The sequence below is a fragment of the Pseudomonas sp. NPDC087639 genome (assembly GCF_044743385.1).
Classification (GTDB): Bacteria; Pseudomonadota; Gammaproteobacteria; order Pseudomonadales; family Pseudomonadaceae; genus Aquipseudomonas.
The window spans coordinates 56,638-100,688 of the sequence record NZ_JBIUWI010000013.1; the positions used below are offsets into that span (position 1 = coordinate 56,638).

Here is a 44,051-nt window from a genome sequence, read left to right on the forward strand (position 1 = left end):
CGCTGTTCGCCCAGCAGTTGGGGACAAAAGTGCCGATCTCCGACAAACGCCTGAATAAACAGTGGAGCCAGGTCGAACCCTGACACAGAAGCTCAAACAACCTCTGTGGCGAGGGGATTCATCCCCGATGGGTGGCGAAGCCGCCCCAAAAACCATGACCTAAGCGTGCCATTTGTACCGAGTGGGATGGTTTGACGACTGCTTCGCAGCCGATCGGGGATAAATCCCCTCGCCACACAAGCCAGCACAGGGGATAGGCGTTGTGCCTGAGAAAGGCGCCAAAACCTCGGGTTTATGGCAAACTTCGCGACCATAAACGCCGCTTTCGCGACCCAGAGCCTTCGGCGCGGTCACGGATCGGAATAAAGCGATGCCAGGTTTGCGTCCCCCGGATGGGAATAGACCCTTTGTGTGTTGGTACGACGGTTCCAGCACTTTCTGCCTGAACAGATTAGAGAAACGACCATGCATAACGTCGTCATCAGCGGCACCGGCCTGTACACCCCGGCCAACAGCATCTCCAACGAAGAGCTGGTGCAGTCTTTCAATACCTACGTCGCCCAGTTCAATGCCGAGAACGCCGATGCCATCGCCAGCGGCGAAGTCCAGGCCCTGACCGAATCCAGCGCTGCGTTCATCGAGAAAGCTTCGGGCATCAAAAGCCGCTTTGTCATGGACAAGGACGGCATCCTTGATCCGCAACGCATGGCCCCGCGCCTGCCGGAGCGCTCCAACGACGAGTGGTCGGTACTTTGCCAAATGGCCATTGGCGCTGCCGAGCAAGCCTTGCAACGCGCCGGCAAGACGGCTGCCGACATCGACGGCGTCATCGTCGCCTGCTCTAACCTGCAACGCGCTTACCCGGCCATCGCCATTGAAGTCCAGGAAGCGCTGGGCATTCAGGGTTTCGGTTTCGACATGAACGTCGCGTGCTCCTCGGCGACCTTCGGCATCCAGGCCGCGGCCAACAGCGTGCAACTGGGCCAGGCCCGGGCGATCCTGATGGTCAACCCGGAAGTCTGCACCGGTCACCTGAATTTCCGTGACCGCGACAGCCACTTCATCTTCGGCGACGCCGCGACTGCGGTGATCATCGAGCGCGCTGACCTTGCAACGTCCAAGCATCAGTTCGACGTGGTCAGCACCAAACTGCTGACCAAGTTCTCCAACAACATCCGCAACAACTTCGGCTTCCTCAACCGCGCGGCGGAAGAGGGCATCGGCACCCGCGACAAGCTGTTCGTGCAGGAAGGCCGCAAGGTGTTTAAAGATGTTTGCCCGATGGTCGCTGAACTGATCGGCGAGCATCTTCAGGAAAACCAGCTCAACGTCGGCGATGTGAAGCGTTTCTGGCTGCACCAGGCCAACCTCAGCATGAACCACCTGATCGTGCGCAAACTGCTGGGCCGCGAGGCTACCGAAGAAGAAGCGCCGGTGATCCTCGACACCTACGCCAACACCAGCTCTGCCGGGTCCGTGATTGCTTTCCACAAATATCAGGATGATCTGGCCAGCGGTTCGCTGGCGGTACTGAGTTCGTTCGGTGCGGGTTACTCGATCGGTAGCGTGATTCTGCGCAAGCGTTGAAAAACGGTTTAATTTCCGCTTAATCGCGCTGACCTTTCCTACATCCGAATCGGCTGGAACGCTGTAGTTTTCGGAAATCGCGGCAGGAGACGCTTTAGGCGAATCCTGCCGCTATCTTTTTCGAAGTCGGAACAAGGAGATTGATGGATGGCGGCTGACGACACCCAACTGCTCGCGCGTTTGCTGGCAGGCGAGCAACAGGCTTTCAAGGAACTGGTCACGACTTATCAGAGTGCGATGCGCGCCGTCGCGTATGCGATTGTCGGCCAGCGTCATGTCGAGGAAGTGGTGCAGGATGCCTGGCTCTCGGTGGTGCGTCATATTGGCAGCTTCGAAGGCCGCTCCAGTCTCAAAACCTGGTTGCTGACCATCACCGCCAACTCAGCCAAAAGTCGTTACAAACTCAATCGCCGCGAAGTGCTGATGGATGACCTGCCATCGCCCCACGGCACCATCGACGACGGCCGTTTTTCTCCCGGGGACGGCCATTGGCTGGTCGCACCGTTTGCCTGGCACCAGGACACTCCCGAAGCGTTGTTGACCGAAAGCGAACTGCGCGAATGCCTGGAACACACGCTGTTGAGCCTGTCGGAACTGCAAAGCAGTGTGCTGTTGTTGCGCGAACGTCAGGGGCTGGAGCTGGAAGAGATCTGTAATCTTCTGGAGATATCGCTCTCCAATGTCCGCGTGCTGCTGCATCGGGCACGTTTAAAGGTCTTCGCGACCGTGGAACATTTTGAGGAGACAGGGGAATGTTGACCTGCAAGGAGCAAGTGGCACGATCCAGCGATTATCTCGATGGCCAGTTGAGTTTTCGGGAAAAACTGATGGTGCGTCATCACCTGATGTTCTGCGCCAATTGCCGGCGTTTCATTCGTCAGATGCGTCTGATGCAAGTGACGCTGAAGGCGCTGCCGGAGCACCCGGTGGAGGATGTCGATGCGCTGGCCGAGCGTCTGGCCAAGCAGCGGCGGGACGACAGTCCCTGAGGGAAATGCAGGCTGGCACGGTTAAGGCTCACGGATGATGGGGATCGCCATAATCGCACCAGACTGTTGAAACACCTCAAACATTGCGCCCGGATGAGAAGCGCAACGCCTGAGATCTGTTGCTCTGTGGCTTAAAACTTCGCTTCCGCGTCCAGCTGCAGAGTGTTGGTGTCTGCGTCACGCTGTGTACGGCTGGAGAAGTCGGCCTTGGTCAGGTAGTACGTCGCGCCAAGGGCGAAGTTCTTGTCGATGTCGTAACCGACCTTGAACTTGTGGCCACGCGAACCGGTAGTACCGTTGGCGAAGTCGGAGTCGGTGAAGGCGCCGACTACAGCGTTGCGTTGCACGTCACGATAGTTGTAGTCGAGGTTGAAACCGAAGACCTTCGACTTGGCGCCGAGCAGCCACGCAGTGTCCTGATCGGTCACGGCGTCGTTGTTCTTCACGTACTGGCCGTAGAACGACAGAGGCATTGGCAGACCGCCGATGTCGATCTGGCTGAAGCCTTCGTACAGGCGGAACTCGTTGTTCGCCGAGTTGCCATTGACGGCCAGGGCGCACGGCGTGGAAGTACCGGTGCAACGGCTGTCTTCGTCGTTCTGGTAGGCGTAGACACTGCCACCCACCGTCAGCTTCAGGTTATCGGTGATGGTGAAGCGGCTACCCAGTTGGCCGGCGGTCATGCGCAAATCGTGACGGAATTGCACGCCGTCGCCATCGACGTTGTCCTTGAGGTTGTAGTTACCCAGGCTGCCGAACAGTTCGGCGCTGCTGCCCAATGGGTATTTGTAAGTAACGGCCAGACCTTCAGGGTTGATGTCGCCATCCCAGATCACGTCGCCCATGCTGACCCACGGTTGCAGCATCTTGCCGCCGATCACGTGCAGGTTCTTGATTTGATCGGGGTGGTAATCGATGTAACCCAGGTCGAGCCAGATCTGCTTCTTGTCGAAGTAGTTGTCCTGATCCTGGTTGGTCGAACGGGCGTCATCGCCGCCGCCGGTGGCGATACGGATGCCAGTGTCGACTTGCGGGTTGATCTCGGTGTAGGCACCCAGACGGGCACGGATGCGCTGACGATCCTTGTCGCGGCCGCCATTGTTTGGTTCGCCGTCGATCTTGATGGTTTCCTGACGGATACGCACGTCGCCCTTGAACTGGGTCTTGGCAGCCCAGGCCAGTTTCTGGTCGAAGGCACTTTGTTCGGTGGTTTTCTTCGCGACAGCCGCGACTTGTTCGTTGGTCTCTTGCTGCGCCTGCTGGGCGATTTGCTGAGCCTTCTGATCCTTGGCCAGTTCAGTTTGCAGCTCGATGTACTGCGACTGGGAAATCGAACCGTTAGCCTTGAGCATGTCGAGCAGTTTGGCGTCGACTGCGGCACTGGCCGGAACGCTCATGGCCAGCAACAGGCCACCGCACAGGGCCGCCGCAGTTTTCGTGGAAGCAAGACGCATAGCAATCTCCGAAGATGAGAGGGATGGCTGAACCATCCTGGGCACAACCGACGGTTGAAGGTCGGAAAACAGTGTCCGGGTAGAACCCGGCGCTCTAAAAACAGGCGCCAGTATCGCGATGGTTTATGACAGAGCGGTGGCACAGTGATGGCAGGTTGATGACGATGCACGGTGCGCGTGAACTATCGATCTAGAGCGCTGTCGCTCAATGGCGGGTGTGCAATGCAACGCAATCGGCGATACTCGCCGGGCGCTGAAACCCAGATGTGGAGACTTGTTGATGCCGTTGCAACGCCTGCAGAACCTGTCAGAAATCGCCCCATCGGAATGGGACGCTCTGGTGCCCGAGAGTCAGCCATTTCTGCGTCATGCGTTTCTCAGTGCGCTGGAAGACAGCGGCAGTGTCGGCCCGCACAGCGGTTGGCAACCCGAGCATTTGCTGCACATCGAAGATGATCGACTGATCGCGGCGCTACCCAGTTACCGCAAGTGGCATTCTTACGGCGAGTACGTGTTCGATCACGGCTGGGCCGATGCCTGCGCCCGCGCCGGGATCGACTATTACCCCAAGTTGTTGACGGCGGTGCCATTCAGTCCGGTCAGCGGCCCACGGCTGTTGGCGGCGAACGTCGAAGATGGTTACGAGCTGCTCAAAAGCCTGCCGGGTTATCTGGAAATCGAAGAACTCTCCAGCGCCCACATCAACTTCACCGACCCTTTCACTGATGCCGCCATGGCCGAGCAACCGGGCTGGTTGCAGCGCATCGGCTGTCAGTATCACTGGCAGAATCGTGGTTACCGCGACTTCCAGGATTTTCTCGATGTGCTCAGTTCGCGCAAGCGCAAACAGATGCGCAAAGAGCGCGAGCAGGTGGCGGGGCAGGGCTTCGAGTTTGAATGGCTGGAAGGGCGCGAGCTGAACGAGGCGCAGTGGGATTTCGTCTATGCCTGCTATGCCAACACCTACGCGGTGCGCCGGCAGACGCCCTATCTGACGCGGGAGTTTTTCAGCCTGCTGGCCGAGCGTATGCCCGAAGCGATCCGTGTGGTGCTGGCCAAGCAAGGCTCACGACCGGTGGCCATGGCCTTCAGCCTGGTCGGGGGTGACAGCTTTTACGGACGCTACTGGGGGTGTCTGGCCGAGTTTGATCGGCTGCACTTTGAGACCTGTTTTTATCAGGGCATGGATTACGCGATTGCCCAGGGTTATCAGCGTTTCGATGCCGGCGCTCAGGGTGAGCACAAACTGATTCGCGGCTTTGAACCGGTGATCACGTACTCGTGGCATTACCTGCGGCATCCGGGTTTGAAAGCGGCGGTCAAAGACTTCCTGCACCAGGAACGCGCCGGTGTGCTGGCCTATGCCGAAGAAGCGAGAGCAGCCTTGCCCTACCGCCAAACCTGAATATTTACAGGGATCAAAAGCAAAAGATCGCAGCCTTCGGCAGCTTCTCCAAGTGGATATAAAACCCTGGCTAGGAGCTACCGGAGGCTGCGATCTTTTGATCTTTTTTGGCTATCAATCGATCCCGACAAACCCTCCAGTCTGGTGTGCCCACAACCGCGCATACAGCCCGCGATGGGCCAGCAGCTCGGCGTGGGTGCCGCTCTCGGCGATCTTGCCGTTTTCCAGCACCACCAGCCGATCCATGCGCGCGATGGTCGAGAGGCGGTGGGCAATCGCGATCACGGTTTTGCCCTGCATCAGGGTTTCCAGGCTTTCCTGAATCGCTGCTTCGACTTCCGAGTCCAGGGCGGAGGTCGCTTCGTCCATGATCAGGATCGGCGCGTCCTTGAGCAGTACCCGCGCAATGGCGATGCGCTGACGCTGGCCACCGGACAGCTTCACACCGCGCTCACCGACATGCGCGTCGAACCCGGTGCGGCCTTCAGCGTCCGACAACAACGGAATGAACTCATCGGCGCGGGCCTTGTGCACGGCGTCCCACAGCTCTGCGTCAGTGGCGTCAGGCTTGCCGTACAGCAAGTTGTCGCGGATCGAGCGGTGCAGCAGCGAGGTGTCCTGAGTGATCATGCCAATGCGCGCGCGCAGGCTTTCCTGGCCGACTTCGGCGATGTTCTGGCCGTCAATCATGATGCGCCCGCCTTCAACGTCGTACAGGCGCAAGAGCAAGTTGACCAAGGTCGATTTGCCGGCGCCGGACGGCCCGATCAGACCGATTTTCTCACCCGGCTTAATGTTCAGGTTGAGGTCGCCGATGATGCCTTTCTTCTTGCCGTAGTGAAAATCCACGTGCTCGAAACGCACTTCGCCATGGGCCACTGCCAGCGGTTTGGCCTGTTCGTGATCGGTGACGCTGACCGGTTGCGAGATGGTGCGCAAACCGTCCTGGACCATGCCGATGTTCTCGAAAATGCCGGTGACCACCCACATGATCCAGCCGGACATGTTGACGATGCGGATCACCAGACCCGTCGCCAGGGCAATCGCGCCAACAGTGATCAGCGATTGCGTCCACAGCCACAGGGCCAGCGCCGTGGTGCCGACGATCAGCAAGCCGTTCATGGCGGTGATCGCCACGTCCATGCTGGTGACCACGCGGCCGGCCATTTGCGCTTTGACGGTCTGCTCTTCGATGGCTTCCTTGGCGTAGTGCTGTTCGAAATTGGTGTGGGCAAACAGCTTCAGGGTGGCGATGTTGGTGTAGCCGTCGACGATTCGGCCCATCAGTTTCGAGCGCGCGTCGGAGGCTTCCACCGAGCGGTCTTTCACCCGTGGCACGAAGTAATACAGCGCGCCGATATAGGCGGCGATCCATATCAGCAACGGGATCATCAGGCGCCAGTCGGCCTCGGCGAACAGTACCAGCGCGCTGACCGCATAGATCACCACGTGCCACAGCGCATCCACCGCCTGCACCGCCGAATCACGCAGCGAGTTGCCGGTCTGCATGATGCGCTGGGCGATACGACCGGCGAAGTCGTTCTGGAAGAAGTTCAGGCTCTGCTTGAGCACGTAGCTGTGGTTCTGCCAGCGAATCATGCTGGTCATGCCCGGGCTCAGGGTCTGATGCACCAGCAAATCATGCAGAGCAAAGAAGATCGGGCGCAGCACAAGCGCAACCACCAGCATCCATGACAGTTCGAGGGCGTGGTCGCTGAAGAAATTCGGGTTGGGCGTGCCTTGGGCCAGGTCGATGATGCGGCTCAGATAACTGAACAGCGCCACTTCGATCAGCGCGGCAAACAGACCGACCACCAGCAGAGCGGCAAAACTTGGCCAGACCTGCTTGAGGTAATAGGTATAGAAGGGGAGCACACGGTCCGGCGGGGATGCCGTCGGGGCGTCGCGGAATATGTCGATCAGTTGTTCAAAACGGCGATAGAGCATCAGATAACCGCCCGGAGTACGGGCTCTCCTTTTATCGGTGTGAGCGGCGCGGGATCAGGCCGTCGCCGCTCTATATGCCCTGTAAACCTTAGTCGATGCGCTTGGCCGACTTGATGATCACAGGGTCGACTGGCACGTTTTGCATGCCTTGTTTGGTAGTGGTTTGCGAGTTGACGATGACGTCGACCACGTCCATGCCCTTGACCACTTTGGCGAATACGGCGTAACCGGCGTCACGACCCGGGTCGAGGAAGGCGTTGTCGGCCACGTTGATGAAGAACTGGCTGGTGGCCGAATCCGGGTTGGAGGTGCGTGCCATCGACAAGGTGCCGCGAACGTTATGCAGACCATTACTGGCTTCGTTCTTGATCGGTGCCTTGGTTTCTTTTTGCTGCATTTGCTGGGTGAAACCGCCGCCCTGAGCCATGAACCCCGGGATCACACGGTGGAAAATCGTGTTGGTGTAGAAGCCGCTGTCGACGTATTCAAGGAAGTTCTTGGTACTGATCGGTGCCTTGACCGGGTCCAGTTCGATTTCGATCTGGCCATTGGTGGTTTCCAGCAGCACGTGCGGTGCTTTAACCGGCGTGGCAGCCATCAGGTTGGCAGCAAACAGCACGGTGCCGGCGGCGAGGGCGAGTTTTTTCAGCATGGGTCAGTGATCCTGAGATTGAATATCGGCTGCGGCGAGAAACTCCAGCAGCGTTTGGTTGAAGCGTTCGGGTTGATCGAGCGGGGTGGCGTGGCGTGAATCGGCGATCACCACCAGCCGCGCATCGGGCAGCAGTTTTACATAGGTTTCTTTCAGCGCGACGGGTGTGTAGTCACGGTCGGCGCTGACGATGAGGGTTGGACAGGTCACTCGGGAAAGTCGTTCCTGAACCCCCCAGCCCACAATCGCATCGAAGCTGGCGAGATAAGCACGTTTGTCGTTTTTTGCCCAGCGTTCGGCCATTTTCTGTCGCAGATCGGCCTGTTCCGGTTTCGGGAAAAGTTTGCCACCCAGCGCCTTGCCAATAGTCGCGAGACTCAGCACCCGCATCAGACTCCAGCGCTTGAACCACTGCCAATAGTCGTCGCGGCTGCGCAGTTTGACCTCGGGGGCGCTGTTGACGATGGTCAGGCTCTTGAGCATCTGCGGCTGATCGACGGCCAGTTGAAAACCGATCATGCCACCCATGGACAGCCCGGCGTAGTGCACCGGGCCGAGTTTCAAGTGCTCGATCAGCGCGACCAGATCGGCGCTGAAGCCCGCGATGCTGTAGCGCTCGCGGGGTTTGTCCGAGCGGCCGTGGCCGCGAATGTCCGGGACGATCACCCGGTAATGCGCGGCCAGTGCCGGGATCTGCATTTCCCAGTCCAGCGTGCTCGAGCCGAGCCCGTGGACCAGCAGCAACGGCGTGCCGTGGCCATATTCCTCGTAGTGCAGGTTGCAACCTTCGTGCTCGAAATACGCCATCGATGAACTCCGTGTCAGGCTTGCTCAGGTGCGGCGAACGGTGCGTCCAGCGGCAAAGTGTCGAAGGTGCGCAGCAGTTCGATAAGGATTTGCGTGGCCGGGCCCAGCGGTTTGTCCTTGTTTGAATACAGATAGAAGCTGGAGTTGCGGTTGCCGCCCCTGTCCAACGGTAGCAGCTTAAGCGAGCCATCTTTCAGTTCCCGCTCGATCATGTGCCGTGGCAACCACGCAAAGCCCAGGCCGCTGCTGACAAACGTGGCAGCAGTAGCAAGGCTACCGACAGTCCAGCGTTGTTCGGCGCCGAGCCAGCCGACATCCCGTGGCTGTTGGCGCCCAGAGTCGCGGATGACCACTTGCATCTGGGTCTCCAGATCCTGAAAGCTCAGTTCGCGATTGAGCCGATGCAGCGGGTGATCGGGATGGGCGACGGCCACAAACTCGACGTCGCTCAGTTCCGCACCAAGGTAACCGGGAATGCTCAGGCCGGTAATGGCCAGATCGGCCACACCCTCAAGCAACACTTCCTCGACACCCGACAACACTTCCTCGCGCAGACGCACGCGGCAGCCACGACTCTGCGGCATGAACGCAGTCAGCGCCCTCACGATGCGTGCGCTCGGATAGGCCGCATCGACCACCAGTCGCACCTCAGCTTCCCAGCCTTGCTCCATGTGGTGGGCAAGGTCTTCCAATTGGCTGGCCTGTTTCACCAGTTGCCGCGAGCGGCGCAGCAACACGCCACCGGCTTCGGTCAGCACGGCTTTACGTCCGTCGATGCGCAGCAACGGTACGCCGAGCTGGTCCTGCATGCGGGCGACGGTGTAGCTCACCGACGATTGCGAACGGTGCAGGGCCTCGGCGGCCTGGGCGAATCCGCCGTGGTCGACCACGGCCTGCAATGTTCGCCATTGATCAAGGGTCACGCGGGGCGCTTTCATCAATAGCTCCTCTTGTCCTAAGCTGGCCGTCCCTCATGGAGATTGCCGAATGAAAAAATTCTGTTGTGTGTTGCTGGCGCTGCTGCCGATGTCGGCGTTTGCTTATCCGATCGACGTGGTCAAGGATCTCAACGGACTGAAGATCGACTACGTGACCTTCGACACCGACAATGACATCGGCTCGATCCGGGTGGTCAACTACGGGGATGTCGATGCAGTCTGCAAAGCCGTGTTCACCAACGGCCCGGAAGCACCGCGCACACGCACCATCGAAGTGGCGGCCGGCAAGCATAAAAACGCTACGGCCAAGTTCACCCGAGAAATCATCAAGCTGCGGATCAAGCTGACTTGCACCCCGAAGTAGCACCGTTCTCCTGTAGGAGTGAGCCTGCTCGCGATAGCGGTGTTCCAGATAAATAGATGTCGCCTGACACACCGCTATCGCGAGCAGGCTCACTCCTGCAAAGGCATGCTTCAGCTTATAAACGAATTTATCGATGCTTTATAGCAATTATTTGCGCTTTTTCATCGAATCGACTCTGTCTAATCTCCACTCCATCGACCTACAACATTCTCGGATGGAGGCTACACAACATGTCCCGCGTTCTGATCATCGAAAGCAGCGCCCGCCAGCAAGACTCGGTGTCCCGCCAGTTGACCCAGACCTTCATCAAACAGTGGAAAGCAGCACACCCTGCCGATCAGATCACCGTACGTGACCTCGCCGTGAACCCGGTGCCGCACTTGGACATCAATCTGTTGGGTGGCTGGATGAAGCCCGCCGAGCAGCGCAACGACAGCGAACAGGCGTCGCTGGATCGCTCCAATGAATTGACTGACGAACTGCTGGCCGCCGATGTATTGGTGATGGCCGCACCGATGTACAACTTCGCGATCCCGAGCACCCTCAAGGCCTGGCTCGACCATGTGCTGCGTGCCGGCGTGACCTTCAAATACACCGAAACCGGCCCGCAAGGCCTGCTCAGCGGCAAGCGTGCCTACGTGCTGACGGCCCGCGGCGGCATCTACGCCGGCGGCCCGGCGGACCATCAGGAACCGTACTTGCGCCAGGTGATGGGTTTCATCGGCATCCACGACGTGACTTTTATTCACGCCGAAGGCATGAACCTGGGTGGCGACTTCCAGGAAAAAGGCTTGAACCAGGCCAACGCCAAACTGGCCTCGGTCGCTTGATATGTTAATCGCCAGATAATCGCTGGATGTTCTAGTGACCTGGCGCAACCCCTTCAAGGCTCTACGCGCATCGAACCTCCCTTTGCACTTTTTGCTCCTGAGTGCTGTAGCCCGATTGAACGCATTAGCGAGATCGGGCTTTTTTTTGCCTGGGATTTGTGTTGGTTCCAGAAAGTAAAAACCGCTATCGTCGCCGCCATTCGAAACAGAGGCGATCATGGGCTATCTACTTTTTGTCACGCTGATCCAGGCGTTTTCCTTCAGTCTGATCGGCGAATACCTTGCCGGTCATGTCGACAGCTACTTCGCGGTGCTGGTACGTGTGCTGCTAGCCGGGCTGGTCTTCATCCCGCTGACCCGCTGGCGTTCGGTGGAACCGGCGTTCATGCGCGGCATGCTGTTGATCGGCGCGTTGCAGTTCGGCGTGACCTACGTCTGCCTGTACCTGAGCTTCCGTGTGCTGACGGTGCCGGAGGTGTTGCTGTTCACCATCCTCACGCCATTGCACGTAACCCTGATCGAAGATGCGCTCAACCGCCGCTTCAACCCGTGGGCACTGATCGCCGCATTGGTGGCGGTAGGCGGCGCAGCGGTGATTCGCTTCGACCGGATCAACCCGGACTTCTTCATGGGCTTCCTGCTGCTGCAACTGGCCAACTTCACCTACGCCGCCGGGCAGGTGTTGTACAAACATCTGGTGGCGAAACACCCGAGCGATCTGCCGCATTATCGCCGCTTTGGCTACTTCTACCTCGGCGCACTGGCGGTGGTGCTGCCGGCATTCCTGCTGTTCGGCAAAGCCAACTTCCTGCCCGAAGCGCCGCTGCAATGGGGCGTGCTGCTGTTCCTCGGTCTGGTCTCGACGGCGCTGGGCCTGTATTGGTGGAACAAAGGCGCGTGCATGGTCAACGGTGGCACGCTGGCGGTGATGAACAACCTGCATGTACCGGTGGGGTTGCTGCTGAACTTGCTGATCTGGAATCAGGATGAGGAACTTGGACGGTTGTTCTTCGGCGGGAGCGTGATTCTGGCGGCGGTGTGGATAAGCCGTTTGGGCATCCGCAGATCTCAAGCCGCCGCCTAACCCCTGTAGGAGTGAGCCTGCTCGCGATAGCGGTGGGTCAGTCATCATTGATTTGTCTGACCCACCGCTATCGCGAGCAGGCTCACTCCTACAGTAGATCGGTGGTTTTACATGAGATGTTTTTGCGGCTCTGGAATGCTGGCCGCGCCGAGCACCGCCGGCAGCATTCCCACACGCAAATCCCCGCCACTCGGCTGCTGATACAGGCTCAAACCAAACTCCGGCAACACCGCCAGCAGGTAATCGAAAATATCCCCCTGAATCCGCTCGTAATCGGCCCACACCGTGGTGCTGGTGAAGCAGTAGATTTCCAGCGGAATGCCCTGCGCCGTGGTTTGCATCTGGCGCACCATGCAGGTCATGTTCGGTTGCACCTCCGGGTGACTCTTCAAATACGCCAAGGCATAAGCGCGAAAGGTGCCGATATTGGTCATCCGCCGACGGTTGGCCGACATCGCCGCCACATTGCCCTGTGCTTCGTTCCAAGCCTTGAGTTCGGCTTTCTTGCGGCTCATGTAGCCGGTCAGCAGATGCACCTGGCTCAGTTTCTCTTCTTCATCGTCACGGATGAAACGCACGCCGCTGGCGTCGATGAACAGACTGCGCTTGATCCGCCGCCCGCCGGACTGCTGCATGCCGCGCCAGTTTCGGAACGACTCGGACATCAGCCGCCAGGTCGGGATCGACACAATCGTCTTGTCGAAATTCTGCACCTTGACCGTGTGCAGGGTGATGTCGACCACGTCGCCATCGGCGCCGACTTGCGGCATCTCGATCCAGTCGCCGACGCGCAGCATGTCGTTGCTGGTCAATTGCACACTGGCGACGAACGACAGAAGGGTGTCCTTGTAGACCAACAGAATCACCGCCGACATCGCACCCAGACCCGACAGCAGCAACAGCGGTGAACGGTCGATCAGCGTGGCGACGATGATGATTGCGCCAAAAACGTACAAGACCATTTTCGCCAGTTGCACGTAACCCTTGATCGAGCGGGTGCGGGCGTGTTCAGTACGGGCGTAGATGTCGAGCAAGGCATTGAGCAGGGCGCTGATCGACAGCAACAGGAACAGGATGGTGAACGACAGCGCGACGTTGCCAAGGAACGTCATCGCGGTTTTGCTCAGCTCCGGCACCAGATGCAGGCCGAACTGGATCACCAGTGACGGCGTCATCTGCGCCAGACGCTGGAACACCTTGTTGTGGCGAAAGTCGTTGAGCCAGTGCAGTGCCGGTTGGCGACCGAGCATGCGGCTGGCGTGCAGGATCAGATAACGCGCCACTCGTCCGAGCACCAGCGCGAGCACTAAAAGCAGGATCAGCGCCAGGCCGGATTGCAGAAACGGATGCTGTTCGAGGGTGCCCCATAGGTCTTGGGCTTTGAGCCAGAGCTGTTTGAAATCCATAAGAGAAACGATTCTTCTATAAGACGCGATGGGCGATTAGAGCATTTAAGACGCTGCGTATTACCGTAAGAGACAAATCGAGCAACAAAAAAGCCACTGATTAGCACCGTTTGTATAAAGAAACTCGGCCTGAGCGCTCGAAACCGGTAATCTATGCAGCTGTTTTTTTGCATATCTTCGAGGTAGCACCCGTGTTTTCCCAATTCGCCCTGCACGAACGCCTGCTCAAAGCTGTGGCCGAGCTGAAATTTGTCGAGCCAACGCCTGTGCAAGCAGCGGCCATTCCGCTGGCGCTTCAGGGGCGTGACCTGCGGGTGACGGCGCAAACCGGTAGCGGCAAGACTGCTGCTTTCGTCCTGCCAATCCTCAACCGCCTGATTGGCCCGGCCAAGGTTCGCGTCAGCATCAAGACCCTGATCCTGCTGCCGACCCGTGAACTGGCTCAGCAAACGCTGAAAGAAGTTGAACGCTTCTCGCAGTTCACCTTCATCAAATCCGGCCTGATCACCGGCGGTGAAGATTTCAAGGTGCAAGCGGCGATGCTGCGCAAGGTGCCGGACATCCTCATCGGCACCCCGGGCCGGATGATCGAGCAACTCAACGCTGGCAACCTCGACTTGAAAGAAGTTGAAGTGCTGGTGCTCGACGAAGCCGACCGTATGCTCGACATGGGTTTCGCCGAAGACGTGCAACGTCTGGTCGACGAATGCCCGAACCGTCAGCAGACCATGCTGTTCTCCGCCACCACCGGCGGCTCCGGTCTGCGCGAGATGATCGGCAAAGTGCTGAACAACCCTGAGCACTTGCAGCTCAACGCGGTCAGCCAGTTGAACTCGACCACTCGTCAGCAGATCATCACCGCCGACCACAACCAGCACAAAGAACAAATCGTGAACTGGCTGCTGGCCAACGAGACCTATCAGAAGGCCATCGTTTTCACCAACACCCGCGCCATGGCCGACCGCATCTACGGCCGCCTTGTGGCTCAGGAATACAAGGCGTTCGTGCTGCACGGCGAGAAAGACCAGAAGGATCGCAAACTGGCGATCGATCGTCTGAAGCAGGGCGGCGTGAAGATTCTGGTGGCCACCGATGTGGCGGCCCGCGGTCTGGACGTTGATGGCCTGGACCTGGTGATCAACTTCGACATGCCACGCAGCGGCGACGAGTACGTGCACCGCATCGGCCGCACCGGTCGTGCCGGTAACGACGGTCTGGCGATCTCGCTGATCTGCCACGGCGACTGGAACCTGATGTCGAGCATCGAGCGCTACCTGAAGCAGAGCTTCGAGCGCCGCACCATCAAGGAAGTCAAAGGCACCTACGGCGGACCGAAAAAGGTCAAGGCCTCGGGCAAAGCCGTCGGCGTGAAGAAGAAAAAGACCGACGCCAAGGGCGACAAGAAGAAAACCGCCGCCAAGACGCCGACCAAGCGCAAGAGCGTCAACCGTCCGAAGCCGGATTCTCTGGTGAGCAGCGACGGCATGGCGCCGCTCAAGCGCCGCAAGCCGGCAGAGCCTGCGGCTGAGTAAGTCGTTTCAGGCGCACATAAAAAACCCGGACAGTGTCCGGGTTTTTTTTCGTCCATCAGTTGCCTAACTGGCCACTGGTGTCGGCGTCAAAGCGCCGCTTGGCTTGATCCGCTGCCGGTTTCAGTGCGGCGAGCAGTGTTGCTTCGCTGTACAACCGCGTGGTCGCCAGTTCTTTCGGTGTCGGCTCGATCGGGATCAGCACGTCTTCACCGTCGGCATGCAGCCAGATCGCGACAACGTGCAGGGCCGAGACAAACAGCACGCGCAGCTCAACGGTTTTACCCTGCAATTGCGGCGCTTGTTCTGCCAGTTTCAGCGCACCCACCGTAGCAGCGGCGTGATCGCCGTGGTTCAGCGAGGCAAACTCGACATGCCCGCGAACCTCGGCCAATTGTGCATCGGCAATCGTCACGCCATCGGCGAACACCAGGTAATGCCAGTCGCCGAGGCGGGCATCTTTCAGGCCTTTGCCGTGGCTCAGGTCCTCCAGATTCAGCGAGTAGCCACGGTACGCCTCGCTGAGGCTGATTTTTGCAGGTAGCGCATTGGCGAACTGGCGATTGGCGCCAAAGCCTTGGGTTTGCAGTGCCGCTTGCAGCGCCGGGCGCAAGGTCTGTACGCCGTTGGAAGGCGCCTTTGGATAAGTCAGTTGCATGATGTCGCCCTCCTAGTTTTTCACGGTGAAGTAAGTGTGGGTCCAGTTGCCGCCGCCGTTGTAGGCGCGGGGGAACGCGTTCAGCGCACGGGTCGAATATCCGTAGATCGAGTCCGCGACCAACACGTAATCGCCATTGGTGCCGTAGATCGTCAGAAAATGCGCGCCGCCACCGTACCAGGCGCAGCGCAAGCCGACCGGGCGGCCCATGCTGATCTGGTTCTGAATGGCCGACATCTGCAGCGAACCCTGATTCATGCCGTTGTAGCTACGGGTGGTTTGCAGCGCCGAATCCAGATAGCCGTAGACGTTGCACGGTCCCGGCTGATTGCAGCAATTGCGGTCGAGCTGAGTGCTGGCCACGCCGCACTGCGTCCAGTTTCCGGTGCCGTAATAGTTGCCGACCGAGGCGGACACGGCGGCCCAGCACCAGTTGGTCTGAGTCTGCTTCTGCATGTTGAAGTTGAGGCTGCCGGCGGCGAGGGCGCTGATTTGTTCAGTGGCTTCGACTTCGGCGAGTTGCGGGTCGAGCAGGTGACCGGCCAGGCACCTTGGCAGTGATTCGCCGGTGAATTGTGTTGCTGCTGTGGTTAACATTTTTCAATCCTCCATGAGTGAAAACAAGCGTCCAGCTTGTATGGGTGTTGCGGTGTTGCCGAGCGATCGGTGTTCACGGGTTGCCATTTCATATGGCGGATTCCGATCTCGTTGCTCGATGTAACCGTAGATGCGGATATGCGTTAATGCAAATAAATAAATGCATAAATGCATTTTCAAGGGCGAAAGATCGCAGCCTTCGGCAGTTCCTACAGGGTTCGGTGCAGGCGCTGCCGAAGGCTGCGATCTTTCGCTTTTAGCTTTCCGCTTTTTTCTCCGCCGTGCCCAACTCTTTCAACCGCTGATCAATCAACTGGCATTTGTCCGGCAGATCCGCACTGGCCGTGCCCAGATCCATCTTCTGCAACTCGGCGTTGATCTCCTTGGCCTTGGCCGGATTCTGTTCGGTGAGCTTGGCGACTTCCTTGGCCAGCTGTTCGCGTTTGGCGGTGGCTTCTTCCGGCGTACAGGCCCAGACGGGCAGGGCGCAGGCGAGGGTGGCGGCGAGAGTGAGCTTGATCAGGGTTTTCATCGGGGTAGGCCTCAGTTCCGGTTAAGGCGGGTTAATCGGTTGAGGGGCCACGGTCAGGAAAAGTTCAGTGCCACGTGCCTGCCGACACACGAGCGAACGATCAACGTGGCGATTTTGCTCAAGAAAATCAAAATCATGTTGCTGCGTCGTTATCAGAGCTATTTCGCAAACAGGCAAATAATCAACTTATTGACGTCAGGATGATGGCAATCTACCATTGCGCCATCAAATTGACATCGGCGTGTGATTTCGAGGGATCGGAAAAGCTTATTGCGGCTGCCCTGCAAATATTTTCGCAACGCTCTCAGTGTTCTGAATGCAGCGCACATTTATCTCCTTTCGATGCTCGCACTCTCCCGGCGTTTTCTGACCGGGCGGAAATCGCTTTGTCTGTCGATTGCCTCGCTTCACCTTGCCCGTTGCATAGAGATCTTCAACATGGATGTTCGTCAGTTCGCCTTGCTTGCTCGTCAACCTTCTGCTGCCTTGAAAACCCGCGAGTGTTTCCTGGGCATGCCGAAACGCGGCCTGGCGTTCCTGTTGGCAAACGTGATGTTCTGGCAACCGATGTGGGCGCAGGCCGACGGCATTGTGGTGGCCAACCCCAATACCTCGCTGGATCGCGCCGGCAACGGCGTGCCGATCATCAATATCGCCACACCCAATGGCAGCGGGCTGTCGCACAACCAGTTCCATGATTACAACGTCGGTGCGCAGGGCATCATTCTCAATAACGGATCGACTCAGACCACCGCCACGCAATTGGGTGGCCATATCATCGGCAACCCGAACCTGAAAAACAGCGGTTCGGCGCAAGCGATCCTCAACGAAGTCATCAGCGGCAACCCGAGCCAGTTGCGCGGTTACACCGAGGTGGCGGGGCAGTCGGCGCGGGTGATCGTCGCCAACCCGTATGGCATTACCTGCAACGGTTGCGGTTTTATCAACTCGCCACGGGTGACCTTGACCACCGGTAAACCGGTGCTCGACAACGGTCGGCTGGATCGCTTTCAAGTTGATCAGGGCAGCGTCGCTATTGAAGGCGCGGGACTCAACGCGACCAACGTTGACCGTTTCGAAATCATCACCCGTAGCGCAAAGATCAACGCGCAACTGCAGGCGCAGAACCTGACGATTGTCGCCGGGCGCAACGACGTCAACGCACAAACCCTTAATGCCACGGCGCGGGCCGACGACGGCAGCAGCAAGCCGCAACTGGCGATCGATTCTTCGGCGCTGGGCGGCATGTACGCTGGGGCGATCAAACTGGTTGGCACCGAGGCTGGGGTCGGGGTGAAACTTGACGGCAAGCTGATTGCCAGCGGCGGCGATATCCAGCTCGACGCCAATGGACAACTGAGTCTGATCGACACCTCGGCCACCGGCTCGGTCAACGTCAAAGCCGCGAGCCTTGATGCACGCGGCCCGGTTTACGCCGGCACCGTGCTCAACATACAAACCCAGGGCAACCTGACCAACCGCCAGACCCTCGCGGCTCGCGACAGCATCAGCCTCAGCGCGGGTGGCCAACTGACCAACGCCGGCGCCATCGAAGCCGGCGTCAACGTCGACGGCAGCCGCAATGCCAGCGGCGACCTGAGCCTCACGGCACAGAACCTCGACAACACCGGCAACAGCCTCACCGCCAGCCGCAATCTGACCGTCAACACCGCGCAAACCCTGAGCAACCAGGGCGGCACGCTCAGCGGGCGAACCGCCGTCATTAGCGCCGGTACCCTGGACAACAGCGATGGTGGCAAGGTGCAGAGTAGCGCCCACCTGAAACTGAATGCCGGCCGGGTGAACAATGCGCGTGGGGTGATTCTCGCCGACACGCTCGACATCAACGCCCTGAGCCTCAACAACCGGGATGGTGTCGTCACCAGTGACAGCGATCTTCACCTGACCCTGGAGCAGTCGCTGGACAATCATTCGGGTGAAGTGTCCAGCGCCGGTGTTTCCCGAGTGGACGCAAACCGAGTGGACAACACGTCCGGCCTGATGACAGGTACCGATAAGTTGACCCTGACAGTGAAGAACGACCTGACCAACCATCTTGGCGTACTGGGTGCGGGAGGTGGTTTGCAGATCAATGCCGACAGCCTGGACAACAGCAACGCCGGCAAGATCCTCAGTGAGTCCGCCCTGGATTTACGGGTTAACAGAGTGTTGGACAACCGTAACAACGGGCTGATCAGCGCCGGCAATACGCTGCAACTGCAGGCCGTCGACGTTGACAACCGCGGTGGCAGTCTGACCGGTAAACAGCGGGTGGCCTTGACCAGCACCACGCTGGACAACCGTGGCGCCAGGCTCACGGCTGGCGGTGATCTGCAGTTGCGGGTCGACCAGTTGGACAACCGCCAGCAAGGCCTTGTCAATGCTCAGGGGGCACTCGATTTTCAGGGAACACTGCTCAACAATCAGCAAGGTGTACTGGGAGCCGTCGGCCCCTTGTACCTCAAAGTGAAAACACTGGATAACGCTGGCGGGCGGATTTCCAGCAGCGCCGATCTGACGGCGCACGCAGACCGTTTGAGTCAGCAATCCGGGAAGTTGATGGCGTTGGGTAATCTCAGCCTTTTCGGGACTTATCTGGATAATCAGTCAGGTGGTCTGATCGGGGCGACAAAAGCGCTGAAGCTCAATGTCGATGTGCTCGACAATCGGGGTGGCGAAATTTCTGCCGGCGCGAATATTGATGTGTCCGGCATCCAACTGGATAACAGTAACCAGGGCAAAGTCCTCGCGGGTTCGGATCTCGGGCTTCAGGTCGCGCGCGTCATCAACCAGGCTCAAGGGTTACTGCGTGGTAAAGGCGCCTTGCTCATCAAGGGCCAGCATCTGGATAACACCCAGGGTCAGCTTCTGGGACAGCAAAGTGTAAACATTGACCTGAGCGCTGAACTCGACAACACCCGAGGCAAGTTGGCCAGTGCCGGGTCGCTGGTACTCAATTCTGGCGCAGCACTGATTAATCAGGAGGGTGTGCTGACCTCCGAGTCTGGCGTGTCGATCAACAGTGCGAGTCTCGATAACCGTGCGGGTGAAATCAGTTCCCGGGCGAATGTGAAGCTGGTCACCGGCGATCTCGATAACACGCTGGGTGGTCGCTTGATCAGCAACGACCGACTGGACCTGGTGGCCGGACAGGTCAGCAATGGGCTGGACAGCCGCATCGCCAGCGATAACGCCTTGATCGCCAGTGTGACTGGGCTGGATCAGCAAGGTGGGCAGATGTTCAGCAAGCATTCGTTGAGTCTGGACCTCAATCAGGGCCGGTTGAACAATCAGGGGCTGATCAACGCCCCTTTGCTCGTGCTGAAAAACCTTGCGACGGTGGATAACCACACCGGTGAGATCTCCAGTGCCCAAGGGTTTACCCTCAACGCCGCGAGCCTGGATAACAGCAACGGCAAACTCATCAGCAATCAGGCTCTGACGTTACGGATCGAGCAGGCACTGGTGAATGCCAAAGGTCTGATTTCCGCTTCTGCCTTGAACCAGCACAGCGCGAGCCTGGACAACAGCGATGGCTTGTTGAGCAGCCGTGGTGAGCTGAATGTTGACGTTGATGATGAGTTTGTTAACCGCAACGGTTCGGTCGTTGGCGATGGTTACACACGACTGACAGCGCAGCAGCTCAATAATGACAACGGCAAAGTGTCCAGCAAGGACGACCTCACTGGGCGTTTTATTGGTGTTAGTAATCAGAGCGGTTCGTTGACCGCCTTGGGCATGCTCAAGCTGGATGCGGGTACTTTGCACAACCAGAAGGCAGGCCTGTTGGGTGGGGTTGCCGGTGGCGTCCTGAACATTGGTGCGCTGGACAACCGGGGCGGGGAAATTACCAGCAACGGCTCCCTCGAACTGACGGGGCAGACGCTGGACAACAGCGACTCAGGCCAGATATCCGCCTCGGGCTGGCTGCACCTGACGGTAGATGAAGTGCTCAACCGCAACAAAGGTCACATGTCAGCACAGACAGGGCTGAGCCTGTTGGGTACTACGTTGACCAATACCGGTGGCAGCTTGAGTAGCCAGCAGAATCTCGATGTGCAACTTCTCGGCAATCTTGATAACGGACAGGGAGAACTGAGCAGCGAAGGACTGTTGACGGTGAGCGCGGCCAGCCTGAGTAACCGACTCGGCATCCTGACCAGCGCTCGTAATCTGGCAGTCAGTACATCGCTGGGGCTGGACAATCAGGCCGGCGAGATTGTGACCGACGGCGCCTTGAAGTTGCAGGCGGGTCGCGTCGATAACAGTCATGACGGCACGCTCAGCAGCAAGGCTGCGATGGTGATTGGCACTGGCGATTTCAACAACAGCAATGCAGGCAACGTCAGTAGTACCTCAACGCTCGATATTCGCGCAGAGCAACTGAGCAATAACGCGGGTGGACGCATCACCAGCAGCGGTGACTTGAATGTCAATGCCAGCGGCCTCGATCAGCAAGGGGGCAAGCTGTTCAGTGAAGCATCGGTCACTCTGGATCTGAACGGTGGTCAACTGGATAACCGCCGCGGGCTGATCAACGGCCCATTGCTCATGTTGAAAAATCTGAAAGCTGTCGATAACCGCGACGGTGAGATTTCCAGTGTGCAGGGTTTTGCTCTGAATGCTGAAAGCCTGGACAACGACAACGGCAAGATCCTCAGCCAGCAAGGTCTGATCTTGCGCATTGAGCAGGTGGTGAACAACGCCAAAGGGCTGATCGCAGCTCAGTCGTTGAGCGGGCATGCGGCCATGCTGGACAACGAGGGTGGTACGCTTTCCAGTCGCAGCGACTTGACGCTGGGTGTTGATGGATTACTCATCAATCGCAGCAAAGGGCTGATCACTGCTGACGGCAACCTCACCCTTATGAGTAACGGTCTGGACAACCAGCAAGGGACGTTGCTGGGCACTGCCATCGGCATCGATCTGGGCAGTGTGGCTGCCGATCTGAACAACGCGGCAGGTTTGATCACGACGACGGGCAAGCTGAGCATCAAGCACCTGCGTGACCTCAATAACCAGGGCGGAGAAATCTCCAGCAGTCAAAATCTGCAGTTGGGTGCACGAGTCCTCGATAACGGCAGCGGTAAACTGATCAGCAGTGACACCCTTCAACTGACAGCTGACAGTCTGATCAACCAGGGAGGCCTGTTATCGGGATGGCGGGGTCTTGGCGTTGCTGCAGATGACTTGGATAACCGTAACAACGGCACGCTCTCCAGTCGCGATGGCAATGTTGATGTGCAGGTCGCCAATGCTCTGCTCAACAGTGCCGGGGGCGCGCTGGTCAGCCACCAGGCGCTGACGGTTGCAGCCAACACTCTCGACAATCGGGACAAGGGCATTGTGTCGAGTGGCGCAGGGCAGGTCCTCACGATCGGCGCAGCGCTGCGCAATGGCCAAGGCGGCCTGATCAACAGTGCGACGACACTGAGCCTGCAGTCCCAGGCCGTGGATAACGTCGGCGGGACGATCGGCGCTGGTGGGGCGATTGATATCACCACTGCAACGCTGGATAACACCTCCGGAACCTTGATCGGCAAGGATGCGCTGACCCTGAGTCTGCTTGGGGTGTTGACCAATACCCAAGGCAAATTGGCCAGCGCAGGCGACTTGCTGATCCGTGGGGCCAGTCAAGTCGACAATCAGGGAGGGCAACTGGCAAGCCAGAACTTGTTGACCCTGTTGACCGGCGGCCTGGACAACCGTAATCGAGGCACTGTTGCTGCCGCACAGGCGCTGGATATCCGCGCCGACGGTGGTGTGCAGAACGGTAATGGGGGGCTGATTTACAGCCAGAAGGCCGGTTTGCAACTCAAGGCGGCCAGTCTTGAGAACGCCGACGGCGCGGTGCAGAGCGAAAAGGGTCTTGTGCTCGATGTGAGCGGGAACCTCGACAACCAGCGCGGCAAGATCATTGCCCAGTCGGGCGATGTCACCCTGGGCGCCACCTCCGTGGATAACCGTGGAGGGACGCTCGCCAGTCTTGCTGGCACTCTTGAAGTACAGACCACAGGCGCCCTGCGCAATGGTTACGACCTGAGTCAGAACCGCCAGGGCGGCATCATTCAGGCGCAACGCCTGAGTTTCACCAGCGCCAGTCTGGATAACAACGGTGGCCGCGTTTCCGCGCAGAATAATGACATCTCCATCACCACTGGCAATTTCGACAACCGTAACGGTGGGCTTTATGGTCAGGGCGCTGTTCGCATTTCGGCCAACGATTTCCTCAATACCGGCCAGGTAGCAGGCCGGCAAGTCGATTTCAGCCTGACCGGCGCGCTGGATAATCGTCTTGGTGTTATCGAAAGCGATGGCCAGTTGAAGGTCAGTGCCGCGAGCCTGAACAACCAGGGCGGACAATTGCGGGCGTTGGGTAAAACAGGCAAAACCGAGTTCCAGATTGGTGGGCTTTTCGACAACCGCAATGGTCGTCTCGAAACTGCGAACTATGACCTGACACTCAATGCCGGCAACTTCCAGAATGCGGGCGGCCATGTATTGCACGCGGGAACCGGTACATTTGATATCAGCATGGCCAACCTCACGCAGGCGGGCGGTGATCTGCTCACCCGTGGTGGCCTGACACTGGCTGCCGACAGCTGGACCAACAGTGGCGTGATCCAGGCCGGGCGTCTGACGGTCAACGTCAACACGCTCAATCAGACAGCGGGTGGTCAACTGCTGGCCTCCGACAGCTTTATCGGCAGTGGTGGAAACTGGAACAACGATGGGCTCATTGCCAGTGATGGCAGCCTTGGATTGACCCTTGGCGGCATGTACAGCGGCAACGGTCGAGCCAGTAGCAAGGGCACTTTTGCCCTCGGTGCCGGGCAAGTGAATCTGACTGCAGCTGCCAGTCTTGCCGGCGGGGACGCCACCACACTCAGCGTCGGTGGAGTGCTCGGTAATCAGGGTCGAATCAGTTCGGCGGGTGGGCTGACCATCAATGCAGGCGGGGTGAACAACTACGGCACCGTGGCCAGCAATCAGAACTTGCGGCTCAATGCCGGCAACGTTTTAAACGATCACGGGTTGCTGTTCAGTGGCACAGCCATGTCCCTGCTGACCAATGATCTGGTCAATAAATATGGCGACGTCTACAGCATGGATAACCTGACTGTCGCCAGGGACGACGCCGGTAACTGGGCCAATCGCCTGGAAAACATTTCTGGAAATATCCAGAGTTCGGGCGACATGTTGCTAAGGGCCTCCACCCTGGAGAACCGCAAGGATTTCTTCAAGGTGACTTCCCAACTGACTTCAGGGGCGATCGGCCTGCGCCAGACTGGCAATCAGTCCGGCCATATGGTTTTGATGGAGAACTACGAAACCAAGGTCGAAGCCGACTCGGCCGCGGCCAATATCTCTGCGGGTCGCAATCTCGACATCTCGGGTGGGAACCTGACCAACTCGGCATCGGTGATCACCGCCGGTGCGAACCTGACCGCCAATCTTTCCAACTTCACCAACGCCGGCGCGACGCTGGGAACTTACTCCACACTCAAGTCCTTTGCGCTGCCGGAGGTCCGCAAAGACAAGGCAATCATCCAGCTGTGGCGCTCGTTCATGGAATACAACGCGGTCAATGATCCTTCCTACAAAGGGCCGGTTGGCAAGCAATTGGCAGCGTTTCGCTCTTGGGATGTGAACTGGAACGAGTCAGTGGTGACACCTAGAGTGTCTGTCGCAACCGGGGGGAGCCAACACACAAATATCTATTTCGGCTGGAAACATTACACAAGCTCGAGTGGCCCGGAACAATTCCGCAATTATTCGCCAGCGCCGGCCTATAACAAGGCCAACCCGGCGCCGCTCCCGGCGGCGGTGCAGAACGTCGCGTTCTTCGACACCAAGACCATCACCGGCCCTGGTGTGGCAGGTGATGCTACCGCCGTCGTTCAGGCGGGCGGCAGTCTGACAATCAATGCCACGAAAAACCTGACCAACAGCGTCGAACGAGCAGGCCAGCCGGTTTCTCTGAAGAACGGCCGTACGTATGAATCCACCCTGCCTGGCGCTCCGTCGGTAACGGTCATTAACGTACAGTCCCATTTGCCACCGGATCTGGCACAGCAACAAGTCAACCCGTTAACTCTCTCGGGATTCACCTTGCCGCAAGGCCAGAACGGTCTGTTTCGCCTGAGCGGCCAAACGTCGACGGTGGCGGGTAACACCGGACCGGATTTGCGCATGGGCAGCGCGACGATCAGCGTTGGTAAACACGAACAAGGATTTCCCGCCAGACCGGTGACTGCGATCAAGGCAGTGGATGCCGCTTCAACTGCGGCAAGCAGCCTTACGATTGCTCGGGTCGGCCAAGGCTTCGATGTCGACGCCGCCGCCTCAAAACTCAGCGCGGCAATGACCGACAACAGCGTTACTCAGACAGCCATTCCCAAGCGTTCGATGACAGCCGCCGATTCGCCTTTCAGGGCGCAGAACCTGACCCGGGTGCAAGGTTTGCCAGATACCAGTGTGCGCAGCAATCCGCACAAATACCTGATTGAAACCAATCCGGTGCTGACAGACCTCAAGCAGTTCATGAGCTCGGATTACTTGCTGGCCAATCTCGGCTACGACCCTGATATCAGCGCCAAACGTCTGGGCGACGGTCTGTACGAGCAGCGATTGATTCAGCAAGCCGTTGTCGCCCGCACCGGGCAACGCTTTATCGATGGCCAGACATCGGACGAGAAACTGTTCAAATACTTGATGGACAACGCCATCAAGAGCAAGGATCAACTCAATCTGGCACTGGGCGTCAGCCTGTCGGCCGAACAGGTGACAGCGCTGACCCATGACATCGTGTGGTTAGAAAAGCATGAGTTGAACGGAGAGTCCGTGCTTGTCCCTGTGCTTTATCTGGCACAGGCCAACAATCGGCTGGCACCCAATGGTGCATTGATTGCCGGTAACGACATCAACTTGATTGCCGGACAGGATCTGAACAACGTCGGCACGTTGCAGGCAACCAACAACCTTTCGGCCATTGCGGGGAACAACCTGGTCAACAGTGGACTGATTGAGGCGGGCAATCGTCTGGATCTGCTGGCGACAAATGATCTGATCAATGCTGCAGGCGGGATCATTTCCGGTCGCGATGTCAGCATCACCGCCACCCAGGGTGATCTGATCAACGAACGCAACGTCATCCAGAGCCAGACCACCTTCGGCGGCACGACGCTGCAACGCAGCTATCTCGATACCGCCGCCAGAATAGAAGCGGCAAACAATCTGAGCCTGACTGCGGGAAGAGATGTCAGCAACCTCGGTAGCGAGATCAAGAGCATTGGCGATACGACGATCAAGGCTGGGCGTGACGTCAATATCACGGCCCTTGAGCAGCATGACGGTCTGAGTATCGGATCGCATTCGCGCACCAGCACGGTGGTGCAGAACGGTGCAGTCGTGGACGTGGGAGGTAATCTGAAAGTCAATGCCGGTCGTGATATCACCGCCATTGCAAGCCAGATAGCTGCCCAACGCGACATTACGATGGCGGCCACCGGTGACTTGACCCTTTCCTCGGCAGCGAACGAGCAGCACACCTACAACAAGAGCAAAAAGGTCACCACTTCAACGGACAAAATCACCCAGATTTCCACGACGGTGCAAAGTGGCGGCAATGTTTCCCTGAGCGCCGGTAATAACATGGAAATTGTCGCCAGCCGGATTGAAGGTGCTGGTGACGTCGATATCGATGCCGGGCGGGATCTGCTCGTGACCTCGGCCAAGGACGAGGATGCTTCGTCCTACCTCAAGAAAAGCAAAGGCTCATCCGGTCGCCGCAAGACGACCCAGAAGGAAAGCTACGACAGCACCAATGTCGCCTCGGTGATCGAGGCCGGACGCAACCTGACCGTCAACGCCAGCCTGTCGGACAAGGGCGGTGTTTCTCTGGAGGGAGGGCACGATGTCACCGTGATCGGCAGTCAGCTGAAAGCCGGAAACAATCTGGTTCTGGGGGCGATGAACGATATCTCGGTGCTCTCGGCGACTGACGAACACAGTGATTTCAGCAAGACCACCAAGAAGGGATCTTTCGGTCTTTCCAAAAGTGGCAAAACTACGGTCAACAGCAGCACCACCCAGATCGCCAGCGAGTTGGAAGCGGGCAATGACATCGTTGTCGCCTCGGGTAAGGACTTTCTCTTGCAGGCCAGCACTGCAGCGGCGGGTAACGACGTTGAGTTCCGCTCTGGTCTGGTGGACGACACGGGTGACATCAATCTGATTTCGGCCAACGACACTGACTACAGCCGCAGTGAAGCCTACAAAAAGAAAACCGGTCTTTCGGTGTCGGGTGGTTTCCTGTCCCTTTCTTCAGCCAAAGAAGCGGGGCGGCAGGGGCAGGGCAGCACCAGTGTGGGCAGCATGGTGGTGGCGGGGCGAGACACGATTCTCAGTGCCGAGCGCGATATCAATGTACTGGGTAGCGGTATCGATGCAGGACGCCATGTCAACATGGACGCTGGTCGTGACGTCAACGTGATGGCTGCTTCCGATGAGCGTGCCGAGCAAGCATGGTCGAAGTCCAAGCGTGCGGGTATCGGCATTTCCAGCGATGACAACGGCGTTAGCATCTTTGCCGGTGCAGAGGGTCTTAAGGAAAAGAATCGTCTGGAACAGAAGACCGGTGCTGCCAGCCAGATCAGTGCGGGACAGGATCTGGCCATCAACGCCATGCGTGATATCAACCAGATCGGCTCGGATCTGCAAGCCAATAACGATATCGACCTGAATGCCGGGCGCAACATCAACATCGATGCCGGGCGCGAAACCCTGTTGGTAGAACAACAGCGCGAAAGCGAGCGCAACGGCCTGGGCGTTCGAATCGACCACAACTATGGTCAGACGAAAGACGCGGTCAACGGTGCGGGTAAAGGCGAGGACAATGTCAGCAAAGGCTCAAGTACCCTTAAAGCAGTGGACGGCATCAGTCAGTTCCTCTCCGGGCCGACAGCCGACGTCAAGTTCGGTAACAGCAAACAGAGCAGCAGTCAGCAAACCATCGAGCAGAGCAGCCGATCGTCGACGTTGAATGCAGGCAACGATCTGAACCTGAATGCCAAGAATGATGTAACGGTAAAAGGTTCGAAATTCCTGGCCGGACGCGACATCAACGTCGTCGGGCGTGACGTCACTTTCGATGTTGCCAAGGGCAGTGTCAGCCAGGACAGCACACAGCGTGAAAGCTGGGGCGGCATCCATGGCGGCACCAGTGGCGGCTTCAAGATCGGCATCGGTGGCAGCTACGGAGTTGCCACTGAAGACGGCTCGCATGGCACTTCTACGCCGACTCAACTGGGGGCTGGCCGGGATGTCAATCTGCAAGCTGACCACGATCTGAATCTGATCGGCACTCAAGTCACTGCTCGCCGTGATATCGAACTCAACGCCTTCAACGATCTCAATATCCGCTCGGCTCAGAACGACAGCAACAGCGAAAGCAACCGGCATAACGGTGGCGGTGAAGTGGGACTGGTCTTTGGTTCCGAGGGTGTTGGCGTCTACGCCAGTGTCAGCATGGGCAAAGGTAATCTGGAACGCGAGGGCGAGCGCCAGCAGGAGGCCTACCTCTACGCCGGAGACCGGCTGGGCTTCACCAGTGGCAAGGACACCAATATCGCCGGCGCCACGTTGCGTGGCGATGAGGTCAATGGTCGCGTGGGCGGGGATCTCAATGTCTCTTCGGTAGCCGACACTGGAAAGGTAAAAGGCAAAGAGTTCGATATCAGCGTCACCGCCACTATTGGTCCGGGTGCAGGTGTCAGTGGTTCGGTCGGGTACGGCCAGACGACAGGCAAGACCAACTGGATCGAACAGCAAACCACCATTACTGGCAAAAACAAGGTTGATATCCGCACCGAAAATCACACCCAACTGGACGGTGTGCTGATCGCTGCCGACAACGGCAATCTGAAACTGGATACCGGCACGCTGGGCTTTAGTGACATTGCCGGCTCGGATAAGGAACACGGCTACTACCTGAACGTCGGCGGTAGCTACACGGCGGGTAAAGGCAGTGGAGCCCAGGATGCCAGCCAGACAGGCAAAGGCAAGGAAGGCGAGAGCGGCTGGAGCGTCAGCGGCTGGAAGTACGACAAGGATCGCGAACAGATCGTACGAGGAACCGTCGGGGCCGGCGAAGTTGTGGTGCGTCAGGACGCCGAGACCGGTAAGGATTCGACTGTCGGGTTGAACCGTGATGTCGACAAGGGCTACGAAATAACCAAGGACAAGGAGTCACGTACAGATCTGTACGTGAGCAAATCCTCGCTTGAGGCTGTGGCGGATCCTTCCGGTACCTTGAAGGCCTGGGCAGAAAAAATAGAGAACTACGGCGACGCTACACAAGGTTCGTTTGAGGCTGCGCTCAGCCTGATTACCGGCCCGGTCAACGTGGTTGGCCAGGCCTGGACCAATCTTCAGGCACAGCGGGTATCGCTGGATGACGTACCTGCTTCGGCGCGCGAAAGGCTGGGTGACGATCTAGCCTTGGACATCGCCAAAAATCTGGTTCGAAATGGCAGGGATCCGGGCGATGTCAATAACCTGAAAAAGGAAGACATCGTTGCAATCAAAGAATACGCGAAGGTATTTGCCGCATTTTCTTCGGCGCAAGCGGCCTGCGAAGCGTCGGGAGAGTGTGCCAAGGGTGATAGCGCACCGAATAATTGGGATTCGGTTCATTACCGTGATACTGACAAAAAAAATCTACAGACTTGGTTGGGAAGCACGGCACCGGGTACTCCGGGGGCTGTGCTGTTATTGCGCGCTGACAAGTTGCAGACTTATCTGGACGGTCTCCCCAAAGAGCAGGCCCAGTTGCTGGCGTTGGGTATCCAGGCGGCCATGGGGCCGGCAAAAGCTGCTATCGGTCTTGCAGGCAATGTTCTGATCAACAAGTTGTTCGGCGACAAAATTGAGGCGATGAAAGATAACCTGGCTAAAACCCTGGCCAGTGAACTAAGCGGTGAGGCCAAGGACGGCCTGGTGGAAAACGATAACCGCCTCAAGAAAATGTTTGAGTTAGGTGCAAACTCTCGTGATGGCGGTGACGCCTATGTTCGAGGCGCTGCGACGCTACTGAACATTGCCTTGGGCACCGCAACCAACATGGCAGGTAGCGTCACGGGCAAGGTCTTCAGTGTCGTCGGTGGCAAAGGGACTACCGGCGGGAAAGTCTCTGATCCAATTACGATCGATTCGAAGCATCCTGACTGGGCAAAAGAGTTTGGTGATACGCCGGGCAAAGGATGGGTAGACGGGCCGACGAGCAAACCACCTGTAGCTTCTGGGCATGGCGACGGGGCGAAGCCTCATGTCGAGGCCGTGGTGAAGGTCGAGACTGCCAAATCTGTCAAAGGCAGTCATGAATATGAACTGCTTAACAACCCTGCTGCCAGAAGCCCCAACACCCGGTATGAGCTAGATAATGGCAATACCTTCACGACCAACAGTAAGGGTATGGTAGAAGAGCTGACGTTCACTCCGACCAAAGAGAAGGTGCCTCGGGATTCCAGGCAGACGGAGGCTGGTAAAGAAGGCCGTGACACTGACGTGGGCGGGCATGTTCAGGCGTGTAGCAATGGCGGGACATGCGATAAATACAATCTTTTTCCTCAGGACAAGAATTTCAACAATTCAGCCTACAAAGTGTTCTATGAAAACAGAGTGAAGGAAGCCCTTGATGATCCTGCCCGAACTGTAGGGCCTACTACGGTCAGGTTTGAGCGTGCTGATCCCGGCTCAGTGCGACCTGATTCGTTAGTATTGACGTACGTTATTGACGGTAAACCCAAAACCGTGACTTTTAAAAATGAACCTCATCAAATTCCGGAGGTAATAGAGTGATTACAGAAGACTTCGAACTCGTTAAGTCAATTTTTGAGCTGGTAGAGACCGGAATTGTTCACGGTTACGACGCCTTTCGATATAGCGTTGAGTGGGGGGGGAACTATATGGAGACCGACCTCGCTGTGGAAAAAAATGGCTCAGAAATTTGGGACGCTGAAACTGATTTCAATAACTCGAAAATCTATGCGCTTGTAGAAAAATTACACGAGAATGCGGTCGCTCGCGGCGAACCATGGACATCCTTTGTCCTGTCTTATCGCGAAGGCGAACAAGTCAAAACAAAGTTCAACTATTAAACGGTGATGCGTAGTCCAGGCATCCAGGATGCAGCGGGCGGTATTGCCGGCCGCTGCTTTTCCTTTGATTTGCTGATTATCTCTGGTTGCAGCAACTTGAAACCTTTTCCCCTTCATACCGATCATGATGCCGCACCCACTCCATGATCTCGTCTTCATTCCTGCCCTTGGGCGTCAGATCGAGGTAGTTGTAGGCGCCCACCAACATGTCCAGCCCACGGGCATACGTTGAGTAAGTGTGGAAAATCCCACCTTTATCATTCCGATAAAACACGGTCAGCCCCGGCATTTCTTCCTCGGCGCTGTCGGTTTTTTCGTAGTTGTACGTAGCCTTTCCTGCTTCGGCGTCTTTGGCCCGGCTGCACACGCCAAAGTCGTAATTGAAATCGCAACCTTCCGACGATACCCAGTCAAACTTCCAGCCCATACGCCGTTTAAAGTCCTGAAACTCGTTGAACGGTGCATGGGAAACAGCTACCACCGAAATATCATGATGCGCCAGATGCTGGTTGGCGCCGTCGATATGGTCGCTGAGAAACGAGCACCCTGGGCAGCCTTCCTCCCAATCCTTGGCGAACATGAAGTGGTAGACGACCAATTGGCTGTTCTTGCCGAACAGGTCAGCCAGTTTCAATTCGCCGTCCGGGCCTTGAAAGTGGTAGTCCTTGTCGATTCTCACCCAAGGCAATGCGCGACGTTCGGCGCTGAGGCGGTCGCGCTCCCTGGTGAAGGCTTTTTCGTGATCGAGGTGTTGCCTACGGGCGGCGAGCCATTCTTCGCGCGACACCACCGGATGATTCTCGACGTTCATGATGATTTCTCCTGCGGGGTTGAAACCGTCTGTTTCAGACTAGTCGTTTAACCGGCAGGGAATTCGACAGACCGCCGGTCGGTCGGGGCGAGAAATGCGGCTGAACGGCTGCGGCACGCTCGGGTCACAACCTTTGACAGCGCCATTAATTACGCGCACCGGAGGTTGAATCAGGATGACGACTTACAACTGGGATTTGATTGAGCGCTTGCTGCATGAAGTGCAGAACAGTGCAGGCAAAAGTTTCGCTCCTCGGAAATACGCGGAGGACTACGCGGCGGAGAAAGCCAGCGCGGGCGAGCCGATCGAGAATCTGGATGGCCTGAAAACGCTGGCCAGCGATTATGAAAGGTTGCTGCTCTTGCGTGGCTACATCGCACCGCGTCCAGATGAAGAGGGCGCCACAGGAAGCAATTTCGTGCTGACGCCGCGCGGTTCCAGCCTGCTGAGCCTGATCGACAGCAGCATTCCCGGCAACGATCATCCACGCCAAGTGCTGGATGAGCAGGAGGATGCGCTGGCTGAGGCGACGTTTGATGAAGTGGCTTCAAAGGCGCAGATTGCCTGAGTTCAAAGATATCCCCATGTGGGAGCGAGCCTGCTCGCGAATACGGTCTGTCAGTGACATTTGAAGTAACTGATGCACCGCATTCGCGAGCAGGCTCGCTCCCACATTGATCTTCGTTTTGTTCAGGTTTTTTGCGCCGCTTTGAGGCATTTGAGGTCGTTGAAGTCTTTACGCACGCCTTCGATCTTCTTCAACAACCGCTGACGTTGCTGCGGTGTACTCTCCGCCATCAAATCAACCGCCAGCGATCGTCCCTGCGCCTCGGTGTCAGCAAATGCCTTGCGGTAATCCGCCGTCCATAAACGCTCGCGATTGACCAGAAGTGTCTCGATTCGTTGTGGGAACTCCGGACTCTTGCGCTGAGCGACGGCTGCGCTGAACTGTTGCTGCCAATGGGCACGATTAGCGATCCACTGAGTGTTCTGGTCGCCCAGCGTCGTCGACCAGGCCATGACCCGCTGTTCTTGCGTGGTGCTCAACGGTCCCAGCCAATCGTTGAGGCGTTTGACCATGCGCGCACTGCGTTCGGCGATCTGCTGGGTCAGCGGCGGTTTCAGGTATTCCTGCTGGCGCTTGCGCAGATCCTTGGCAAATGCGTCGTTCATCTCGGCGACTTGTTTGTCATCCAGCCCTTGCAGCAACTCGATAGCGGACGGGGTGATCTCCCGCGCGGTTTCAGCAATGGCTTTTTTGGCTTCCTCGGTGCGCGCCGCAAGTGCGGCGTCAGTCACCTGGTTGGTCTCGACCATCGTTTGCAAGCGGTCGAGCCAGTCGAGATAGCCCGGCAATTGCGTGGTGCAGTGCCAACTCAGGTGTTCCTGAAGGCGTTCGTTGAACCAGCCTTTCTGCTCGCCGTTCATGTCCAGGTAGTCGCTGAGCGTCCACGGAATGATCACGTCGAGATTGCGATAGGCCAGGCCTACGCGGCTACAGGCGCCGAGGGCGAGGGTGAATATCAGCAGGGCAACAATGTGTTTGAACCAGCGAGACATGGGCGAATCCTTGCGATGGCCAGCCTTGGGGTCTGATTCTTATGTGAACGCAGAATGAACCCGGCAGTTCAGCCGATCAATAGAACGCGCGCTCGGCTTTGAGTGTGACGAGGCCGTCGCACTCGCTGTTGTGCCCGGAGTAGGCCGAGCAATCGCTGCCACTGAGGCTGGAATTGCTGTAGATCAGGTCGAGATTGACGCCCATGACCGGCCGGGAAAACTTCACCGACCAATCGTTGAAACTGCTGACATAACCACCGTCTACCGCCACCGGAGTGTTTAGTTGGTGAGTGGTGTACTTCATGCTCACGCCAATGCCGAAGGGTTGATTGCCGCGCAGATCGGCAAACAGCGTGTTGTTCTGTTTATCCGGATCGTTGCTCAAGGCAATGCCGAATCGGCTGCCGAGCAGGGTCAGACCACCGAACAACTCCTGGCTGTCGAGGGTGTCCACTTTGGGATAGCTGTAGTGGATCATCCCCACTTCGTAGCCGAGGGCTTGATCGAAGGGTTGTTTAAAACCGAAGTAGGAGTCGATTTCGAGGTTCTTGCCCGGCGTAATGCCCATGCTCGGCGCGTACTGGCCGACATACAGGCCACTGTCATGACTGAGGTCTAGTCCGCCATGAAACGAGCCGGTGGACGCCGGTTTGACCAGTCCTTGCGCCATGCTGCGGCTGGGCGTGGTGCCGAGTTTGAGGTCGAAGTCGCCCAGTTCACGCTGGAAAATCTGCGCGTGCGCAGTCGTGCAAGCCAGCAGGCCTACGAGCGATAAACAGGATGTTTTGCGCATGCGTCACTCCATTAACAGCGAGCGCAGGGCGGCAAGCCTGCTGAAACGCTTGATCTAGACGCGTGCAAGGATACCGGCGAATGCGCGGCATTGATGGCCGTTCGTCGATTTGCAAAGAATGGGTGAGTGATTTATTTAAAGCGGAGGGGGATTTTGCGGTGCCAGTCCAGGCGCTTCGAAGCTCAAAGCGCATATGGACGGGTGTATTACCGGGTGTTACTTCTTGCCCAGGCTGATCTGCTTGGACGGGCCGAACGTCTGGCCGCTGACGCCTTTGGCAATTTGCTGAATCTCGCCGCCGGACTTGAGGAACGCGGCGATCTGATCGTTGATCGATTCGCTGGTTTCAACGGCTGGAGCTGGCTTTGCTTTGCTGGTGGATGCTTTTACACGCATGGCGGCCATTAACCTGTAGAAAAGTAACTCGGCCAGGCATCGTACAGTAATAACTTGACAATTGCTTGGTAAATATCCCCGGGAATAACCAACCTCCATGGTGGATTATTCTCGATTCAATTTTCGAAATAACCGGCTAACCTGCTGTTTTAAATAAGATCATTTATATTTTTCGGTGCTGTGAGGGGCTGCCGCAATGCGTCACAGCGGACTGACGAGCGGCAACCGTCACGTGCGCGTCCACGGAAAATCAAGGCTTTGCGCCTATTTCGCTGAAGCCAGGAATCTGCCAGTCAACGCAGGGGGCAAAAACGGGTAGAATGCCGCCCACGCAATGAGGGTTCTGGAAAATGGCTTTAGTCGGGCGTTACAACAGTTTGCAAGTGGTTAAACACACTAACTTCGGTTTATATCTGGACGGCGGTGCTGACGGCGAGATTCTTTTGCCCAACCGTTATATCCCCAAAGATATTCCCAGCGAAGATGAAGACTGGCTCAATGTTTTTATTTATCTGGACAGCGAAGACAAACTTCTCGCCACCACTGAAAAACCAAAAGTTCAGGTCGGTGAATTTGCCAGTCTGAAAGTTGTTGAAGTCAACAGCATCGGGGTGTTCCTTGATTGGGGCCTGCCGAAGGATCTGTTGCTGCCGTATTCCGAAGAGAAACGTCAGATGACCGCCGGCGAGTACTGCGTGGTGCACGTCTACCTCGACAAGCACACCCGCCGTATCACCGCGACCGCACGTCTGGATCGTTACCTCGACAAAACCCCGGCCAACTACAGCCAGGGCCAGGAAGTTGACCTGCTGGTTGCCGAAGCCACCGACATGGGCTTCAAGGCGATCATCAACAACAAGCACTGGGGTTTGATCCACAAGAACGAAATCTTCAAGTTCATGCGCGCCGGCATGATCGAGAAAGGCTTCATCAAGGAAGTGCGCGCCGACGGCAAGATCAGCCTGAGCCTGCAACCGGTTGGTCAGGAAGCGGCCAGCAGCCTGAACTCGAAGATTCTCGCCAAGCTGCGCGAGAACGATGGCTCGCTGCCGGTCAGCGACAAGAGCGATCCGGCACTAATCAGCAGCCTTTTTGGTGTCAGCAAGGGCAACTTCAAGAAGGCCATCGGTTCGCTGTACAAGGAAGGCAAGATCGTCATTCACGCCGATCGCATTGAACTAACCTGAGCCTGGCGTGGCCCATCTTGTATGGGCTCACTTAAGGTCGGGTAAATGAAAAAATCGTTGATTGCCTATGTCGCCACCCTGGTGACGTTTCTTTTGCTCGACGGCGTCTGGCTCGGCCTGTTGATGGCGCCGACCTATCGCGAACTGCTCGGTCCGCTGATGCTTGAAAAACCGCTGCTGATTCCCGCAGCGGTTTTTTATTGCCTGTACGTTTTCGGGTGTGTGCTGTTGGTGGTGTTGCCGGCGCTGAGTTGGCAGCGCGCGGCGAAAATGGGTGCGTTGTTGGGGCTGGTGGCGTATGGCACCTATGACCTGACCAATTGGGCGACGTTGCGTGGGTGGTCGGCGCAAGTGTCTTTAATGGATTGGGCGTGGGGGACGTTTGCCACCGCTGTGGCTTGTACCATCGGGTTTTTGGTGGCTCGACGGTTTGGTGTTTCGAATCGTTGATTTGTGTTGCCTTGACCGGCCTCTTCGCTGGCTTGCCAGCGAATGACGGCGCAGCCGACAACCATTCACCGCTGACGTCTGCGATGAACTAAATGTCTTTTCCAGACGGCTTTTTCTGTCTGACTGATTGATAATCCTCGGCACGTTTTGACCATTGGATGGCTGCCATGTTGTGTGTGTTCGAGGTGTTGCGGTGATTGTCGAGCGGCGCAATGCCGACCGTTTTGCCTTGCAGGTGATGATTGGCCTGTGCCTGATATGGGGCGTGCAGCAGGTGATGATCAAATGGGCGGCGCCGGACATTGCGCCGGTGATGCAGGCGGCGGGGCGGTCAGGGATTTCCGCGTTGCTTGTAGGATTGCTCATCTGCTGGAAGGGCGGTTGGGATCAGGTCGGCAACACTTGGCGCGGCGGCTTGCTGGCCGGTGCATTGTTCGGTCTGGAGTTCTTCTTCATCAGCGAAGGCTTGCAACTGACCACCGCTGCGCACATGTCGGTGTTCCTCTATACGGCACCGATATTCACTGCGCTGGGCGTGCATTTTCTGTTGGCCAGCGAGCGTCTGCGGCCGTTGCAGTGGCTGGGGATTCTGCTCGCGTTTATTGGCATCGCGATTGCCTTTGCCGGCGGTGTGTCGTGGGACAACCTTGACCGGCGCATGTTGCTGGGCGATGCCTTTGGTGTGTTGGCTGGCGCCTGCTGGGGCGCGACCACCGTGGTGGTGCGCGCCTCGCGACTGTCGGAAGCGCCGGTGACGTTGACGCTGTTCTATCAGTTGATCGTCGGCTTCATCGGCCTGCTGTTGATCGCGCTGTTCAGCGGCCAGATCAGCCATGTAAATCTGACTACCGTGGCGGTGGCCAGCGTGCTGTTCCAGGGTTTGGTCGTGTCCTTCTTCAGTTACCTGGTGTGGTTCTGGTTATTGCGCCGTTATCTGGCGGCGAATCTCGCGGTGTTCTCGTTCATGACGCCGCTGTTCGGCGTCACTTTCGGCGTGTTGCTGCTCGGCGAGCAACTGAGCCTGAACTTCGTTATCGGTGCCGTGCTGGTGTTGCTCGGCATCACTTTTGTCAGCGCTGAACAGTGGGTGCGTCGGCGTTTGCGCAAAGCGCTGGGCCAGTAACAGTCGATTGCATCGCCAGCCCGCCGGCAATCAGCAAACCGCTGCCGGCGATCACCAGCGCGGGCTGCAAGCCCCCGCTGAAATGGCTGCTCAGCGCGGCCAGTAGCGGGCCGCTGAGCTGGCCGGCGGCGAAGCAGGCGGTGAGCATGCCGGCGTTGCGCTGGGTGGCGTGGGGCGCCAGTTCCCGCGAGCGCTGCATGACCAGTTGCATGCAAGCCAGGAACGGTGTGCCGCAGAGGATTACGCCCAGCGCCAACCCCCAACCGCTGCCCAACAGGCAGGCAAAAACTCCGGCTGCTTGCAGCCACAGCGTCGCCATCAACCAGTGACGCGTGGTCTGCGGATCGTGACGGCGCAGACTCACCAGCAACACGCCGATTGCCGCGCACAGACCGAAGCTCGGCCAGAATAGGTCTGCCTGCCATTGCCCGTGAAACTGCGCGTTGGCCATCTGCGACAGGAACGTCGCCGGGATGATGTAGCCGACACCGTACAGGGCGTAGATCACCGCCAGACGCCCGATGCCACGACTCGATGGATTGACTTCTGCCACAGCCATCTTCGCTGCGACTGGTTGCGGCAGGAGTCGCCAGACCCCCAGCATCATCACCAATGCCGCCGCTGCATAAATCAGCCACAACGTCGCAGAAGTCTGGTTCAGCAGATGTGAGACCAGCGCCAACACGCCTGTCAGAAAAATCCCCAAGCCGGGTCCGGCAAACACCAGCGCCCCAAGCCGTGGACGACCCGTCGCGGCAGCCAATGGCTGACTGAGCGTCGTAATCATCACCATCACCCAGGCACTTGCCACCCCGGTGCCAAAGCGCAGCAGCAGATGCGACCAGAAGCCATTGGCCCAAAACGACGCCAGCGTCAGCAGCACACACAGCCACAGGCCACCGTGCAATCGGCGCTGAACCTGCTGCGGACGGTGGGCGAACATCGCATCCACTGCACCGAGCAGGTAACCAAGGTAGTTGGCCGCAGCAATCAGACCAGCGGCAGTCAGGTCGATCTGTCCTTCACTGAGCATATGCGGCATTTGTGGTGTGAGGGCGAAACGCCCGATGCCCACGGCCATCATCAGGGCGACGAAGCAGGCGGATAAGCGAATCAGTGGTGACATGGTCTGGATTCCGTTGGAAGGGCAATGACCGTCAGGCTAAGACTGATTGACTTTCTTTAAAAATGAATAATAGTGAGTAACTTGTTCTGTTATGGAGAAAGGTTGTGGAGTTCAGCCAACTGCGGATCTTTCAGGCAGTCGCCGAGGAAGGTTCGATCACCCGCGCCGCCGAGCGCCTGCATCGAGTGCCTTCCAATCTTTCGACCCGCCTGAAACAGCTGGAAGAGCAAATGGGCGTCGAATTGTTCGTCCGTGAGCGTCAGCGTTTGCAGTTGTCGCCTGCGGGGAAAGTCCTGTTGGACTACACCGGCAAACTGTTTGCCCTGCGTGATCAGGCCAGCGCGGCGGTGATGGGCGGGCAACCGGCGGGGGATTTTGTGTTGGGCACCATGTACAGCACGGCGGCGATCCATTTGCCGGCGCTGCTGGCGCGGTATCACAAGCAATACCCGGCGGTGAACCTGCAAGTGCAGTCCGCGCCGAGCGGTGAGTTGCTCGAAGGTTTGCTCACCGGACGCCTCGACGCGGCACTGGTGGACGGGCCGCTGGAGCTGGCCGGGCTCGACGGCGTGCCGTTGTGTGAGGAAAGGCTGGTGCTGATCACTGAAGCCGATCATCCGCCGGTAAGCAGTGCCAGAGATGTCGAAGGGCGCTCTGTTTTCACTTTTCGCCAGGGTTGCTCGTACCGCATGCGGCTGGAGGCATGGTTCGCGCACGATCACGCAGCGATGGGCCGGGCGATGGAGATCGAGTCCTATCAGGGCATGCTCGCTTGCGTGATTGCCGGCAGTGGCGTGGCGCTGATGTCGGAGTCGATGCTGGCCAGTCTGCCGGGGCGCGAGAGCGTCGCGGTGCACCCTTTGGCAGAGCCGTTTGCGGGTGCGACAACGTGGCTCATGTGGCGCCGGGGCATGGTTGGCGCCAACCTCAATGCATGGATCGAAGTGCAGCAGGCCGTCTATCCCGCGCCTTTGACTGAAAGTAGGGAAACGGCTTGAACCGATGGCAGCAGACTCTGTTCAATTCAGTAACAGATCATTGCGGAATTGCTCAAGCATTGCGTAGGACTTCGGACTATTATCAGTGCGAAGCGGCCTCAGAATTCCGGTCGCTCGGCACCACCCTGAAGGGGGCATGACGATGAAAGAGAAAATTCAAAATTGGCTGCACGATTTGGGTGTTGCCCTCGGCTTGATCGAACCGCCTCTGCAACCGGTACCGATTCGCACGGACGACGAACAGCGTCGGCGTCAGCAGCGTCGGCGGTAAGGCCCCCGACGTAAAGGTTCAAAAGACTTAAGATCAAAAGATCGCAGCCTTCGGCAGCTCCTACAGAGATCAGTGTAGGCGCTGTCGAAGTCTGCGATTTTTTGTTTTCAGTGACGCGCAATCATCAGCAAAAACCGGCTCAAGTCATTCGCGGTCTTCGCTTTCTTGAGCAGGTGATCCTCTTCGGCGGTAAACGCCGTCAGTCCGAATTCATCTTCCAGATGGAAGATCAGATCCTCGATATCCGCCTTCTCCAGGCCCAATTGCACCAGACTGGTCTTGTCATCGAATTCGCGGTTTTCCAGCAGACGCCGGATGAACCGATGTACGGCGGCACGCACGGCAGCTCTTCTCATGGCAAATTTTTCTGGTTGTTGTTCTGCTTGAGTACAGCAGGCGTCATGCGTGCCCGCGCAACCATTCGTCAATCATCGAGCGCAAATGCTCCCCGGAAAAACTACCGAAATGCCCGCCATGCACAGTGCGGATGGGCAGTGACTGCAAACGGCGCAGACTGGCAGCGTAGTCATTCAGATTGGAATGGTAGGCGTCTTCGATCAACGGCCCGTCGTAGATGATGTCGCCGCTGAACAGCGTTTCGCTCGCCGCTTCATACAGGCTGATGCCGCCGGGCGAATGCCCCGGTGTGTGCAGCACCTGCAACGTACGATTGCCCAGATCCAGCACGTCGCCATCCTCGATAAACCCGGTGGCCGGCGCGGCTTTGACCCGGTATTCGGCATAGCACAGAGGGCAGTCCGGGTGCGCCTCGAACATGTCGTCGCCGACGAAGGCGCGACTTAAATCATTCTCGCCATCCGGCGCCGCCAGAATGTCCGCCTCGGCCGGGTGCACCAGTCGCTCGGCAAATTCGTGATGCCCGGCGATGTGGTCGAAATGGCAGTGGCTGGCCACCGCCACCAGTGGCCGCTCGGTCAGCCACGGCAGTTGCTCGCGCAGGCTGACCAGCCCGGAGCCACTGTCGAGCAACAGATCCTTGTCGCGACCCTGAACGTGCCACAAGTTGCAGCGGTAGAACGGGCGGATGTACGGCTCGTGAATCAGGCGGATGCCATCGCTCAGGGTTTGCACTTCGAACCACTGATCGCGAGAAACAATCTTCATCAGCACATTCCTTTAGACGAAAAAAAACGAGTGTGGCAACCGACGCCACACTCGTCGAAGAAAGCATCAAGTCATCATGTTTCAGCTTAGATCGCGCTAGCCAGGGGCGCAGGACGACGCGATGCCAAGCTGACCACCACAAAACTCACCAGACCTACGGCCAGGCTGTAGTAGATCGGCGTGTTGGCGTCCAGACCGTCCTTGAACATGAACACCAGCGCCGTGGCAAAACCCATACCCATGCTGGCGATCGCGCCGGCGGTGGTTGCGCGTTTCCAGAAGATCGCACCCATCAGCGGGATCAGCATGCCGCCCACCAACAGGTTGTACGCCAGCGTCAGGGCGCTGATCACGTCGTTCACCACCAGCGCAATACCCAGCACGACGATGCCGGTCAGCAGGGTGAACAGGCGGTTGATGCCCAGGCTCGACTGTTTGCCGCCGCGCAGTTTCGGCAGCAAGTCTTCAGTCAGTGTAGTGGCAGCGGCGAGCAGGCCGGCGCTGGCGGTGGACATCATCGCGGCCAGAGCAGCGGCGATCACCAGACCACGGATGCCATCCGGCAGCGACAGTTTGACGATCGCGGCGAAGGCGTTGTTGACGTTGTCCAGATCCGGGATCAGTACGTGCGCAGCCATGCCGATCAGGGCGCAGGCCAGACCATAAAGGATGCAGTAGATGCCCGCGATGCTGCCAGCGTACTGGGCGACTTTGGCGGTCTTGACGGTGAACACCCGTTGCCAGATGTCCTGACCGATCAGGATGCCGAAGAAGTAGATCATGAAGTAGGTGATGATCGTGTCCCAGCCGATGGTGGTGAAGCTGAATGCAGTAGCAGGCAGTTTCAGCACCAGTTCATCCCAACCGCCAACGCGGTACAGGCAGATCGGCAACAGGATGAACATCAGGCCCACGGTCTTGATGATGAACTGGACGATGTCGGTCAGGGTCAGCGACCACATGCCGCCGATGGCCGAGTAGATCACCACCACGCCACCACCGACGAGTACCGAGATCCAGAATGGCAGGTCAAACAGCACTTGCAGTACGGTGCCGATCGCCAAGATCGAGGTCACGCCGATCATCAGCGCATAGGCCAGCATGATTACCGCGCTCGCCGAGCGGGCCATCGGGTTGTAGCGTTTTTCCAACACCTGGGTAACGGTGTAGATTTTCAATTTCAGCAGCGGTTTGGCGAGGAACAGGTTCAGCGCGACGATGCCGCAACCGAGCGCCGCACACAGCCAGAAACCGGAGATGCCGTGCACGTAGCCCAGACGCACGGTGCCGACGGTGGACGCGCCACCCAGTACGGTCGCAGCCATGGTGCCCATGTACAGGCTCGGGCCGAGGTTGCGACCGGCGACCAGAAAGTCTTCGTTGGTCTTGGCTTTGCGCATGCCGAAGTAGCCGAGCAAGAGCATGCCGGCGGCGTAGATGAGGACGACGAATAAATCCAAAGCCATGATGGCGTGTCTCCGATTGTCTTTTTTATGGTGAAACAAATTTGGTTTGGTGTGGCTGCCCTTTGTGGGAGCGAGCCTGCTCGCGAAGGCGGTCTGTCAGTCACATCAATGTTGAATGTGCTGAAGTCTTCGCGAGCAGGCTCGCTCCTACAGGGGACCTACGTCAGGCGGCCTGACGCAGTTCAGGTTTTGCTGCGACTTGGCTGCGAGCATCCTTTGGGCCGAACACTTCGCGCGGTTCCGGGAACAGGCTCAGCAGCGTCAGATACACCACCGAAGCCAGGCCCAACGTCACCGGTAAGCTGACGTCGATCCCGCCCGCGAGCTCACCCAGCGGGCCAACAAACTGCCCCGGCAAGTTGACGAAGCACAGGCCGACCGCCGCGCTCGGGATCCACGCACCCAGCCCACGCCAGTTCCAGCCGTGGGTGAACCAGTAGCGGCCACCCTGTTCGCCGCGAGTGAACACTTGCAGGTCATCCGGGCAGTAGAAGCCGCGACGCACCACCAGGCCGATGATCATGATCACCATCCATGGGGTGGTGCAGGTGATGATCAGCACGGCGAAGGTCGACACGCTTTGCACCAGGTTCGCCGCGAAGCGCCCGATGAAGATGAAGGCAATCGACAGCACGCCGATCAGCAAGGTCGCCTTGACCCGCGACAGCACACGCGGGAACACGCTGGACATGTCCAGCCCCGTGCCATACAGCGAGGTGGTGCCGGTGGACATGCCGCCGATCACTGCAATCAGGCACACCGGCAGGAAGAACCAGCTCGGCGACACCGCCAGCAAGCCGCCCACATAGTTGTTGGCCGCGATGTAGTCCGGCGCCTTGATCGCGACGATGGTCGCGGTAGCCAGGCCGAACAGGAACGGGATGAACGTCGCGATCTGCGACAGCACCACGGCGGCCATGATCCGCTGCTTGGAGGTTTCACGCGGGATGTAGCGCGACCAGTCGCCGAGGAACGCACCGAAGGAGATCGGGTTGCTCATGGCCACCAGCGCCGCGCCAATGAAAGCTGCCCAGAAGCCCGGTTGACCGAGGCTGACAGTACCGGCGTAGTGCGCGTCGAAAGGACCGGCGAAAGCAAAGATACCCAGCAGGAACAACAGGCTGGCGCTCCACACCGCGATCTTGTTCACCCACAGCAGAAAGCGGAAGCCGTAGATGCACACGGTCAGCACCAGAATCGCGAACAGACCGTAGGCCAGGCCCAGGGTCAGGTCGGTTTCCGGCAGGCCGATCAGGCGTTTTGCACCGCCGATCAGCGCATCCCCCGAGCTCCACACCGAGAGGGAGAAGAAGGCGATAGCGGTCAGCAGCGACAGGAACGAACCGACGATCCGCCCGTGCACGCCGAAGTGCGCACCGGACGACACGGCATTGTTGGTGCCGTTGAGCGGGCCGAACAGGCCCATCGGTGCGAGGATCAGCGAGCCGAGCAGCACGCCCGAGACAATTGCCCAGACGCCGGCCTGAAACGACAGGCCGAACAGCACCGGGAAACTGCCGAGCACGGCGGTGGCAAAGGTATTGGAACCACCGAAGATCATCCGGAACAAATCCGTCGGGCCTGCGGTGCGTTCGTTGTCCGGGATCTGTTCGACCCCGTGGGTTTCAATCTGCGTGAGGCTTTGGTCGTTGTTGTTGTTATTCATGATCTGCTCCGATCATAAAGGCGCGCTCATCGTGCGTGAGCGTCTCCTGTCTTGGCTAAGGGGCTGGCAGCCCTTCCGGCATTGCGGACCAAGGGGCGTGGCAGGCCAGCCCATGGCCTTGTTGGTCTAGGCTCGACGCTT

At 58.2% G+C, this 44,051-nt stretch carries 35 protein-coding genes (1 of these 35 running past the window's edge); 17 read left to right on the top strand and 18 right to left on the bottom strand.

The window, feature by feature from the left end:
* The 4 genes from hrpA to ACIOVB_RS08290 form a co-directional block, all read left to right on the top strand.
* Positions 1 to 83, top strand: partial view of an ATP-dependent RNA helicase HrpA gene (gene hrpA, locus ACIOVB_RS08275; protein WP_401266573.1) — the final stretch only. Its footprint begins 3,829 nt before the window's first position; 83 of the gene's 3,912 nt are visible here — the last part of the coding sequence; its start codon lies beyond the left edge, outside the window; it ends in the stop codon at positions 81 to 83.
* A 382-nt stretch (positions 84 to 465) separates the two neighbouring features.
* On the top strand, positions 466 to 1,587 hold the full coding sequence (locus tag ACIOVB_RS08280; RefSeq protein ID WP_401266576.1) for a beta-ketoacyl-ACP synthase III: 1,122 nt from the start codon (positions 466 to 468) through the stop codon (positions 1,585 to 1,587).
* Positions 1,588 to 1,734: 147 nt separating this feature from the next.
* Complete coding sequence (locus tag ACIOVB_RS08285; protein ID WP_401266578.1) at positions 1,735 to 2,346, top strand: RNA polymerase sigma factor; 612 nt, start codon at positions 1,735 to 1,737, stop codon at positions 2,344 to 2,346.
* Entirely contained in the window at positions 2,340 to 2,576 is a 237-nt protein-coding gene (locus ACIOVB_RS08290) for an anti-sigma factor family protein (protein WP_401266581.1), read from the top strand. Before ACIOVB_RS08285 ends, ACIOVB_RS08290 begins: the two co-directional genes overlap by 7 nt.
* A gap of 131 nt (positions 2,577 to 2,707) precedes the next feature.
* Here ACIOVB_RS08290 and ACIOVB_RS08295 read toward each other — a convergent pair whose 3' ends face one another.
* The gene (locus tag ACIOVB_RS08295; RefSeq protein WP_401266584.1) at positions 2,708 to 4,030 is read right to left on the bottom strand and encodes a putative porin; all 1,323 of its coding nucleotides are present in this window, start codon (positions 4,028 to 4,030) and stop codon (positions 2,708 to 2,710) included.
* A 280-nt stretch (positions 4,031 to 4,310) separates the two neighbouring features.
* On the opposite strand from ACIOVB_RS08295, the gene ACIOVB_RS08300 reads away from it, so the two are divergent.
* Positions 4,311 to 5,435, top strand: a complete 1,125-nt coding sequence (locus ACIOVB_RS08300; RefSeq protein WP_401266587.1) for a GNAT family N-acetyltransferase — start codon at positions 4,311 to 4,313, stop codon at positions 5,433 to 5,435.
* 114 nt (positions 5,436 to 5,549) lie between these two features.
* On the opposite strand, the gene ACIOVB_RS08305 is transcribed toward ACIOVB_RS08300, so the two are convergent.
* From ACIOVB_RS08305 to ACIOVB_RS08320, 4 genes are all read right to left on the bottom strand, one after another.
* A complete protein-coding gene (locus ACIOVB_RS08305) occupies positions 5,550 to 7,382 on the bottom strand; it encodes an ABC transporter ATP-binding protein (protein ID WP_401266590.1) in 1,833 nt (610 codons plus the stop codon).
* A gap of 88 nt (positions 7,383 to 7,470) precedes the next feature.
* Positions 7,471 to 8,034 carry a peptidylprolyl isomerase gene (locus tag ACIOVB_RS08310; RefSeq protein WP_401266592.1) on the bottom strand — a complete coding sequence of 188 codons (564 nt, stop codon included), beginning with the start codon at positions 8,032 to 8,034 and terminating at the stop codon, positions 7,471 to 7,473.
* 3 nt (positions 8,035 to 8,037) lie between these two features.
* Positions 8,038 to 8,841, bottom strand: a complete 804-nt coding sequence (locus tag ACIOVB_RS08315; protein WP_401266594.1) for an alpha/beta fold hydrolase — start codon at positions 8,839 to 8,841, stop codon at positions 8,038 to 8,040.
* 14 nt (positions 8,842 to 8,855) lie between these two features.
* On the bottom strand, positions 8,856 to 9,779 hold the full coding sequence (locus tag ACIOVB_RS08320) for a LysR family transcriptional regulator (RefSeq protein WP_007914443.1): 924 nt from the start codon (positions 9,777 to 9,779) through the stop codon (positions 8,856 to 8,858).
* Between the two features lie 49 nt (positions 9,780 to 9,828).
* Between ACIOVB_RS08320 and ACIOVB_RS08325 the strand changes: the two genes are divergently transcribed.
* The 3 genes from ACIOVB_RS08325 (at position 9,829) to ACIOVB_RS08335 (ending at position 12,057) form a co-directional block, all read left to right on the top strand.
* A complete protein-coding gene (locus ACIOVB_RS08325; protein WP_401266597.1) occupies positions 9,829 to 10,143 on the top strand; it encodes a 3-phosphoglycerate kinase in 315 nt (104 codons plus the stop codon).
* A 230-nt stretch (positions 10,144 to 10,373) separates the two neighbouring features.
* Complete coding sequence (locus tag ACIOVB_RS08330; RefSeq protein WP_187681376.1) at positions 10,374 to 10,973, top strand: FMN-dependent NADH-azoreductase; 600 nt, start codon at positions 10,374 to 10,376, stop codon at positions 10,971 to 10,973.
* 217 nt (positions 10,974 to 11,190) lie between these two features.
* Positions 11,191 to 12,057 (top strand): carboxylate/amino acid/amine transporter, encoded by an 867-nt coding sequence (locus tag ACIOVB_RS08335; protein ID WP_401266599.1) that lies wholly within the window; start codon positions 11,191 to 11,193, stop codon positions 12,055 to 12,057.
* A gap of 107 nt (positions 12,058 to 12,164) precedes the next feature.
* On the opposite strand, the gene ACIOVB_RS08340 is transcribed toward ACIOVB_RS08335, so the two are convergent.
* Positions 12,165 to 13,463 carry a mechanosensitive ion channel family protein gene (locus tag ACIOVB_RS08340; protein ID WP_187681263.1) on the bottom strand — a complete coding sequence of 433 codons (1,299 nt, stop codon included), beginning with the start codon at positions 13,461 to 13,463 and terminating at the stop codon, positions 12,165 to 12,167.
* Positions 13,464 to 13,654: 191 nt separating this feature from the next.
* On the opposite strand from ACIOVB_RS08340, the gene ACIOVB_RS08345 reads away from it, so the two are divergent.
* A complete protein-coding gene (locus ACIOVB_RS08345) occupies positions 13,655 to 14,995 on the top strand; it encodes a DEAD/DEAH box helicase (protein WP_038358505.1) in 1,341 nt (446 codons plus the stop codon).
* Positions 14,996 to 15,050: 55 nt separating this feature from the next.
* Here the strand turns inward: ACIOVB_RS08345 and ACIOVB_RS08350 are convergent, their stop codons facing one another.
* The 3 genes from ACIOVB_RS08350 to ACIOVB_RS08360 all read right to left on the bottom strand — a co-directional run bounded on the left by ACIOVB_RS08350 (position 15,051) and on the right by ACIOVB_RS08360 (position 16,779).
* On the bottom strand, positions 15,051 to 15,650 hold the full coding sequence (locus ACIOVB_RS08350; protein WP_401266604.1) for a hypothetical protein: 600 nt from the start codon (positions 15,648 to 15,650) through the stop codon (positions 15,051 to 15,053).
* Between the two features lie 12 nt (positions 15,651 to 15,662).
* A complete protein-coding gene (locus tag ACIOVB_RS08355; protein WP_401266606.1) occupies positions 15,663 to 16,247 on the bottom strand; it encodes a papain-like cysteine protease family protein in 585 nt (194 codons plus the stop codon).
* A 256-nt stretch (positions 16,248 to 16,503) separates the two neighbouring features.
* Positions 16,504 to 16,779 carry a hypothetical protein gene (locus ACIOVB_RS08360; protein ID WP_064388340.1) on the bottom strand — a complete coding sequence of 92 codons (276 nt, stop codon included), beginning with the start codon at positions 16,777 to 16,779 and terminating at the stop codon, positions 16,504 to 16,506.
* Between the two features lie 438 nt (positions 16,780 to 17,217).
* Here ACIOVB_RS08360 and ACIOVB_RS08365 point away from each other — a divergent pair, with 438 nt between their 5' ends.
* Positions 17,218 to 30,639, top strand: coding sequence for a hemagglutinin repeat-containing protein (locus ACIOVB_RS08365; protein ID WP_401266609.1), 13,422 nt, complete (start codon positions 17,218 to 17,220; stop codon positions 30,637 to 30,639).
* Entirely contained in the window at positions 30,636 to 30,938 is a 303-nt protein-coding gene (locus tag ACIOVB_RS08370) for a hypothetical protein (protein ID WP_401266612.1), read from the top strand. The genes ACIOVB_RS08365 and ACIOVB_RS08370 overlap by 4 nt, the downstream gene beginning before the upstream one ends.
* 76 nt (positions 30,939 to 31,014) lie before the next feature.
* Here the strand turns inward: ACIOVB_RS08370 and ACIOVB_RS08375 are convergent, their stop codons facing one another.
* Positions 31,015 to 31,749: a DUF899 domain-containing protein gene (locus ACIOVB_RS08375; protein WP_401266613.1), complete on the bottom strand. Its 735-nt coding sequence runs from the start codon at positions 31,747 to 31,749 to the stop codon at positions 31,015 to 31,017.
* Between the two features lie 175 nt (positions 31,750 to 31,924).
* Here ACIOVB_RS08375 and ACIOVB_RS08380 point away from each other — a divergent pair, with 175 nt between their 5' ends.
* Positions 31,925 to 32,317: a transcriptional regulator gene (locus tag ACIOVB_RS08380; RefSeq protein ID WP_401266616.1), complete on the top strand. Its 393-nt coding sequence runs from the start codon at positions 31,925 to 31,927 to the stop codon at positions 32,315 to 32,317.
* 122 nt (positions 32,318 to 32,439) lie between these two features.
* Here the strand turns inward: ACIOVB_RS08380 and ACIOVB_RS08385 are convergent, their stop codons facing one another.
* From ACIOVB_RS08385 to ACIOVB_RS08395, 3 genes are all read right to left on the bottom strand, one after another.
* Complete coding sequence (locus tag ACIOVB_RS08385; protein WP_401266617.1) at positions 32,440 to 33,309, bottom strand: DUF6279 family lipoprotein; 870 nt, start codon at positions 33,307 to 33,309, stop codon at positions 32,440 to 32,442.
* A 76-nt stretch (positions 33,310 to 33,385) separates the two neighbouring features.
* Positions 33,386 to 34,102 (bottom strand): TorF family putative porin, encoded by a 717-nt coding sequence (locus ACIOVB_RS08390; protein WP_401266619.1) that lies wholly within the window; start codon positions 34,100 to 34,102, stop codon positions 33,386 to 33,388.
* Positions 34,103 to 34,318: 216 nt separating this feature from the next.
* Positions 34,319 to 34,507: a hypothetical protein gene (locus ACIOVB_RS08395; protein ID WP_016985943.1), complete on the bottom strand. Its 189-nt coding sequence runs from the start codon at positions 34,505 to 34,507 to the stop codon at positions 34,319 to 34,321.
* 341 nt (positions 34,508 to 34,848) lie between these two features.
* Between ACIOVB_RS08395 and ACIOVB_RS08400 the strand changes: the two genes are divergently transcribed.
* From ACIOVB_RS08400 to ACIOVB_RS08410, 3 genes are all read left to right on the top strand, one after another.
* Positions 34,849 to 35,685, top strand: a complete 837-nt coding sequence (locus ACIOVB_RS08400; protein ID WP_187681255.1) for a S1 RNA-binding domain-containing protein — start codon at positions 34,849 to 34,851, stop codon at positions 35,683 to 35,685.
* 45 nt (positions 35,686 to 35,730) lie between these two features.
* On the top strand, positions 35,731 to 36,135 hold the full coding sequence (locus ACIOVB_RS08405) for a DUF2177 family protein (protein WP_187681254.1): 405 nt from the start codon (positions 35,731 to 35,733) through the stop codon (positions 36,133 to 36,135).
* 238 nt (positions 36,136 to 36,373) lie between these two features.
* Positions 36,374 to 37,258 (top strand): DMT family transporter, encoded by an 885-nt coding sequence (locus ACIOVB_RS08410; RefSeq protein ID WP_222944310.1) that lies wholly within the window; start codon positions 36,374 to 36,376, stop codon positions 37,256 to 37,258.
* Here the strand turns inward: ACIOVB_RS08410 and ACIOVB_RS08415 are convergent.
* Entirely contained in the window at positions 37,206 to 38,384 is a 1,179-nt protein-coding gene (locus ACIOVB_RS08415) for an MFS transporter (RefSeq protein ID WP_401266622.1), read from the bottom strand. The two genes, ACIOVB_RS08410 and ACIOVB_RS08415, sit on opposite strands and share 53 nt — an antisense overlap.
* A 104-nt stretch (positions 38,385 to 38,488) precedes the next feature.
* Between ACIOVB_RS08415 and ACIOVB_RS08420 the strand changes: the two genes are divergently transcribed.
* Together ACIOVB_RS08420 and ACIOVB_RS08425 are read left to right on the top strand one after the other, a co-directional pair.
* Positions 38,489 to 39,382 (top strand): LysR substrate-binding domain-containing protein, encoded by an 894-nt coding sequence (locus ACIOVB_RS08420; RefSeq protein WP_401266624.1) that lies wholly within the window; start codon positions 38,489 to 38,491, stop codon positions 39,380 to 39,382.
* A gap of 142 nt (positions 39,383 to 39,524) precedes the next feature.
* A complete protein-coding gene (locus ACIOVB_RS08425) occupies positions 39,525 to 39,653 on the top strand; it encodes a PA1414 family protein (RefSeq protein WP_007914492.1) in 129 nt (42 codons plus the stop codon).
* A gap of 107 nt (positions 39,654 to 39,760) precedes the next feature.
* Here the strand turns inward: ACIOVB_RS08425 and ACIOVB_RS08430 are convergent, their stop codons facing one another.
* From ACIOVB_RS08430 to ACIOVB_RS08445, 4 genes are all read right to left on the bottom strand, one after another.
* Positions 39,761 to 40,009, bottom strand: coding sequence for an acyl carrier protein (locus ACIOVB_RS08430; RefSeq protein WP_187681250.1), 249 nt, complete (start codon positions 40,007 to 40,009; stop codon positions 39,761 to 39,763).
* A 43-nt stretch (positions 40,010 to 40,052) separates the two neighbouring features.
* Positions 40,053 to 40,778 carry an MBL fold metallo-hydrolase gene (locus ACIOVB_RS08435; protein ID WP_401266627.1) on the bottom strand — a complete coding sequence of 242 codons (726 nt, stop codon included), beginning with the start codon at positions 40,776 to 40,778 and terminating at the stop codon, positions 40,053 to 40,055.
* Positions 40,779 to 40,864: 86 nt separating this feature from the next.
* On the bottom strand, positions 40,865 to 42,244 hold the full coding sequence (locus ACIOVB_RS08440; RefSeq protein WP_401266630.1) for a sodium:solute symporter: 1,380 nt from the start codon (positions 42,242 to 42,244) through the stop codon (positions 40,865 to 40,867).
* Positions 42,245 to 42,407: 163 nt separating this feature from the next.
* On the bottom strand, positions 42,408 to 43,910 hold the full coding sequence (locus ACIOVB_RS08445; protein ID WP_187681247.1) for a cytosine permease: 1,503 nt from the start codon (positions 43,908 to 43,910) through the stop codon (positions 42,408 to 42,410).
* Positions 43,911 to 44,051 lie beyond the last annotated feature (141 nt).

Excerpts from the sequence above, each read along its gene's own strand:
- ACIOVB_RS08280 (WP_401266576.1), top strand. The coding sequence starts at position 466 with ATGCATAACGTCGTCATCAGCGGCACCGGCCTGTACACCCCGGCCAAC.
- ACIOVB_RS08285 (WP_401266578.1), top strand. The coding sequence starts at position 1,735 with ATGGCGGCTGACGACACCCAACTGCTCGCGCGTTTGCTGGCAGGCGAG.
- ACIOVB_RS08290 (WP_401266581.1), top strand. The coding sequence starts at position 2,340 with ATGTTGACCTGCAAGGAGCAAGTGGCACGATCCAGCGATTATCTCGAT.
- ACIOVB_RS08295 (WP_401266584.1), bottom strand. The coding sequence starts at position 4,030 with ATGCGTCTTGCTTCCACGAAAACTGCGGCGGCCCTGTGCGGTGGCCTG.
- ACIOVB_RS08300 (WP_401266587.1), top strand. The coding sequence starts at position 4,311 with ATGCCGTTGCAACGCCTGCAGAACCTGTCAGAAATCGCCCCATCGGAA.
- ACIOVB_RS08305 (WP_401266590.1), bottom strand. The coding sequence starts at position 7,382 with ATGCTCTATCGCCGTTTTGAACAACTGATCGACATATTCCGCGACGCC.
- ACIOVB_RS08310 (WP_401266592.1), bottom strand. The coding sequence starts at position 8,034 with ATGCTGAAAAAACTCGCCCTCGCCGCCGGCACCGTGCTGTTTGCTGCC.
- ACIOVB_RS08315 (WP_401266594.1), bottom strand. The coding sequence starts at position 8,841 with ATGGCGTATTTCGAGCACGAAGGTTGCAACCTGCACTACGAGGAATAT.
- ACIOVB_RS08320 (WP_007914443.1), bottom strand. The coding sequence starts at position 9,779 with ATGAAAGCGCCCCGCGTGACCCTTGATCAATGGCGAACATTGCAGGCC.
- ACIOVB_RS08325 (WP_401266597.1), top strand. The coding sequence starts at position 9,829 with ATGAAAAAATTCTGTTGTGTGTTGCTGGCGCTGCTGCCGATGTCGGCG.
- ACIOVB_RS08330 (WP_187681376.1), top strand. The coding sequence starts at position 10,374 with ATGTCCCGCGTTCTGATCATCGAAAGCAGCGCCCGCCAGCAAGACTCG.
- ACIOVB_RS08335 (WP_401266599.1), top strand. The coding sequence starts at position 11,191 with ATGGGCTATCTACTTTTTGTCACGCTGATCCAGGCGTTTTCCTTCAGT.
- ACIOVB_RS08340 (WP_187681263.1), bottom strand. The coding sequence starts at position 13,463 with ATGGATTTCAAACAGCTCTGGCTCAAAGCCCAAGACCTATGGGGCACC.
- ACIOVB_RS08350 (WP_401266604.1), bottom strand. The coding sequence starts at position 15,650 with ATGCAACTGACTTATCCAAAGGCGCCTTCCAACGGCGTACAGACCTTG.
- ACIOVB_RS08355 (WP_401266606.1), bottom strand. The coding sequence starts at position 16,247 with ATGTTAACCACAGCAGCAACACAATTCACCGGCGAATCACTGCCAAGG.
- ACIOVB_RS08360 (WP_064388340.1), bottom strand. The coding sequence starts at position 16,779 with ATGAAAACCCTGATCAAGCTCACTCTCGCCGCCACCCTCGCCTGCGCC.
- ACIOVB_RS08365 (WP_401266609.1), top strand. The coding sequence starts at position 17,218 with ATGGATGTTCGTCAGTTCGCCTTGCTTGCTCGTCAACCTTCTGCTGCC.
- ACIOVB_RS08375 (WP_401266613.1), bottom strand. The coding sequence starts at position 31,749 with ATGAACGTCGAGAATCATCCGGTGGTGTCGCGCGAAGAATGGCTCGCC.
- ACIOVB_RS08380 (WP_401266616.1), top strand. The coding sequence starts at position 31,925 with ATGACGACTTACAACTGGGATTTGATTGAGCGCTTGCTGCATGAAGTG.
- ACIOVB_RS08385 (WP_401266617.1), bottom strand. The coding sequence starts at position 33,309 with ATGTCTCGCTGGTTCAAACACATTGTTGCCCTGCTGATATTCACCCTC.
- ACIOVB_RS08390 (WP_401266619.1), bottom strand. The coding sequence starts at position 34,102 with ATGCGCAAAACATCCTGTTTATCGCTCGTAGGCCTGCTGGCTTGCACG.
- ACIOVB_RS08395 (WP_016985943.1), bottom strand. The coding sequence starts at position 34,507 with ATGGCCGCCATGCGTGTAAAAGCATCCACCAGCAAAGCAAAGCCAGCT.
- ACIOVB_RS08400 (WP_187681255.1), top strand. The coding sequence starts at position 34,849 with ATGGCTTTAGTCGGGCGTTACAACAGTTTGCAAGTGGTTAAACACACT.
- ACIOVB_RS08405 (WP_187681254.1), top strand. The coding sequence starts at position 35,731 with ATGAAAAAATCGTTGATTGCCTATGTCGCCACCCTGGTGACGTTTCTT.
- ACIOVB_RS08410 (WP_222944310.1), top strand. The coding sequence starts at position 36,374 with ATGATTGGCCTGTGCCTGATATGGGGCGTGCAGCAGGTGATGATCAAA.
- ACIOVB_RS08415 (WP_401266622.1), bottom strand. The coding sequence starts at position 38,384 with ATGTCACCACTGATTCGCTTATCCGCCTGCTTCGTCGCCCTGATGATG.
- ACIOVB_RS08425 (WP_007914492.1), top strand. The coding sequence starts at position 39,525 with ATGAAAGAGAAAATTCAAAATTGGCTGCACGATTTGGGTGTTGCCCTC.
- ACIOVB_RS08430 (WP_187681250.1), bottom strand. The coding sequence starts at position 40,009 with ATGAGAAGAGCTGCCGTGCGTGCCGCCGTACATCGGTTCATCCGGCGT.
- ACIOVB_RS08435 (WP_401266627.1), bottom strand. The coding sequence starts at position 40,778 with ATGAAGATTGTTTCTCGCGATCAGTGGTTCGAAGTGCAAACCCTGAGC.
- ACIOVB_RS08440 (WP_401266630.1), bottom strand. The coding sequence starts at position 42,244 with ATGGCTTTGGATTTATTCGTCGTCCTCATCTACGCCGCCGGCATGCTC.
- ACIOVB_RS08445 (WP_187681247.1), bottom strand. The coding sequence starts at position 43,910 with ATGAATAACAACAACAACGACCAAAGCCTCACGCAGATTGAAACCCAC.